55 protein-coding genes (2 of these 55 only partly in view) are annotated in these 57,671 nt (G+C 44.0%); all 55 read right to left on the reverse strand.

The annotated features are described in order from the left end of the window. Nucleotides 1–407, reverse strand: partial view of a helix-turn-helix domain-containing protein gene (locus RQP52_RS09305; RefSeq protein WP_315951022.1) — the 5' portion only. Its footprint begins 472 nt before the window's first position; only the first 407 of its 879 coding nucleotides appear in the window; the start codon lies at nt 405–407; the stop codon falls past the left edge of the window. A 49-nt stretch (nt 408–456) separates the two neighbouring features. After that, a complete protein-coding gene (locus tag RQP52_RS09310; protein ID WP_379171917.1) occupies nt 457–1,200 on the reverse strand; it encodes a DUF3388 domain-containing protein in 744 nt (247 codons plus the stop codon). 119 nt (nt 1,201–1,319) lie between these two features. Further along, on the reverse strand, nt 1,320–2,153 hold the full coding sequence (locus RQP52_RS09315) for a hypothetical protein (protein ID WP_315951023.1): 834 nt from the start codon (nt 2,151–2,153) through the stop codon (nt 1,320–1,322). Nucleotides 2,154–2,263: 110 nt separating this feature from the next. After that, nucleotides 2,264–2,515: a DUF3243 domain-containing protein gene (locus RQP52_RS09320; RefSeq protein ID WP_127450964.1), complete on the reverse strand. Its 252-nt coding sequence runs from the start codon at nt 2,513–2,515 to the stop codon at nt 2,264–2,266. Between the two features lie 93 nt (nt 2,516–2,608). Next, on the reverse strand, nt 2,609–3,364 hold the full coding sequence (gene ymfI, locus RQP52_RS09325) for an elongation factor P 5-aminopentanone reductase (RefSeq protein ID WP_315951024.1): 756 nt from the start codon (nt 3,362–3,364) through the stop codon (nt 2,609–2,611). Then, entirely contained in the window at nt 3,361–4,650 is a 1,290-nt protein-coding gene (gene yfmH, locus RQP52_RS09330; protein ID WP_315951025.1) for an EF-P 5-aminopentanol modification-associated protein YfmH, read from the reverse strand. The genes ymfI and yfmH overlap by 4 nt, the downstream gene beginning before the upstream one ends. Nucleotides 4,651–4,653: 3 nt before the next feature. Further along, nucleotides 4,654–5,934, reverse strand: a complete 1,281-nt coding sequence (gene yfmF, locus RQP52_RS09335) for an EF-P 5-aminopentanol modification-associated protein YfmF (protein WP_315951026.1) — start codon at nt 5,932–5,934, stop codon at nt 4,654–4,656. Between the two features lie 99 nt (nt 5,935–6,033). After that, nucleotides 6,034–6,843, reverse strand: coding sequence for a spore cortex-lytic enzyme (gene sleB / locus RQP52_RS09340; protein WP_315951027.1), 810 nt, complete (start codon nt 6,841–6,843; stop codon nt 6,034–6,036). Nucleotides 6,844–6,982: 139 nt separating this feature from the next. After that, nucleotides 6,983–9,547, reverse strand: coding sequence for a DNA translocase FtsK (locus RQP52_RS09345; RefSeq protein ID WP_315951028.1), 2,565 nt, complete (start codon nt 9,545–9,547; stop codon nt 6,983–6,985). Nucleotides 9,548–9,611: 64 nt separating this feature from the next. Next, nucleotides 9,612–9,848 (reverse strand): YlzJ-like family protein, encoded by a 237-nt coding sequence (locus tag RQP52_RS09350; RefSeq protein WP_315951029.1) that lies wholly within the window; start codon nt 9,846–9,848, stop codon nt 9,612–9,614. Next, on the reverse strand, nt 9,845–10,585 hold the full coding sequence (locus tag RQP52_RS09355; protein ID WP_379171920.1) for a ClpP family protease: 741 nt from the start codon (nt 10,583–10,585) through the stop codon (nt 9,845–9,847). The genes RQP52_RS09350 and RQP52_RS09355 overlap by 4 nt, the downstream gene beginning before the upstream one ends. A 177-nt stretch (nt 10,586–10,762) precedes the next feature. Beyond that, a complete protein-coding gene (locus tag RQP52_RS09360; RefSeq protein WP_127450978.1) occupies nt 10,763–12,439 on the reverse strand; it encodes a ribonuclease J in 1,677 nt (558 codons plus the stop codon). Nucleotides 12,440–12,607: 168 nt separating this feature from the next. Further along, nucleotides 12,608–13,471, reverse strand: coding sequence for a 4-hydroxy-tetrahydrodipicolinate synthase (dapA, locus tag RQP52_RS09365; protein ID WP_315951031.1), 864 nt, complete (start codon nt 13,469–13,471; stop codon nt 12,608–12,610). A 25-nt stretch (nt 13,472–13,496) separates the two neighbouring features. Further along, nucleotides 13,497–14,714, reverse strand: coding sequence for an aspartate kinase (gene dapG / locus RQP52_RS09370; protein ID WP_315951032.1), 1,218 nt, complete (start codon nt 14,712–14,714; stop codon nt 13,497–13,499). A gap of 44 nt (nt 14,715–14,758) precedes the next feature. Further along, entirely contained in the window at nt 14,759–15,796 is a 1,038-nt protein-coding gene (locus RQP52_RS09375) for an aspartate-semialdehyde dehydrogenase (protein WP_315951033.1), read from the reverse strand. 36 nt (nt 15,797–15,832) lie between these two features. Then, nucleotides 15,833–16,426: a dipicolinate synthase subunit B gene (locus RQP52_RS09380; protein ID WP_127450986.1), complete on the reverse strand. Its 594-nt coding sequence runs from the start codon at nt 16,424–16,426 to the stop codon at nt 15,833–15,835. Further along, nucleotides 16,423–17,322, reverse strand: coding sequence for a dipicolinate synthase subunit DpsA (gene dpsA, locus RQP52_RS09385; RefSeq protein ID WP_315951034.1), 900 nt, complete (start codon nt 17,320–17,322; stop codon nt 16,423–16,425). The genes RQP52_RS09380 and dpsA overlap by 4 nt, the downstream gene beginning before the upstream one ends. 125 nt (nt 17,323–17,447) lie before the next feature. Next, nucleotides 17,448–17,903, reverse strand: a complete 456-nt coding sequence (gene dut / locus RQP52_RS09390) for a dUTP diphosphatase (RefSeq protein WP_315951036.1) — start codon at nt 17,901–17,903, stop codon at nt 17,448–17,450. Beyond that, a complete protein-coding gene (locus RQP52_RS09395; RefSeq protein WP_315951038.1) occupies nt 17,890–19,146 on the reverse strand; it encodes a M16 family metallopeptidase in 1,257 nt (418 codons plus the stop codon). Before RQP52_RS09395 ends, dut begins: the two co-directional genes overlap by 14 nt. Before the next feature lie 106 nt (nt 19,147–19,252). After that, entirely contained in the window at nt 19,253–20,308 is a 1,056-nt protein-coding gene (locus RQP52_RS09400) for a polysaccharide deacetylase family protein (protein WP_315951039.1), read from the reverse strand. Nucleotides 20,309–20,470: 162 nt separating this feature from the next. After that, nucleotides 20,471–22,573: a polyribonucleotide nucleotidyltransferase gene (gene pnp / locus RQP52_RS09405; protein ID WP_315951041.1), complete on the reverse strand. Its 2,103-nt coding sequence runs from the start codon at nt 22,571–22,573 to the stop codon at nt 20,471–20,473. A 263-nt stretch (nt 22,574–22,836) separates the two neighbouring features. After that, nucleotides 22,837–23,106, reverse strand: coding sequence for a 30S ribosomal protein S15 (rpsO, locus tag RQP52_RS09410; RefSeq protein ID WP_029195252.1), 270 nt, complete (start codon nt 23,104–23,106; stop codon nt 22,837–22,839). 163 nt (nt 23,107–23,269) lie between these two features. Next, entirely contained in the window at nt 23,270–24,208 is a 939-nt protein-coding gene (locus RQP52_RS09415) for a bifunctional riboflavin kinase/FAD synthetase (protein WP_315951044.1), read from the reverse strand. A 49-nt stretch (nt 24,209–24,257) separates the two neighbouring features. Then, a complete protein-coding gene (gene truB / locus RQP52_RS09420) occupies nt 24,258–25,175 on the reverse strand; it encodes a tRNA pseudouridine(55) synthase TruB (protein WP_315951046.1) in 918 nt (305 codons plus the stop codon). Next, nucleotides 25,172–26,173, reverse strand: a complete 1,002-nt coding sequence (locus RQP52_RS09425; protein WP_315951048.1) for a DHH family phosphoesterase — start codon at nt 26,171–26,173, stop codon at nt 25,172–25,174. The genes truB and RQP52_RS09425 overlap by 4 nt, the downstream gene beginning before the upstream one ends. Beyond that, nucleotides 26,170–26,529, reverse strand: coding sequence for a 30S ribosome-binding factor RbfA (rbfA, locus tag RQP52_RS09430; protein ID WP_315951050.1), 360 nt, complete (start codon nt 26,527–26,529; stop codon nt 26,170–26,172). Before rbfA ends, RQP52_RS09425 begins: the two co-directional genes overlap by 4 nt. 6 nt (nt 26,530–26,535) lie before the next feature. Continuing rightward, the gene (gene infB / locus RQP52_RS09435) at nt 26,536–29,412 is read right to left on the reverse strand and encodes a translation initiation factor IF-2 (RefSeq protein WP_379171923.1); all 2,877 of its coding nucleotides are present in this window, start codon (nt 29,410–29,412) and stop codon (nt 26,536–26,538) included. Between the two features lie 55 nt (nt 29,413–29,467). Further along, nucleotides 29,468–29,797: a L7Ae/L30e/S12e/Gadd45 family ribosomal protein gene (locus RQP52_RS09440; protein ID WP_157321181.1), complete on the reverse strand. Its 330-nt coding sequence runs from the start codon at nt 29,795–29,797 to the stop codon at nt 29,468–29,470. Then, complete coding sequence (rnpM, locus tag RQP52_RS09445; RefSeq protein WP_315951052.1) at nt 29,787–30,101, reverse strand: RNase P modulator RnpM; 315 nt, start codon at nt 30,099–30,101, stop codon at nt 29,787–29,789. The genes RQP52_RS09440 and rnpM overlap by 11 nt, the downstream gene beginning before the upstream one ends. A gap of 30 nt (nt 30,102–30,131) precedes the next feature. Continuing rightward, nucleotides 30,132–31,229: a transcription termination factor NusA gene (gene nusA, locus RQP52_RS09450; protein ID WP_157321183.1), complete on the reverse strand. Its 1,098-nt coding sequence runs from the start codon at nt 31,227–31,229 to the stop codon at nt 30,132–30,134. 36 nt (nt 31,230–31,265) lie between these two features. Further along, nucleotides 31,266–31,730 carry a ribosome maturation factor RimP gene (rimP, locus tag RQP52_RS09455; protein ID WP_309491758.1) on the reverse strand — a complete coding sequence of 155 codons (465 nt, stop codon included), beginning with the start codon at nt 31,728–31,730 and terminating at the stop codon, nt 31,266–31,268. Between the two features lie 219 nt (nt 31,731–31,949). After that, on the reverse strand, nt 31,950–36,260 hold the full coding sequence (locus RQP52_RS09460; RefSeq protein ID WP_315951054.1) for a PolC-type DNA polymerase III: 4,311 nt from the start codon (nt 36,258–36,260) through the stop codon (nt 31,950–31,952). A 68-nt stretch (nt 36,261–36,328) separates the two neighbouring features. Further along, nucleotides 36,329–37,777, reverse strand: coding sequence for a proline--tRNA ligase (gene proS, locus RQP52_RS09465; RefSeq protein ID WP_315951056.1), 1,449 nt, complete (start codon nt 37,775–37,777; stop codon nt 36,329–36,331). Between the two features lie 22 nt (nt 37,778–37,799). Continuing rightward, the gene (gene rseP, locus RQP52_RS09470; protein ID WP_315951057.1) at nt 37,800–39,059 is read right to left on the reverse strand and encodes an RIP metalloprotease RseP; all 1,260 of its coding nucleotides are present in this window, start codon (nt 39,057–39,059) and stop codon (nt 37,800–37,802) included. Between the two features lie 172 nt (nt 39,060–39,231). Continuing rightward, nucleotides 39,232–40,377 (reverse strand): 1-deoxy-D-xylulose-5-phosphate reductoisomerase, encoded by a 1,146-nt coding sequence (locus tag RQP52_RS09475; protein ID WP_315951059.1) that lies wholly within the window; start codon nt 40,375–40,377, stop codon nt 39,232–39,234. Between the two features lie 24 nt (nt 40,378–40,401). Continuing rightward, entirely contained in the window at nt 40,402–41,196 is a 795-nt protein-coding gene (locus RQP52_RS09480) for a phosphatidate cytidylyltransferase (protein WP_315951061.1), read from the reverse strand. Nucleotides 41,197–41,282: 86 nt separating this feature from the next. Beyond that, on the reverse strand, nt 41,283–42,026 hold the full coding sequence (locus tag RQP52_RS09485; RefSeq protein WP_157322242.1) for an isoprenyl transferase: 744 nt from the start codon (nt 42,024–42,026) through the stop codon (nt 41,283–41,285). Between the two features lie 94 nt (nt 42,027–42,120). Then, nucleotides 42,121–42,675 (reverse strand): ribosome recycling factor, encoded by a 555-nt coding sequence (gene frr / locus RQP52_RS09490; RefSeq protein ID WP_315951063.1) that lies wholly within the window; start codon nt 42,673–42,675, stop codon nt 42,121–42,123. Between the two features lie 3 nt (nt 42,676–42,678). Further along, nucleotides 42,679–43,404, reverse strand: a complete 726-nt coding sequence (gene pyrH, locus RQP52_RS09495) for a UMP kinase (RefSeq protein ID WP_315951064.1) — start codon at nt 43,402–43,404, stop codon at nt 42,679–42,681. Nucleotides 43,405–43,491: 87 nt separating this feature from the next. After that, the gene (gene tsf, locus RQP52_RS09500; protein ID WP_127451022.1) at nt 43,492–44,142 is read right to left on the reverse strand and encodes a translation elongation factor Ts; all 651 of its coding nucleotides are present in this window, start codon (nt 44,140–44,142) and stop codon (nt 43,492–43,494) included. Nucleotides 44,143–44,251: 109 nt separating this feature from the next. After that, a complete protein-coding gene (gene rpsB, locus RQP52_RS09505; RefSeq protein ID WP_127451023.1) occupies nt 44,252–44,950 on the reverse strand; it encodes a 30S ribosomal protein S2 in 699 nt (232 codons plus the stop codon). A gap of 235 nt (nt 44,951–45,185) precedes the next feature. Then, nucleotides 45,186–45,695, reverse strand: a complete 510-nt coding sequence (locus RQP52_RS09510) for a hypothetical protein (RefSeq protein WP_315951066.1) — start codon at nt 45,693–45,695, stop codon at nt 45,186–45,188. Beyond that, entirely contained in the window at nt 45,688–46,275 is a 588-nt protein-coding gene (locus tag RQP52_RS09515) for a hypothetical protein (protein WP_315951067.1), read from the reverse strand. The genes RQP52_RS09510 and RQP52_RS09515 overlap by 8 nt, the downstream gene beginning before the upstream one ends. Nucleotides 46,276–46,311: 36 nt before the next feature. Then, nucleotides 46,312–46,638, reverse strand: coding sequence for a hypothetical protein (locus RQP52_RS09520; RefSeq protein WP_315951068.1), 327 nt, complete (start codon nt 46,636–46,638; stop codon nt 46,312–46,314). A gap of 19 nt (nt 46,639–46,657) precedes the next feature. Then, nucleotides 46,658–48,067: a DUF342 domain-containing protein gene (locus tag RQP52_RS09525; protein WP_315951069.1), complete on the reverse strand. Its 1,410-nt coding sequence runs from the start codon at nt 48,065–48,067 to the stop codon at nt 46,658–46,660. 33 nt (nt 48,068–48,100) lie between these two features. After that, the gene (locus RQP52_RS09530) at nt 48,101–48,889 is read right to left on the reverse strand and encodes a FliA/WhiG family RNA polymerase sigma factor (protein ID WP_157321209.1); all 789 of its coding nucleotides are present in this window, start codon (nt 48,887–48,889) and stop codon (nt 48,101–48,103) included. 19 nt (nt 48,890–48,908) lie between these two features. Further along, the gene (locus RQP52_RS09535) at nt 48,909–49,340 is read right to left on the reverse strand and encodes a hypothetical protein (protein ID WP_315951070.1); all 432 of its coding nucleotides are present in this window, start codon (nt 49,338–49,340) and stop codon (nt 48,909–48,911) included. Further along, on the reverse strand, nt 49,340–49,834 hold the full coding sequence (locus tag RQP52_RS09540; RefSeq protein WP_315951071.1) for a chemotaxis protein CheD: 495 nt from the start codon (nt 49,832–49,834) through the stop codon (nt 49,340–49,342). Before RQP52_RS09540 ends, RQP52_RS09535 begins: the two co-directional genes overlap by 1 nt. After that, nucleotides 49,831–50,418 carry a chemotaxis protein CheC gene (locus tag RQP52_RS09545; protein ID WP_157322246.1) on the reverse strand — a complete coding sequence of 196 codons (588 nt, stop codon included), beginning with the start codon at nt 50,416–50,418 and terminating at the stop codon, nt 49,831–49,833. The genes RQP52_RS09540 and RQP52_RS09545 overlap by 4 nt, the downstream gene beginning before the upstream one ends. Nucleotides 50,419–50,454: 36 nt before the next feature. After that, a complete protein-coding gene (locus tag RQP52_RS09550; protein ID WP_157321214.1) occupies nt 50,455–50,916 on the reverse strand; it encodes a chemotaxis protein CheW in 462 nt (153 codons plus the stop codon). A 27-nt stretch (nt 50,917–50,943) separates the two neighbouring features. After that, a complete protein-coding gene (locus RQP52_RS09555; protein ID WP_315951072.1) occupies nt 50,944–53,016 on the reverse strand; it encodes a chemotaxis protein CheA in 2,073 nt (690 codons plus the stop codon). Nucleotides 53,017–53,070: 54 nt separating this feature from the next. After that, nucleotides 53,071–54,183 carry a protein-glutamate methylesterase/protein-glutamine glutaminase gene (locus RQP52_RS09560; RefSeq protein WP_315951073.1) on the reverse strand — a complete coding sequence of 371 codons (1,113 nt, stop codon included), beginning with the start codon at nt 54,181–54,183 and terminating at the stop codon, nt 53,071–53,073. A 48-nt stretch (nt 54,184–54,231) separates the two neighbouring features. Beyond that, the gene (locus tag RQP52_RS09565) at nt 54,232–55,101 is read right to left on the reverse strand and encodes a MinD/ParA family protein (protein WP_315951074.1); all 870 of its coding nucleotides are present in this window, start codon (nt 55,099–55,101) and stop codon (nt 54,232–54,234) included. After that, a complete protein-coding gene (gene flhF, locus RQP52_RS09570) occupies nt 55,098–56,414 on the reverse strand; it encodes a flagellar biosynthesis protein FlhF (protein WP_315951075.1) in 1,317 nt (438 codons plus the stop codon). The genes RQP52_RS09565 and flhF overlap by 4 nt, the downstream gene beginning before the upstream one ends. Beyond that, a protein-coding gene (gene flhA / locus RQP52_RS09575) for a flagellar biosynthesis protein FlhA (protein ID WP_315951076.1) crosses the window boundary here: on the reverse strand, nt 56,411–57,671 show its 3' portion. 773 nt of this gene lie beyond the right edge of the window; only the last 1,261 of its 2,034 coding nucleotides appear in the window; its start codon lies beyond the right edge, outside the window; the stop codon is at nt 56,411–56,413. Before flhA ends, flhF begins: the two co-directional genes overlap by 4 nt.

The raw sequence follows: 57,671 nt of genomic DNA on the forward strand, positions 1-57,671 counted from the left end.
CCTGCCGGTGTTCCCTTATAGTTCTTATATGTATAATAGTACACAATTCCGAAAATGAGCAAAATGAAACAAATAAACATAACGCTTGACGCCCAACGGCTCATTTTCTCTGTATTACGAACGCTCGTTCGATTTTTACGAATTGTTTCTACTACCGGTTTTTCCACGACTGGAGAAGGATTCGTTGTCTCGTACATATTCAACACTTCAGTTGGATCCAACCCTACCGCTTCGGCATAGCTTTTGATAAAAGCTCGTACATAAAAGCTTCCTGGCAGCACTTTATAGTTTCCTTCTTCAATGGCTTCAAGGTAGCGTTTACGAATTTTTGTAACTTCCTGCAAATCATCTAGCGAAATCTTTCTTTCCAATCGTGTCTTGCGTAAAATGTATCCAAGATCAGACATAATGGTCACCTCCCCACGGGAATCTCATTAGTTAATGACGTTACAAACCTTAAAATGGTTCGGACGTATACGTAAATGAATCGTAATTGATTTCCTCATCCGGGCTGTTACGAAGCTCAATAATATAATCAAAGTGATTATAAGTGTATTCCGATTCGCGAATAAATATATCCGGATGCTCGATTACCTTCGTAGAAGGCATAGCCATGATATCCTGTAAAAGACTATGATGCTTCTCATTCGAACGAATCGTGGAAACGATTCCGTCAATAATAAACACATTGTTAGGCGTCATCTCATCTTCGGATAATTGGCTGCGAACCGTCTGACGAAGCAACGTGGAAGAAACGAATGTCCAGCGTTTATTTGCACAAACACTTCCTGCAATAATCGATTCCGTCTTGCCAACCCGAGGCATGCCGCGAAGCCCGATCACATGATTACCTTCACGTTTGAAAACCTCGCCAAGGAAGTCAACCAATAACCCTAACTCATCACGGGTAAACCGGAATGTTTTGCGATCATCCGAATCACGTTCGATATATCGACCATGACGTACAGCCAAAATATCCACGAGCTTGGGTGGACGCAATGCCGTAATAGTAATATTATCTACTTTTTTCAGCATTTTACCCATTAAGTCAATTTTTTCTTCATCGTTAGTTTGAAGAAGCATACCGCGCGTACGATCTTCAACCCCATTAATGGTTACAATATTAATATCCAACATCCCCATTAAGGAAGCGATATCCCCTAATAACCCGGGACGATTTTTGTGAATCTTATACTCCATATACCATTCTTTAACGTCCAATCCTTCCACCTCATCGCTGTATCTGTAACGTCCTTTTGTTAGCTCTTCAAATAAATTCTACAATTTTCGCCAATTTCCTTCTGTAAAGAAGCACGAATTTATTTCATTTTGAGTTCAGTAAGCTCTTTTTCATTATAATTTAAAGCGCCTTTCTGCCATGACTTACTTGTCATTACAAGAAGCCGGTCATCGAGAATTTGCGGCCAGTTAAGCTCAGCTGATAATGAATTAGAAACATCTATGACAGATGTTCCCAGCGTTTTTGCTTTTTGCAGCTGCGCTTCTGTCGCGGGAGAATAGAAAATAATCCAAGCAGCATAGTGCTGTCTCGTTTGGAAAGCTAGCTGCTGAAACCATTGTTCATTATTATCAAGCAAAACAATGTGGTCCGCTTCTTCCGAAGGTGCCCATGCGGAAGGAATCGGGCGATCGCTTCTCGTTACCCATTCCACCGTAACATTCTGAGCCATGAGATTTTGAATCCACTGATTCTTCAAGTTTTCAATCTGTTGAGAATCAATTTGCAATAACGCAGCTTGCTCAATGGCTGTGCTCGCACTCCCGTTTACATCCAACTGACTCTGTAATAATGTCCATTTACCCGGATTTAACCCCTGCTGAATCACCCCATTGGCCGAAGGAAACAAATCGTTGCCGATAACATATATGTAATCGTACGAGCTTGCTTTCAATTTCGTGAGCACACGATCATCCACTGCACTCAAATCGTTAATCCAATCATAGGCGATAAAATTGGCGTCTCTCCACTTTTGAAGCGCACTCCCAATGGAGTCCTTAGCGGTTTGAGATAAATTAACGCTAGAAAGCATCAAGACAGATAATTTCTTATCCAATAACTCCTGTTTGATAACTGGAATACCTCGATTTCCACAGCCTGCAACAATAAAAGATAAGAGCAAAATCATAAGCATAGAACGTTTGATAATCATAAAATTCGATTCCTTTCTACCTAAGAAAGCGTGCAAAAGCCTCCGAAAGAGGAGGCTTTCACATAGTACCCTATTGAATTGTAAAACGGTTATTAACCTTTGTCTACTAATTTTACCATGAGGCGGGCAAGCGTACGTTTATCCTGCTCATCCCCGGCATCCCATAGCTCTTTGAGCACACGTTCCTGCTCATTTTCCGGATCAACTTTATCAGCTAGGAATTCACCAATTTGAAAAGCGAGCTTTGAGATGGTTTCATCACTCATCCCCGCATGTCCAGCTTGACTAACCCGTTCAGCCAGAAACTCTTTCCACTTGTCAAATACTTTAAGTACTGTAGCCATTGTAAGAAGCCTCCTTTGAGTTATGAGAGATGGTCATTACATAAGTAATATTCGCTTCTCCCACTAGAATTATGCGCGCTTCTTACAATGACATTAAGTTAACCATCCACCATTAGGGCTTATAATTTGACCCGTGATATAGCCGGATTCAGGCAAGGCCAAGAAATAAACGAGCGAAGCCACCTCATAAGGCATTGCAAAGCGGCCGACCGGAATTTCGCTGGCAATCGCATCCCGCTCCTCAGTTTGAAACCCGGACATCATATCCGTTTCAACAGCCCCTGGAGCAACGGCATTCACTGTTACGCCGGATGGAGCAAGTTCTTTAGCTAATGCCTTAGTGAACGCATTCAGCCCACCTTTTGCCGTGGAATACACCACTTCACAAGATGCCCCTGAGATACCCCAAATCGAGGATACATTAATGATTCGACCATACTTTTGGGAAATCATCGCTTGCATAAAGGTTTGCGAACAAAGAAATGCTCCCTTTAAATTAACGTCCATGACAGAATCCCATTCTTCTTCGCTTACATCTGACAACAGCCCGTAATGAGCAATACCAGCATTATTCACGATGATATCAGGAACCATATCTTTTTGCTCCAGCTTTTCCTTCATCAAAAGAATTTGTTCTCGGGATTTGACATCTGCAGATACGGTGAGTACCTTCGCGCCATGCTTCATGCAAGTTCTGGCAACTTCATTCGCCGCTTCATGAGAATCGCGGTAGTGGATGACCACTTTCATCCCTACCGCGGCGAAGCGCTCAGCAATCGCTGCTCCAATCCCCCGGCTGGCACCCGTAATGAGAACCGTTTGCTCACTAAATGGCTTGGAAAAGGTCACGACTTCTCACGACTTTGAACAATGGAAATAGCAAGCTTACTCCAATCAAAATGCTCTCTGAAGCGTCGATTAACATCCTGAAGCGTAATTTGCTCATAAACAGGCAAAATGTCAAACAAATCAATGCCTTTAAAACGGTATTTCGTAAACTCATTCGCAATCGATTCCGGGGAATTCATCATCCGTAAGAAATTGCCGATTTTTTTCTTGCGGCTGCGTTCAAAGGTAACCTCATCAAGCCCAGGGCTTTTCCTTTTTTCGACTTCTTCACGGATACGGGCAATAAGCTGATCAGGATCTTTGGTGTCTCCGCCAAGGATAGAGAAGGCATATCCATCGCTGCAATTATATTCATGTCCGAAATTATCAGAGATAAGCTGTTCATCATAAAGCGCTTGATAAATATCCGAGCTTGAGCTGAACAAGACGTCCAGCATTAATTTCGTTGTCAGTTCTCTGACTAGCAAATCCTTGCCATTCACAGCCGGCGCTTGCTCCTTGAAGCCAATTAAACACTTCGGCATCGATACTGGAAGCAAGGTAACTCTGCGTGCTTCCTTCACCTCTACTGGCTCTTCCGGGAAAAATCGTTTGATTTCTCCTTGCGGTGGAAATGTTTTGGCAGCTTGGTTCTCCTTCACAAGTTTAATTACTTCTTCCGCATTCACCCCACCTACAACAAACAAGCTCATATTGCTCGGATGGTAGAAGGTATTGTAGCACTCATACAAAGTCTCCTTTGTAATTTTGGAAATCGAAGCTACGGTCCCCGCGATATCAATATGAATGGGATGCTTGGCATATAAGGATTCAATTAAACCGTAATAGCTTCTCCAGTCAGCATTATCTTCGTACATTTTAATCTCTTGACCGATAATCCCTTTTTCTTTTTCCACATTTTCATCTGTAAAATAAGGATTTTGCACGAAATTAATTAATGTCGTTAAATTGGTTAAATAATTGTCCGTTGACGAGAACAAATACGCGGTCCGGTCAAAACTTGTGAAAGCGTTCGCTGATGCCCCGTTCGAAGCAAAAGTTGCGAAAATATCACCCTCGGGCTCCTCAAACATTTTGTGCTCCAGGAAATGGGCAATACCGTCCGGAACTTGAACAGCCGCTTTCCCTTCAACTTGAAAATCGTTATCGATAGAACCATACTGCGTCGTGAACGTCGCATAGGTTTTCTGGAAACCTTCTTTGGGCAGAACAAACACATGAAGCCCATTATCGAGCACTTCGTGATAAATCGTTTCACCCAGGTGTGGATAAGGAATAACTTTCATGGCCTACTCTCCCTCCCGATCCCGTAAAAAATAAATCGTATCCAGTTGAACTCGCTTAGCAGCATCAGCAATCGCCGGAACGTCGATTTGTTCCACGGACTCGATTAACCCCGCTACTGTGCGCTCTTTACCCGACAAGATCGCATTAAAATCAAAAGAAATTAATTCAAAAGCGGAATCCTGGATTTCTCGAAGCTGATTCGCAATCATAGCCCGCGTCTGGCTTAGTTCAATATCATTGATATCTCCCTGCTCCATCGCCGTTAGCTGCTTGCGGATAATATCAACCGCTTTCTCATAATTGGCCATTTCAATACCTGATTGGATCGTTAATATGCCTTTGTGTCCATCAAATCGAGAAGAAGCATAATAAGCTAAACTTGCTTTCTCACGGACGTTAATAAACAGCTTGGAATGCGGATATCCGCCTAGGACCCCATTATACATAAGAGCTACAGGATAGAGCTCATCCCCATAGGAAATATTCGTGCGCAGTCCCATGTTGAGTTTACCTTGATTAACGTCTAATCGCTCGACAACCGTTTTCACTTCACCTGAAGCGCCCCGCGGAGCCGAGGTCACGTAACCAACATCTTGATTGCGATCAATTTTGAACGCGGAAGAGACAATTCCTTCAACTTCAGCGAGCGTTGTGTTACCTACCACATAAATATCTATCGGCTGTGATTGAAGCCACTGTCTATACTGTTCGTAAAGCTGCTCGGAATTAATACGGTCAAGATCCGCTATTTTACCCAATGGGTGAAGACGATACGGATCGTCACTGCACATTTCTTCGATGCAGCGCTCAGCGGCATAGCGGATTTTATCATTAATAACGGATTCAATACGCTTCTGAAGCGTTTGCTTCTCGGAATCTACATATTTGGTGCGAAAATGATTACCTTCCAGAGCAGGTCGTGTAAGCGTTTCTCCAACAAAATCAAGCCCTTGTTTCAAGAGTGATTGCGCAGACTTTACGAAACGGTCATTAATGATATCCATCCGCAACTGCACAATTTGATAATCGCCTCTTTTGTAAATATCAAATCCAAAACCTGCACCGTACAGATCATCCAAATACTCTCGAAATTGCTTCGTTTCCGGCCGTAATTCTGTTCCTCTGCGTAATACAAAAGGAGTAAGGGCGGTATTCGTGACCGTATCTTCATCTAAGGGACGGCCTATGTACACGGAAATAGCAAACGTTTTGAACCGATCTGTCGGCAGCACATGCAAACGAATATGATTCAATGTACTGCGCTCAAATTGTATATGCTTCAAAGGTCTGTCTCCCTTCTAAGATCGTAATAGTTCCATTATATTCCTATACGAAGAGGAGAAGCAACCAATGCCGGTTCCTTCTCCCTGTCCATTTCAAAATTATTTACAAAAAATATGCTTGCCAATATTCTTAACTTGTGGTCGGCTCCAAATCCACTTGGATGTTGCTGTTTCCGGGTTAAAATAATAGATACACCCGCCTGTAGGATCCCAGCCGCTTAATGCATCTTTAACCGCTTTTTTCGTCGACTCGCTAGGTGTAAGCCAAATTTGGCCATCTGCTACAGCGGTAAACGCACCTGGTTGAAAGATAACACCCGAAACCGTGTTAGGAAAGCTCGGGTTTTTGACGCGGTTCAAAATGACTGCGGCTACTGCTACTTGTCCAACATACGGCTCGCCGCGTGCTTCACCATTCACAGCATTCGCCATCAAGTTAATATCCTGCTCCGAGAGGCCAAGGTTATTAGATGGAGTAAGATTAGCCGGCTTTTGGTCCGAAGCAGCATTCTCTGTACCACCAGCAGTTCCGCCGCCACCTCCACCACCACCGCCTGTGTTACCTCCAGTCGCTGGTGCAGTTGGTTTCCAATTCTTCGTAGCTTCCCATAGTTTAAGTTTTGTTTTTGGCCCTACAATTCCATCTACGGTCATCCCAAATTCGCCTTGGAAACGTTTCACAGCCGTTAATGTCTTATACCCATAATCACCGTCTATATTGCCGCCATAAAAACCGATGAATTTCAAACGTCCTTGCAGCTCATTGACGTCTGCACCCGTAGCTCCATAACGTATCTCATTTTTGCTGAACGTTTCTTCCGCCGGCGGGTTGAACTTTCCTTTCAATTGGAAGGCAACAACCAATACGAAAACAATGCAAAAGGTTACTACAATTAATCGTTTATTCATTCCCCTTCTCAACCTCACTTTTCAAATAAGAGCCTTTTCTTACTTTTCTTAGCTTATTATGAGAAAGGGGGTCTTGGTTTATGCAAACAAAAACACTCTCCAGAAAGAGAGTGTCCAAGTAATCATCTTACATCTGTTATCAACTAATTCGATTGTGTTGGTATTGCTCGATTGACATTAGCACTTCACGTGGTTTGCTTCCCTCATAAGGGCCGACAACGCCTTTGGCTTCCATGGCGTCTACAAGCCTAGCTGCGCGTGTATAGCCAACTCTCATGCGTCTTTGAAGTAAGGAAACGGAGGCTTGTTTCGCTTCCAAAACGATTTGAACGGCTTGATCATACAGCTCGTCCTCGAATTCATTTTGTTGTTCCGGCATTTCTTCAACTTGCGGTACCAATTCTTCTTGGTAATTGGCTTGTTCTTGTGTACGTACAAAAGTTACGACATGTTCGACCTCTTGGTCAGATAAAAAGGCTCCCTGTACACGTACCGGCTTGGATGCTCCAACAGGCAAATAAAGCATATCGCCTCGGCCTAGCAGCTTCTCGGCACCAACCATATCCAAAATGGTCCGTGAATCGACTTGGGAAGAAACACCAAATGCAATACGCGAAGGGATATTGGCTTTGATAACCCCCGTGATGACATCAACGGAAGGCCTTTGCGTAGCAATAATCAAATGAATACCTGCTGCACGAGCCATCTGAGCTAATCGGCAGATCGAATCTTCTACGTCATTAGCTGCGACCATCATTAAATCCGCCAACTCGTCTACAATGACAACGTAGTAAGGCAGTGGAGCCGCTGTGCCGCTTTCAGTCAGCATAGCATTGTAGCCTTCAATATTTCGCGTTCCACTCTTCGAGAATAACTCGTAGCGTTTCTCCATCTCAACAACGATTTTCTTAAGAGCCAAAGATGCTCTTCGTGGATCTGTTACAACCGGCGCCAGAAGATGCGGTATTCCATTGTAGACATTTAACTCAACCATCTTGGGGTCGATCATCAAAAACTTGACTTCATTCGGTTTAGCTTTGTACAAGATACTCGTAATGATCCCGTTGATACATACGGATTTACCTGAACCTGTAGCACCGGCTACTAGTAAGTGGGGCATTCTAGCCAAATTCCCGACGATAGGTTGTCCGGAAATATCCCTCCCGAGTACAACAGACAAGCGAGAACTCGATTCTTGAAATGCTGATGTTTCCATCACTTCTCGCATCGTTACAACGGAAACCTCTAGATTTGGAACCTCAATCCCAATTGCGGATTTACCCGGAATCGGAGCTTCCATCCGAATATCCTTAGCGGCAAGCGCTAACGCAATGTCGTCCGTTAAGGAAACAATTCGACTTACCTTCACCCCGACATCGGGTTGAATCTCATACCGTGTAACAGCAGGTCCCCTGACGACCTCGAGCACTTTGGCACGCACACCGAAGCTTTCCAAGGTGGCTTCCAGCTTCCGGGCATTCGCTTTGTAGTCCGACATCTCACTGCCTTTGCCGACAGCCGGCTTCGCCAGCAGATCGAGTGCAGGCATCTCATAAGGACGGGTTTGAACGGCCGGTACATGATCTTGAAACTCTAAAGTAACAGGCTCATCTTCCGCAGTTGCATCACTAACTGAAGCTGGTTTTGTCTTAGGTATCGCCGTTATTGATGCAGCCGAAACAGGTTTAGCCGATTGTTGGGCTTCTTGAAACACTTGTTCCTGAAAATCGCGAATGATCGGTGTGACAGGCTGATCTTCCGATGGAATCTCGGCAGCAGATGGCACTTCATTCGATTTGTAAACCACTTCTTCGGAAGCTTCCGTTTCTTCTGCATTATGTACAAATTCATCTTCATTCTCATCACTTGCCGCTGCAGTTGCTTTCTTGCGGCCTTCTTTAATAGGACGCAGCAGCTCCATGATAAGCGGTGATTTCTTCCGTTTCACAGGCTGGAATACTTCTTCATCGAACTCATCGTCAACAGGGACATAAGCCTGCCTCTTTACTTTCTTGTCATTGGCTCCAGAGGCCGTGGCCGTGGCAACTTGCGCGGGTTGTCGCCCTTCTCGATCCTGCAGCCATTCTTTCATTCTGTCTTTGAAATTTTGTCCGACATTGCTGAACCGTCCGCGGATTACGTTGCCGATATCCACATAAGAGATGCCGGTAGCCAGAATAAAGCCTATGACAAATAAGGCGTACTGAATTAATCTTGCACCTAAGTAGTCAAATAAAAAGTACAAGATACTGTACAGCATAGCGCCAATCATGCCGCCGCCTATCCCGTGCTCAAGCGCAGCCTTGCCTGCTTCCGTCGGATGCAGCCCCTCCAACATGGCGTTCCATGTCGACGAAATGATTTTGCCTGACGTAAATCCGCCATCCGGGTACAATTGAGCAAATAAATCAATGTGATTTTTTATCAAAAGTCCAAGAATAAACAGCAAAATGCCTGCTTTCTTAGGCGTCACCATCTGTGGCCAGGCTCGTTTGATCATGGCATATAAGGCCACATATATGAAAATGAGAGGCACTAACGAATACCACGTTCCAACAAAAAAGCGGAAAAGGTAAATCAATGAGTTTCCGACATGTCCTTGATGGGCAAGTGCAATGACGGAAAAAATCAAAATGAGAATCCCGTACAATTCGAATAACAAGCTAGTTTTTAAAGCCTTACCCTTCTTCTTGCGTTTCGCCACGCTTGTCACCCCCAAGTCCACATTATACCATATTTGGCTTGAGGGATGATACAGGAACAACGCTTTATGTGAGTGAAGTCTCCATAATTGGACTATAAGAAATTATAGTTCCAGGAGCATATTGCTGTTTTAAATAGTCCTGCGGGTTACAGCTGTACAGTCTGACAATACGCGCTTGAAAGCCGCTAATTGGCTCAATCTGCATCATGATTCCGCCTTGCTCAATATCCATGAACTTGGGCTCATACGTATCCGCCCCTTCAAAAATCACATCCATAGGCACGACCGAATAGTGAATCATTGTACCATGCCACCGCCCATAGCTGCCTTTTTCGACTCAATACGCTTGTTAAGCTCCCGAATGGCATCACCGATTCCGCCGACCTGGTTGATTAAGCCGTATTTCACAGCATCCTCGCCAATGACCGTTGTGCCGATATCTCTGGTTAACTCCCCCGTCTTAAACATCAACTCTTTAAACTTTTGTTCCGTTATATTGGAATGTTTCGTTACGAATCGAACGACGCGTTCTTGCATTTTATCCAGATACTCAAAAGTTTGCGGGACACCGATAATTAAGCCATTTAATCTGATTGGATGAATCGTCATCGTCGCAGTCTCCGCAATAATGGAGTAATCTGCTGAAACCGCTATTGGAACACCGATGCTGTGCCCTCCCCCTAGAACTAAAGCGATTGAAGGCTTCGAGAGGGTCGACACCATCTCTGCTATCGCTAACCCCGCTTCAACATCTCCACCCACTGTATTTAAAATAATCATGACGCCTTCAATCTTTGGATTCTGCTCCGCGGCGACCAATTGTGGGATGAGGTGCTCGTATTTCGTTGTTTTGTTCTGCGGCGGGAGCACGATATGGCCTTCCACCTGGCCAATGATCGTAAGACAAAAAATGTTCGACTCACCCGAAATCGTATTGGTTTGGCCTAATTGCTGAATATTTTCGAGAACAGGATTTTTCTTCCCTTCCTCTGTCACTGGTTCCTGCTGCTTCGTCGGTTCTGTAGATGATGCCACAATAAGTCCCCCTTCATGTTTGACTAACAATCCTTACAGACTTGGATCATAATCTCCCATAGTATGAATATTCTTGGTACCTTTCATGCATCATTTTTTGTTTTGGGCCGACTGAAAAAAGCTCCCTCCAGTGACGGAGAGAGCTTTGCTATTTGCATAGGTTCAAGTGACTGTTCGAGCCTAGACTTCCATGATAATTGGAAGGATCATTGGTCTTCTTCTGGTTTGTTCATATAAAAAGCGTCCGAGAACATCTTTTACATTAGTTTTTAAAGATGCCCATTCATTTACATTTTCGTTCATTAACTTCGTTAATGTATTGGTAACGATTCGATTGGCTTCTTCCAAGAGGCCCTCTGATTCACGTACATACACGAATCCACGAGAAATGATATCCGGTCCGGATAAAATTTTGCCATCTTGTTTACTGAGAGTAACAACGACTACAAGAATACCGTCCTGAGACAGTAACTTACGGTCACGCAACACAATGTTGCCTACATCTCCGACGCCCAGTCCATCAATCAGAATGTTGCCGCTTTGAACTTTGGAACCTTTGCGTGCAACTCCATTTTGAATTTCTACCGTGTCACCGATATCACACATAAAAATATCTTCTTTCGCCATACCTACAGACTCAGCAAGGAGTCCATGCTGACGGAGCATGCGATATTCACCGTGGATTGGAATAAAGTATTTCGGCTTCATTAAATTGAGCATAAGCTTCAATTCTTCTTGACTGCCGTGACCTGATACGTGTACACCGGTCACTGAACCTGGTCCGTAAATCACATTAGCACCGATACGGAACAATTCATCTACGGTACGACCTACATCACGTTCATTTCCTGGAATCGGCGTAGCTGCAATAATGACCGTATCACCTGGTAAAATATCAACTTTACGGTGGGTGGAACGTGCCATTCTTGTAAGTGCAGACATCGGCTCGCCTTGGCTTCCTGTGGAAAGAATGACAACACGGTCAGCAGCAAGCTTGTTCACTTCTTCTGGCTCAATCAACATGCCGTCCGGAATGTTCAAGTAACCTAATTCGCTTGCAATCGATACCACATTAACCATGCTTCGACCAATAACGGTAACTTTACGATTCGTTGCAGCCGCTGCATCAAACACCTGTTGTACACGATGAATGTTAGATGCAAAAGTTGCAATAACCACTCTCTGTTTAGCTTTACGGAACACTTCTTCAATCTCAATACCTACACTGCGCTCCGAGCCTGTGTAACCAGGTCGTTCTGCATTGGTACTGTCAGAAAGCAAGGCAAGAACGCCTTTCTTCCCGATCTCTGCCATGCGGTGCAAATCGGCATATTGATCATTCACAGGAGTTTGATCAAATTTGAAATCTCCTGTATGCACAACCACACCTTCCGGTGTATCCAGAGCGACACCTACAGAATCAGGGATACTGTGATTAGTTTTGAAGAATGTTGCAGTAATAGTGCCTAAAGAAAGTACGGAATCCGCGTTAATAAGGATCCGGTTTGTTGTACCGAGCAAGTTCGCTTCCTTCAGCTTCGCCTCAATGAGACCCATTGTAAGTTTAGTCGCATACAGTGGAACATTAAGGTGCTTAAGCACGTAAGGTAAGCCGCCGATATGATCTTCATGGCCGTGAGTAATGATAATGCCGCGTACTTTATCCCGATTCTCCGTTAAGTATCCGATATCTGGAATGACAATATCAATTCCGAGCATGTCCTGCTCAGGAAATTTCAAACCACTATCAATGACGATGATATCGTTCGCATACTGAACGCAATACATATTTTTTCCGATTTCGCCCACGCCGCCAAGAGCGAAGATCAAAAGTTTATCAATATTTTTTTTGGACAAGAATATACCTCCTTCTAAGATTGGACGACGAATTTTAGATGAAAAACCGAACTAGTCACTTGCAACCATTATACATGAAAAAAAACAACAAATACAAGTTAATACCGATTACAATAGCTTCCCCAAAAAAAGAAAACCGATGCCGGAGCACCGATTCATTAGGCGTTATCATACAAAAAGTGATTGGATGAATTGTCCTTCTTGCTCGGATACGCGAACTAACGGAAGTCTCACGCCCCCTGTTTGGATACCTTTCAGTGCAAGAGCATGCTTGATTGGAGCAGGACTCGGAACACGGAAAATGCCAATAAACACAGGGTGCAGCTTACGATGAAGCTCTGCCGCTTGCTGAATGTTACCTTCTAAATAATACTTTACCATAGATTGCATTTCTTTTCCAATCACATGGCTCGCAACACTAATAATTCCATGACAACCTACGGATAATGCTGGCAGGGCATTGCTGTCATCCCCGCTGTATACTAGAAAACCAGGGGCTGCATCGTTAAGAATACGGGTTAATTGATCCGTGTTCGCACAATCCTTGGTTGCCACAATATTCGAAATGTGGGAAAGACGAATGGTTGTCTCTGCATCCAAATTGACACCTGTACGACCCGGTACATTATAAAGCATGATACTGACGTTAACGGATTCAGCAACTGCTTTAAAATGCTGGTACAACCCCTCTTGCGACGGGCGGTTATAGTAAGGTGCTACGATGAGCAAAGCATCGACTCCGAGTTTCTCAACTTTTTGTGAGAAATGGATGGTGTGTGCCGTGTCATTGCTTCCAGTGCCTGCAATGATCTTGCAACGACCTCGGGCATAACGAACGGATAGCTCGATCAGCTTCAGCTTCTCCTCGTCGGTTAATGTAGGCGCCTCACCAGTGGTCCCACAAATTACGAGGCTATCAGACTGCTGCTCTTCGATCAAATAATTGATTAGCGGTTCTACTTGGTCCCAGTTGACTTGTAATTGCTCGTCAAACGGAGTGACCATGGCTGTGATTACTCTTCCAAAATCCACCGTTTGCACCTCCTGAATCTCATATTCATTTATTTAAACCAAATTTATGATGTAATGCTTTAACCGATTTAATCATATCTTCACCTTGAACAAGCACCCATATCGTCGTATTCGAATCGGCTGATTGCAAGATCCGTATGTCTTCTACCGTTAAAGCCTCTACAATTTGCGCCATAATTCCCGGCACACCGTTCATCCCCCCGCCGATCACAGATACCTTGGCACATCCACTTAAAGCATGGGGTTCGTAACCATGGCTTCTGAGCAGCTTAACTGCACGTTCGGCTTCATGGTCGAAAACGGTATAAACAACTGCCGATGGATTCACACTGATAAAATCAACACTGATTTGGTTCTGCGCCATCGTTTTGAACACACGAAGCTGCAGATCAAATTGCCCCTCAACGGCAGCCACATAGATTTGCGTAATGTTCGTAAAATGGGCAATCCCCGTAACAAATCGGTCTTTTACTTGATTCAAGTCATGCGGGATACTGTCTGAAGCTGTAACCAAAGTGCCTAATTCCTTCGTGAACGTGGATCGCACCCGGATCGGAATATTAGCGTGCATAGCGACTTCTACGGCACGCGGATGAATCACTTTGGCGCCATTGTGCGCCATATTGCAAATTTCGGCAAAACTGACTCGAATGAGCGGTTTAGCGTCCTCCACAATTCTTGGATCCGCTGTCATTATCCCATTCACGTCAGTGAAAATATCAACAATCTCGGCTTTCAGTGCTGCTCCTAACGCAGTCGCTGATGTATCACTACCTCCGCGTCCCAGCGTAGTCAGCTCATCCTCGCTTGTTTTACCTTGAAAACCAGTAACAATAACGACCATATCTTGTTCCAGTAACTCTAGAATACGGTTAGGCTGCATAGCAACAATCTTAGCGTTACCATGATCGTCATTTGTTAAAATACCAGCTTGCCCACCTGTCAAAACTGTTGAGCGTATGCCTCTAGACTGCAATAAACTGCACAAATGTACCGCAGAAATTAACTCTCCGCAGCCCATTAGCATATCGAGTTCCCGCGCCGGCAGCCCCTCTCCGTTCTTACGAACAAGATCTAAGAGCGTGTCAGTCGCATAGGGTTCCCCTTTACGTCCCATCGCAGAAACAACAACGACTAATTTGTATTCATCGATTAGTGCATCTTGAATATGTCCAATAACATGTTCTCTAGCCTGTGCGGTGGAAAGCGAGGTACCTCCGAATTTCTGTACAAGGATTCGCATGAGTTTCCCCCATATTCACTGCAACTTAATCGCAGTAATGCTGATTATTGTTCTATAGCAATATATTCAGCAATTTGCACAGCATTCCAAGCAGCGCCTTTGAGCAGGTTGTCAGAAACAATCCACATATTCAGTGCTTTTGGGTTGCTCAAATCGCGGCGTACGCGTCCAACAAAAGTTTCCAGCTTGCCCGCTGCATCTGTTGCTAGTGGATATTGCTGCTCAGCCGGATTGTCAACTAGAACGATACCAGGAGCATCTGCAAGCAATGTTTTCACTTCTTCTACGTCGAAATCTTCCTTCAATTCCACGTAAACGGACTCTGAATGTCCATACACAACAGGGATACGCACACAAGTGGCAGTCACTTCAATGGACTCGTCACCCATAATTTTTTTCGTTTCAAGAATCATTTTCATCTCTTCATTGGTAAAGCCATTGTCGAGGAACTTATCGATTTGAGGGATTGCATTAAAAGCGATTTGGTGTTTCACCGGCAATGAGCCCACTGGCAAAATGTCCGGATTCGCATCGTTACCTGCAAGTACCTCTTTCGATTGTCTCAACATTTCATGAATCGCTTTCGCGCCCGCTCCAGAAACAGCTTGATACGTCGATACGATGATGCGGGAAATGCCGTAACGATCGTATAAAGGCTTCAGGGTTGCAACCATCTGAATCGTGGAACAGTTCGGATTTGCAATGATACCTTTGTGCTCGTTGATTTTGTCAACATTCACTTCTGGAACAACCAGAGGTGTGTCTGGATCCATTCGGTAAGCACTTGTGTTATCAATACAAATTGCACCTGCATTTACCGCGTGCGGAGCTAACGCTTTAGTCACGTCGCCACCAGCGCTAAACAAGGCAATATCCACACCCTCAAAGCTGTCTGGGGTAGCTTCTTGAACCGTTACCTCTTGGCCCTTGAAAGGGATCTTGACACCCGCTGAGCGTGCGGAAGAAAGCAATTTTAATTCCTTGATGGGGAAATTCCGTTGTTCTAATAGACGGATGATTTGTTCACCTACTGCGCCTGTTGCTCCGACGACTGCAATGTTGAAAAGCTTCTGGTTGGACATGAGCTGGTCTCTCCCCTTCAAGATTTATATATGAAATTAGTACTGAAATCTCTCAATAATCATGGGTTGCAATTGCTTGCCATCCAACGCAGATTCACAAGCTTCCATAATCAAGTCCATGCGAGCCACCAACGAATTTGGCTTAGCTCCAGGTGCATCTTGACCAAAAGGAACAAAATAAATGTTCTTCGTAATCAGAAGCTTAGCGATATTCATCGCATTCAAACCCAGTCCGTCATTGGTAGAAATAGCTAAAACAAGCGGACGTAAGTTCCGCATTTGCGCTTTGGCAGCCATAAGTACAGGACTTTCTGTCATCGCATTTGCTAGCTTACTAGTTGTATTTCCTGTGCACGGCGCAATAACCATCACATCAAGCAGCTTGGATGGACCTAGTGGTTCTGCATCTACAATTGTCGAAATGATGTTGTTGCCTGTTATGTCCTTTAACTGCTGCTGCCAATCTGCCGATTTACCGAAACGAGTGTCCGTTGTCATGATCGTATTTGATACAATCGGAATGACACGTGCACCAGCATCTACAAATCTCTGAATTTGAGGCATTACCTCTTCCAGCGTACAGTGAGAACCGGTTAACGCGTAACCGACTGTTTTCCCTTGCCAATTCATTCCACATCGCTCCTGTCTCTGAAGTCTTCCTCGATCAGCTGACTTAGTGTGTTCGCCATGATGCGGCCAGCTGTTTTGGGGGCGACGATGCCAGGTAATCCGGGCGCAAGCATCGCTTTGATGCCTCTTTTCTCGGCAAATCGGAAGTCCGTTCCACCGGGTTTAGAAGCCAAATCGATGATCAGCGCGCGATGTGGGATATTGGTAATAACTTGCGCTGTGACTATCATAGTCGGAATTGTGTTAAAAAGCAAGTCAATATTCCCCACTTCCGGATACAGATCTTTCGTGTAAAAAGGCTGAAAACCCATCTCCCACGCCCTTGCGAAATGCTCTGGTTTCCTTACCCCTACCTTAACGGTAGCCCCTAAACCTTGCAGTGTTTTGGCCATAGTGAAACCCGTACGACCAAAACCCAAAACCATACATACAGAACCATGAATGGTAATATCCGTGTTCTGTATCGCCATCATCAGCGCGCCTTCAGCTGTTGGAATGGAGTTGTATATCGCGACATCGTCCCGATCAAATAACTCCACAACGCCTATTCCATGCGCGGCACAAAGATTTTTCAAATAACTTTTGGCCATTCCTGTGTACACCTTGGCATGCTTCGGCAGCGAAGAAATATGAACGTCCGTCAATCTCAGTTCATCGCTTGAAAAGATAGATTCCACTTGTCCCGAATCATCCGTACCTACAGCCGGCAAGATAAGAACATCAATCGTTTGAAGCAGCACGGGATCTAGTTTCGCGTTGGAAACACTGCTAAATTGCCTCCCGAGATTGTCAAAACCGAATAATGTCACTGATGCATCAAGCTCGGTAAATTTCTGAATTACTTCTAGCTGCCGGGCGTCTCCACCCATGAAAGCAACCGAAATCCCAGTAAGCATTCTTTGCTTACACCCCTTTCTCGGTCCGTTTCGATACGTTATAGTATGCGTTCGCCTAAGGATGGGTGCCACTGCTTTTTGAAACAAAAAAAGAACCCCTATACAGAGGTTCTTTCTACTACTTATTATCGTCCTGTGTGACCGAATCCACCTGAGCCCCGCTCCGTTTCCGTCAACTCATTAACTTCGACTAGATCAATCTGTGGTACAAGCTGAAATACCATTTGGGCAATGCGCTCATTGCGCCCAATTGTGAAAGCTTCCTGTCCATGATTAATCAGCAGCACCTTCACTTCACCACGATAATCAGCATCAATTGTTCCTGGTGAATTCAACGTCGTAATGCCATATTTGAATGCCAATCCGCTTCTTGGCCGGATCTGCGCTTCAAGTTCCGGCGGCATGCTCAGTGCAAAACCAGTAGGAATAAGCCTACGCTCACCCGGAGCAAGTATAACAGGTTCGCTTACAGCAGCATGAAGGTCAAATCCGCTTGCGGCTGCAGACATTTTCTGTGGCAAGAGGATATCTTCCTGCCCGGAAACACGTTTTATTTGGACTTCAAACTTAGAGAGAGACAAGCTGATCCCTCCTGAAGCTGCTAATGACATCATCGGAATTCCCAACCATTGACAGAGCAAACGGTGTTGAGAATAATGTTTTGGTTAACGCTTGAATGTGCTCCATTTGTACGCTGTCAATGCGTTCAAGCATTTCATCCAGACTGTAGTGCTTGCCGGTCATCAACTCATTTTTCCCAAAACGGTTCATGCGGCTGCTCGTACTCTCAAGACTAAGAATCAGGCTGCCCTTCAACTGTTCTTTCCCTTTTTTCAACTCGGATTCCAGCATCCCTTTTACCGCTATATCATGAAGCAGCTCCATCGTTACTTTCAAGACTTCTTCTGTTTGTTTAGGTGCTGTCCCAGTATAGATAGTAAACATGCCGCTATCGATATGGGAAGAATGGTACGAATACACCGAATAAGCTAAGCCGCGCTTCTCACGGATTTCTTGAAACAGCCTGGAGCTCATGCCCCCACCAATTGCGTTATTGAGCAGCACCATGGGGTACAGGTTTTCCTCTTGTAAGGAGAGACCTGGCAGTGAGAGACAGATATGATTTTGCTCTGTTTTTTTGGCATGGAAAATCAATTCTCCAAGAAAATCCGGCGCATCATAGCTCGTTTCTTCCCCCGTTTGTGCGAATCCACCAAAATGCTTCTCAATCAGTTCACGAACACTGTCATCAATATTGCCGGCAATGCTAAGCACCGTATTCTCCGTATTATAATGTTTCTTCATATAATTACGAAGATCATCCGACTTCATTTTGGATAAATTCTCTGCCGTCCCGAGAATCGTATAACCTAATGGATGAGTCCCATATGAAGCTTTCGCTAATAAATCATGGACCAAATCGTCAGGCGTGTCTTCATACATCGAAATCTCTTCATAAATGACTCCCTTTTCTTTCTCCAGCTCCCCTTCATCAAAGGAAGAATGGAAGAACATGTCGGAAAGTACATCCATAGCTAGCGGCAAATGCTCATCGAGTACTTTGGCATAATAGCAAGTATACTCTTTGGAGGTAAAAGCATTGACATTTCCGCCAATTCCGTCAAATATCTCTGCAATATCTTTTGCTGAATGGCGCTCCGTTCCTTTGAACAGCATGTGTTCAATAAAGTGCGAAATGCCGTTTTGTTCTTGAGACTCATTACGTGAGCCAGTTTTTACCCAAATTCCGAACGTGACCGATCGAAAAGTAGGGATTTGTTCCATAACCACTCTCAAGCCATTATGTAAGCGATATTTGATCACTAAGTTTCCTCCTCAAAATGAAGCCCGTAAAGTCCCATTTCCAAATTATACTTCCTCAGTCTAACAAAAATGTGCGAGCGACTCAACTTTGCAAGTTCTCCATCACTCAGTTGACAATTTGGTTCGCTTCTTCAACCCGTTTGGAGGAAAGTAATTCCGTTACCGTACCCATGGTTAATCCCTTATTTTTAATCATTCGAATCATCCCTGGCAGTGCGTCTCTGGAAGAAGGCGTTGGATGCATCAGAATAAGCGAGCCTGGCTCAACACTGGTGGAAAGCCTCTGCAGAATGCGGTCTGCTCCGGGATTTTTCCAATCAATCGTATCAAAAGTCCATAATACCGTCTTTAGTTTAAACTCGGATGCTACTTGGACCGTTTCTTGGTTAAAATACCCCGAAGGCGGGGCAAATAGTGTGTTATGCACGCCTAACTGCTGCTTCAGCAACTGTTCCGTTTTGGAGATTTCCTCAACAGCCTTACTCCGGCTGACGTTCCTCATATCCTTATGGGAATAAGCATGATTGGACAATTCATGACCTGCATTCTGAATCGTTTTCGCCATCTCAACATTTTTATTCAACCAAGACCCATCGAGGAAAAATGTGGCGTGCACGTTTTCTTTGCGTAGCGTCTCTAAAATGCTCGGCAAATACTCATTCCCCCAAGCAACATTGATCATAAATGAGACCATTGGCTTTTTGGGATTGCCTTTATAGATGGGGTTTGGTCCCAAATCATCCAACTGGATACTAGGGGGAACTTCTTTCATGACATAATTGATTTTGCCAGGCGTCAACTTGTGCTGAGCCAGTTTAAGCGTTTCAGGAATATCGACTTCTAGACCGTTATAGCCAGGAATTGCTTTCCACACAGGATCTAATTTCGCATTGATCGGAGCAATTTTACGTTTCTCCGCTTCTTGCGTAATTGTATCTAATAAATTATTGCTTTTAGACGGAGTCGATTGGATAGAACCAGATGCCGGGTCCATTGCAAAAACCGGAAGCGCTTCTTCGTCCTCCCAATCGGTCCCGAATACATAGGGACTTTGTCCACTTTTCACGGACTGAATATAAGCACCCACATTAGGGATAGTATCTAAGGCAAGCATAATCATAGCAAAAAAACTTCCAAGTAGAAGCCATTTCTTGTAGCGCATAGACTGATCCCCCTTCTCCTCATGTCCTGAGTGTATGCAGAAAGGGACAAGAGTAGAACCGGCATGTCCATGTCTAACGAAATAGCAAAAAAGAGACAGATTCATCTGACTCTTTATCCATGACTTAATCTATGAAAAAGGGACTTCACAAGTCACTCGGCTCTAGGTTTGAGCCGGGACTTGCGAAGTTAATGTAGCTTTGCGAGAAAGGTTAACTCTTCCTTGTTGGTCAATTTCCGTTACTTTGACTGTGATTTGATCGCCAACGTTAACGACATCTTCCACTTTCGCTACGCGCTCTGTGGAGATTTGAGAAATATGAACCAGACCTTCTTTACCTGGCAGGATCTCAACGAAAGCTCCGAATTTCTCAACGCGTTTTACAGTACCAAGATACGTTTCACCGACGATAACCTCACGCACGATACCTTCAATAATGGAACGTGCTTTTTCGTTCATTGCTTGATTTGATGAAGCAATGAAAACACGGCCGTCTTGCTCGATATCAATTTTCACGCCAGTTTCTTCAATAATCTTGTTGATGATTTTACCGCCTGCTCCGATAACATCACGGATTTTGTCAGGGTTGATGTTCATTGTCAAGATTTTCGGTGCATATTCGGAAAGAGTTTTCTTCGGTTCCGAAATACGTGAAACCATTTTGCCTAAAATGTGCAAACGGCCTTCTTTGGCTTGCTGCAAAGATTGCTGCAGGATGCTGCGATCGATACCATCAATTTTGATATCCATTTGAAGCGCTGTAATCCCTTCAGCTGTACCCGCAACTTTGAAGTCCATATCGCCAAGATGATCTTCCATCCCTTGAATATCGGACAAAATGGAGAAGTGGTCGCCGTCTTTAATCAGCCCCATCGCAATACCAGCAACCGGTGCTTTAATTGGCACACCAGCATCCATAAGCGCTAATGTACTTGCACAAATACTTGCTTGGGATGTAGAACCGTTGGATTCAAGTACCTCTGATACGAGACGAATCGTGTAAGGGAAATCGGTTTCGTTAGGAATGATAGGCTCTAAAGCTCTCTCCCCTAGCGCACCATGTCCGATTTCACGACGGCCCGGCGGACGAAGCGGTCTTGCTTCACCTACAGAGAACGGAGGGAAATTATAGTGATGCATGAATCGTTTAGTTTCTGTAAGATCCAAGCCATCCAGAATTTGAACATCGCCTAATGCGCCTAATGTACAAACGCTTAATGCTTGTGTTTGCCCACGTGTGAACAAGCCTGATCCGTGCGTGCGCGGCAGCAAGTCGATATCGCAGTCAATCGCGCGAATTTCTTCCAGTTTACGTCCATCCGGTCTAACTTTATCATGCGTAATCAAACGGCGAACTTCTTCTTTGACGATATCATAAAGAGTTTCTTTAACATCGCCTAACAACTCCGGTGTTTCCGCATACAAAGCTGTAAAATGTTCCACCGCTTCAGCGTTCACAACGTCAATTGCTTCTTGTCTAGCATGTTTCTCGGAAATTTTGATGGCATCGACTAATCTAGCCTGCGCGAAGTCGCGAACTGCTTTGCTTACATCAGCATCAACCGTGTGGAGTTTCACTTCCATTTTCGGCTTGCCTGCGATTTCAACCAATTCCTCAATAACAGCAACAATTTTGCGGATTTCATCATGTCCGTACATAATCGCTTCGAGCACAACGTCCTCGGATACTTCGTTGGCGCCTGCTTCAACCATCATGATTGCGTCTTTTGTTCCTGCAACCGTTAAATGAAGATCACTTTTCTCCGCAATTTCACCTGTTGGGTTGATTACGAATTGACCATCCACACGTCCAACAATGACACCGCCAACAGGACCGTTGAAAGGAACATCAGAAATGGCCAGCGCTGCGGAAGTACCGATCATTGCCGCGATTTCTGGTGGACATTCTTGATCCACGCTCATCACCATGGATACGATTTGGACATCGTTACGGAATCCTTCAGGAAATAGCGGACGAATCGGACGATCCGTCAAACGGCTCGCAAGAATTGCCTTTTCGCTTGGGCGACCTTCACGCTTAATAAATCCGCCTGGAATTTTACCTACGGAATATAGTCTTTCTTCATAATTGACAGTCAACGGGAAGAAATCCAAGTCTTTCGGTCCGCTGGATGCTGTAACTGTACTTAGCACAACCGTGTCACCATAGCGAACGGTAACTGCTGCATTGGCTTGTTTGGCAAGTCGGCCCGTTTCAAGAATGAACGGTTTACCGCCAAGTTCCATTTGTACCCTTTTCTCCATAAAATCCTCCTAAGGAAATTTCTTATTCATTATGTGTCTTGATACGCATTCACAGAAAAGGAGGTCGATACCTCAAACCTTAGACTCCGTATGTATCCAAAAACTTGCCTAGCACTTGAGTCATCCTCTATTTCTGCGTAGTGTCTAGTATTTCCTTCTTTTTCCGTTTTAAAAATACAAGAAAAAGCAACCTCGTTGCCACTCTCTGCGCAAGCTTTATCAAGCCCAGCAAAGGAGCAACAGGTTGCTTCTCATTGTCGGTTTTATCGACGCAAACCAAGCTTCTCGATCAAAGCACTATAACGGCTTACATCTTTGTTCTTCACGTAAGCAAGAAGCTTACGGCGTTGTCCAACCATTTTAAGCAAACCACGACGGGAGTGGTGATCTTTCTTGTGTGTACGAAGGTGGTTCGTAAGGTTTACAATGTTCTCAGTAAGGATTGCTACTTGTACCTCAGGTGAACCTGTGTCGGTATCGTGTACCTTGTGAGTTTGAATCAGTTGTGTTTTGCGCTCTTGTGTTAATGCCATGATTGTTCATCTCCTAAATTCTATTGTATCCCCATAAGCCTAGAAATCGCCGATGATAGCGTCTAACCAAGCTTAGGTTCATGCCAAAGGAATTGTCCTTTGGGCAACGTTAATCAGTATACCATAACCACATAGTAGAAGTAAATGTTTGTTTCGGTATGATTTATTCTAGTTTATTTTTCGCAGCTTCCGCATCTACCTTGATTTGCGCAATCAGCTCGTCAATGGACGAAAATTTACGCTCGGGACGAAGGAAAGCAATGAGTTCAACCTTCATTTGTTCGCCATAAATTTGCTCGGAGAAATCAAATAAATGAGCTTCAAACGATGGTTTCAACTCCCCAGTCGCGAAAGTCGGCTTTACGCCAATATTCATGACGCCTTTATAGGTTTCCCCTTTGATTGAAGCTTTAATCGCATACACGCCATTTGTAGGAATAACATAGGTCTCGTCCAATTGCAAATTAGCTGTTGGAAACCCTAGCAGTCTTCCTCGCTTTTCTCCATCTATCACGATGCCGCTAATGCTGTAGGGACGACCAAGAAGTCTTGTAACTGTGTCAATATCCCCTTGTTGCAACGATTCACGAATGAGTGTAGAACTAACTTTTTCGCCGTCCATTTGAAAAGGTCTCACCACTTCTACAGAAAATTTCCCGTGACTCAATTCGCAAAGCGAATCCGGGTTTCCTTTGCCTTGATAGCCGAAAGTAAAGTCAAAACCGCAAATGACGCTGTTCACACCTAGCCGATCCAAGACTTGATCCACGAATAGCTCCGGGGACAATCGCATTAGCGAAGCGTCGAAGGTAACTATATAGGTATGATTGACGCCAAGCGAGGCAAATATCTCCATCTTCTCTTTCATCGGTGTCAAAAGATCAATGTATTTATCCTGCCCCATTACCGATCTGGGATGCGGGTGGAAAGTCATGATCGCCGTCGGAAGATTCAGCTTTTTAGCAGTAAGTAACGCTCGTCCAATGACCTCTCGGTGCCCCAAGTGAACACCATCAAAATCACCTATAGCGACTACCTGCTCTCCGACAAATACGCGCGGAGTATCAAAATCAATGGGATATGATATTGGTATTATTTGCATATAAGTTCAATTCACCTATCCATTTCAGCCTGTCCCTGCTTGTAATGGGTTAAAGAAATACTTTTGAAGGGATCAGGATTTGGCTAGAGCTTTTCCATTCATAAAGCCCTAGGAACCTTTTATCCGGAGAATAAGCACGGATCAAGGTTGGAGAACCCGCCGCTGCACCCGTAATGCGATTCACAGCTATTGAAATCCTTTTTCCTTGCTGCGCATGAATGGCTTCTTGTTCGGAAAGCTCAACCGAAGGCATATGAGAGATCGCTTCGTCCATAGGAATCATACGGTCTTGCAACACGCCTTGATCTTTCAATTCTTTGATTTGCTCAAAGGTTAGACACTGTTCCTGACGGATATTGCCTGTAGAAGTCCTGATCAAGCTACTCATAACCGCAGGATACCCTAAAGCTTTACCAATATCAACACATAAGGTTCGAATATAGGTCCCTTTCGAGCAAGAAACACGGAAATGTATTTCCGGATGCTTTTGCTGCAAATCCATACGAAGAATGTCTAATTGATGAATCGTTACTTTACGTGATTTGCGCTCAACTTCCTTGCCTTCGCGGGCCAGCTCATACAGCCGCTTCCCGTCGACCTTAACAGCCGAGAACATAGGAGGAATCTGTTCGATCTCTCCGACAAATCGAAGCAAAGCCTCGCGAACAACCGTTTCGTCCAATTGTACGAGAGCAACTTCTTCGAGTACATTGCCTGTCATATCTTCTGTATCTGTTGAAAGGCCAATTCGAAGTACGGCTTCATATTCTTTCGGCAATTCCTGTATATATTCAACCATCCGCGTTGCTCGACCAATGCAAAGCGGCAGAACCCCTGTCACTTGCGGATCTAGCGTGCCGGTGTGGCCAATACGTCTAATTCCAAGTATACCTCTGACTTTGGCTACAACATCATGAGATGTGAAGCCTTCCGGTTTCCAAACAGGCAAGATGCCTTCTAGCGTCATATCAGCTTGCTCCCTACTTCCTGAACCATTCTTGCTACTGCTTCTTCAATTGTTCCTTGGATTGTGCAGCCTGATGCTCGCACATGACCGCCTCCACCAAGGGATTGAGCGATCGCTGCAACGTCGACAAGTCCTGAAGAGCGAAGACTTACTTTAATTATGCCGGGCGCCTTTTCTTTAAATAGCATACCCACTTCGACGCCTTCCACGTTACGAGGATAGTTCACCAGTCCATCTAAATCTTCACTAGAAGCCCCTGTAGACTCCAAATCAGCTAAAGAGACTGCGAGCCACGCTAATTTGCGATCATGAGCAAACGAGAGGGTAGATAACGCCTTCTGTAGAAGAACAATTTGCGAATACGTCACTCTCTCTAGAACTTGCTCGGCAATTTCGGAGCCCTGAACACCCAAAGCAAGCAGAGACGCTCCAATTTGCATAACTTCCGGCGAAGTATTCGAATAACGAAAACCGCCTGTATCTGTAAGCAAACCTGTGTAGATGCAGTCACCAATGGCCAAGTTCAAACTCATGTTCATATGTATGGCTAAATCATACAAAATTTGAACAGTCGCGGCCGCATCATGCTTAATCAAATGACACGAACCAAATCTATCATTGGTTGGATGATGATCAACATTGAGCAGCTGAGCTTGTTCATCAAAAAGAGTGCTGACCCTACCTATTCTGGAGAAATCAGCACAATCAACACTTATTATGGTCTTGTAACGTCTACTCGTTATTTCTTTGCTAAAATCAAGTACCTGATCGCTTCCCCACAGATAGGAAAATTTAGAAGGCATAGGACCTTCGTTCATCATGGTAAATGTCTTCCCTAGCTGGCTCAGAAGCCATCCCATCGCGTATGTAGAGCTGGCGGCATCCCCATCCGGCTGGATGTGAGATACCACCAAGAAATCATCATGCTGCTCGATAAACTTAGCTGCTGCTTCCAGCTGCTGGCTGTATTCGGTGGCATGCATCATTCCATTACTCATACACTTGGATTTCCTTCCTGGTTTAGCTTATGAAGCAAGTTCTCGATATGACTGCCATAATCGATAGACGCATCGAACTTGAACTGTAATTCCGGGATTTTCCTTAACCGAATTCGTTTGCCAAGCTCAGAACGGATGTAACCGGAACCTGCAGAAAGCGCCTTTAGAGTGGCCTCTTTCTGTTCGTCCGTACCCATCACGCTTAGAAACACACGCGCTAAGGAAAGATCGTTTGTTACTTCAACACCTGTAACAGTTAGGAAACCAATTCGCGGGTCTTTTAACTCCGATTGAACGATTTGGCTTAATTCTTTCTTGATTTGTTCGCTTACTCGACCTACACGCACTCTAGCCATTTGTTATCACCTCTCAACGGACTCCATGATGAAGGCTTCAATAATGTCGCCTTCTTTAATATCATGATAACGCTCCAGAGATATACCACATTCATAACCTTGTGCTACTTCTTTTTGGTCATCTTTAAATCTTTTCAAGGAATCAATTTTGCCTTCATGAACGACAATACCGCTGCGGATCAAGCGTGTTTGAGCATTACGAGCAATTTTACCCGAAATGACCATACAGCCGGCAATTGTTCCTGAACCCGTAATTTTGAATACGTTACGTACTTCCGCTTGACCAAGCACAACTTCTTTGAAGACAGGATCCAGCATGCCTTTCATCGCTTGCTCGATTTCTTCAATAACGTTGTAAATGATATTGTGCAGACGAATATCAACTTTCTCTTGTTCTGCTGTAGATTTGGCAGCAGGCTCCGGACGAACGTTGAAACCGATAATAATCGCATTAGACGCCGAAGCAAGAATAATATCAGACTCGGTAATTGCCCCTACACCGTTATGCAGGATTTTAACGCGAACGCCTTCCACTTCGATCTTCTCAAGCGAGCTTTTCAGCGCTTCAACAGATCCTTGAACGTCACCTTTGATAATGACATTCAAATCTTTGATTTCGCCATCTTTGATATGCTTAAAGAGATCATCCAATGTCACGCGTGAATTTGCCGTCATCTCGGATTGACGCAGTGCAATGGAACGACGGTCCGCGATATCTCTCGCTTTACGCTCATCTTCATACACCAAGAATGGATCTCCAGCTTGAGGAACATCAGTTAGACCTGTGATTTCGACTGGTGTAGATGGGCCTGCTTCTTTCAAGCGTTTGCCCTTATCATTAACCATCGCTCTGATACGGCCGAAGTGAACGCCTGCAACGAAGCTATCTCCCACTTTAAGCGTACCGTGTTGAATGAGGACGCGAGCCACTGGGCCTCTTCCTTTATCCAACTCAGCTTCAATAACTGTTCCTCTTGCACGTTTGTTCGGGTTAGCTTTGTACTCTTGTACTTCCGCTACAAGCAAGATCATCTCTAAGAGATTTTCAAGTCCGATACGTTGTTTCGCAGAAATTTCGCAGAAAATTGTATCGCCGCCCCACTCCTCCGGAACCAGTTCATAAGCTGTAAGAGCCTGTTTGATTTGGTCAGGATTAGCGCCTTCTTTATCAATCTTGTTCACAGCTACAATGATCGGAACACCTGCCGCTTTAGCATGGCTAATCGCCTCTACGGTTTGTGGCATTACGCCGTCATCTGCTGCTACGACAATAATCGTAATATCCGTTACTTGTGCACCGCGGGCACGCATGGTTGTAAATGCTTCGTGACCAGGTGTATCCAAGAACGTGATCTTCTTATGGTTAACTTCAACTTGGTACGCACCGATGTGCTGCGTAATTCCGCCTGCTTCGCCTTCAGTAACGCTTGTTTTACGAATAGCATCAAGAAGTGTCGTTTTACCATGGTCAACGTGACCCATAATTGTAACAACCGGTGGACGCTCAAGCAGATCTGCCTCATCATCCACTTCTTCAATCGTCTCGAAGTTGTCTTCTTCGACTTTAATTTTAATCTCAACTTCAACGCCGAATTCAGTTGCAATCAATTGAATAGCGTCCAAATCAAGTTCTTGGTTGATTGTCGCCATTGTTCCTAGGAACAACAGTTTTTTGATAACTTCAGAAGCATCTTTGTGGAGCAATTTAGCTGTTTCACCAACCGTCATGCTGCCGCGAACGATGATTTTCTTAGGAGTGTTATCAATTTTTTCTTTCTTAACCGTTTCTTGCTGATATCTGCCACGATTGTTACCACGTTGGTTGCCACGGTTGTTACCGGATGGCCCGCGGTTGCCGCCAGAGCGGTTATCATCAAAACGCTTAGGCGTTGGTTTGGATTTCTTCGTAGTGATTACGCCAGCTTTCGCTGCTGCATCATCCAACTCAGCTGCTGTTGCTCCAACATGGAATTGCGGCTTAGCTTCCTGAATAACAGGTCTTCCGCTTTGGTTATTGTTACGGTTGTCAAAAGGTTTGTTTTGACGATTCGGTCCTGTACTCCGGTTAGGACTTCCACCTTGTGGACGGCCACTGTTCGCGCTTTGTCCGCCACCGGCAGATGCGCCTGCACCTTGGTTCGGACGGGATCCCGCATAGTTGCTATTCGTGCGAGGAGCTCCGCCTTGGCCTTGCCCCTGGTAGGAACCTTGACCGCTCGGACGTTGGCTGTTATATCCGCCTGATGATCCACCACTTGGACGTCCATCGTTGGAACGGAATGGAGGTCTGTCACCAGAGCGTTGACCTTGCCCCTGTCCTTGACCTTGATAGCCTTGGCCACTTGGACGTTGTCCGCCTTGGGAAGAACCTTGATAGCCGGAACGTTGCCCACCTTGTGATGAACCTTGGCCGCTCGGACGTTGCCCGCCTTGACCTTGGTAACCCGTACGTTGTCCACCTTGACCTTGACCGCTTGGACGTCCGCCTTGCGAAGATCCTTGGCCACTTGGGCGACCATCACGTTGGGGTTGGGATGGGCGACTTGTCGCACCAGGTGTAGCTTGCGTTGTGGATGGCTGTGGGGTCACTGCACCACTAGCTGTTTGGTTGGCTGATTGTTCTGAAGAAACAACAGGCTTGGAAGCCCCCGTTGCTGCACCTTTATTCTCTTGTGCTGGAGCCTGCGATGCAGGATTCTGATTCGTCGTCGATGAACTCACATTTCCTCCGTCCGTAGCTGCTCGTTTGGCAGCCGCATTAGCTTTTATATCACGGAAAAATTTCTCCACGGAACTAACCGCGTCATTTTCCATTACACTCATATGATTGTTAACAGGTATATTTAAACGTTTGAGAATGGTGATGATTTCTTTACTGCTCATATTGAGCTGTTTGGCGTATTCGTATACGCGGGTTTTATCTTTATTATCTTGTTGTTTATTGGTCAATATGTTCCACCTCCGCAGGATTTTCTTGACTTTTCTGCAGCATCTGCGCGAAGCCTCCGTCCAATACACCTATGGTGACACGCATCTCTTTACCAATGCTGCGGCCCAATTCATACTTCGTTCCAATTTCCATAAGAGTCACCCCATAAAATTGGCATTTATCCTGAAATTTCTTCCGTGTATTAGCCGAAGCATCCTCCGCCATAATGACAAGTTTGGCTTCTCCCGAACGAATGGCTTTAAAGACGCCTTCATCGCCGGTAACAAGCTTTCCTGCCCGCATCGCCAGACCCAACTGGTTAAAAAATTTAGGATTCATCTTCGGATTCCTCCTCTTTGGAAGAGAGGAATTCATCTTCAACCCGAATAAAATCTTGTTCCAGTTGGTCATAAATATCAGCGCTTACGGCATGCTTAAGTGCTCGATCCAAGGCTTTGCTTTTCTTTGCCAATTTAAAACAAGAAACTTTACCGCATAAGTAGGCACCGCGCCCGGATTTTTTCCCTTTGAGATCAATGAGGATGTCATCTTCAGGCGTTTTGACGACGCGGATCAACTCCCTCTTCGGCATCATCTCCTGGCAGGCCACGCATTTTCTCAGAGGGATTTTTCTCTGCTTCATTCCGATCACCCCTTGCTTCCAAACAAAAACTTAATCGATACTGACTGAATCTTGATGCATTTCTTCTGTATAAGTTTTCACTCGGCCAAATTCTTGTTCCGCTTGTGTTTCACTCTTAATGTCGATTTTCCAGCCTGTCAATTTAGCTGCTAGGCGAGCATTTTGCCCTTTGATCCCAATGGCTAATGATAGTTGATAGTCTGGAACAATGACGCGTGCCATCTTTTCATTTTCATGAATTTGAACTTCAAGAACTTTGGAAGGACTTAGCGCATTGGCCACGTACTCTTCCACGCTTTCCATCCAACGAACAATGTCGATTTTCTCGCCGCGCAGTTCAGTAACAATCGTTTGAACACGTAACCCTTTGGGCCCAACACAGGAACCTACCGGATCAACCTCAGCATTGCGTGAGTGAACAGCGATTTTGGAACGGAATCCTGCTTCACGGGCCACGGAACGAATTTCGACGACACCGTCAAAAATTTCAGGCACTTCGAGTTCAAACAGACGTTTAAGCAAACCGGGATGTGTACGGGACAAAATAATTTGCGGCCCTTTAGTCGTATTCTCCACTTTGGTGATATACGCTTTAATCCGATCGCCTTGCTTAAATTTGTCTGTTGGCATAAGTTCTGTTAAAGGCAGTACAGCCTCCACTTTACCTAGATCAACATAAATGTTGCGTTGGTCTTGACGCTGAAGAATACCCGTAACAATATCTTCCTCTTTGTCAATAAAAGCATTGTAAATTAGTCCTCGCTCAGCTTCACGAATACGCTGTGTTACGACCTGTTTTGCTGTTTGAGCAGCAATTCTACCAAAATCGCGAGGCGTAACTTCAATTTCAACAATATCTTCCAGTTGATAATTAGGATTAATTTCACGCGAAGCGTGGAGCGAAATTTCCAATCTTGGATCGAGTACTTCCTCAGTTACGGTTTTGCGTGCAAATACCTTAATGAGACCCGTATGACGATTGATATCTACGCGCACATTTTGCGCGGTGTTGAAATTACGCTTATAACTTGAAATCATCGCTGCTTCAATTGCATCGATAAGTAACTCTTTAGAGATACCCTTCTCACGTTCAATTTCCGACAGCGCTTCGATGAAATCCGTGTTCATTTGAACTGAGTCCCCCCTTTCAATAAGTAACGGCCACTAAAATACGATAGCTAAACGAGCGCTTGCTACCTTAGTGAACGGAATAGTAACTTTCTTTTTGCCAATTTCAATGATGAGATCTTGTTCGTCAAAGGATACCAGCAATCCTTCAAACTCCTTGGAGCCCTCGATCTGCTCATAGGTCGTAACAAATACGTGACTGTTCACGGCCTTGTAATAATCTTGGGTCTTCTTCAATGGACGTTCAGCCCCTGGTGAAGAAACCTCCAAGAAATAAGCATCAGCAATCGGATCTTTCTCATCCAATTGAACACTAAGGTATTCACTGATGCGGCCGCAATCATCTATATCAATTCCGCCTTCTTTGTCAGCGTAGACGCGAAGGAACCAATTGCTGCCCTCTTTGACATATTCAATATCCACGAGTTCAAATCCATTTTGTTCAATGAAATCCTTCAGCATGTCCTCTATGACGGATTTGATGTGTGCTTGTGTAACCACAGATAAATGTACCTCCTAAATTGACTTTCCCCTAGTCATAACCCGAAAAGTCCTATATCAAAATGTAAAGAGTGGGTTTCCCCACTCTTTAATCACAAGATGATATCCTCATTATTGCCAATAAAAATTATACCATAACCAATCTTTGCATTACAATAGCAAACTTGTTAATGATTTTCACTTGACAGCTAACTTCTCTATTACACTATGCAATGAAATTTAGAATAGTGACAACTGATTCGATTCCGGCAAACCTCGGAAACATCCCATCGACGACAATAGCTCGATCACGGTTTTGGAAGCTTTCGAACGATTCTGGAAATCCTCGATGGAGAGGAAATCGCCTTCGTCCTTGGCAGCCGCAATATTTTTCGCTGCATTCTCTCCAATACCTGACAAGGCGGCAAAGGGAGGAATCAATGAGTTGCCATCAATCGTAAATCGCGTTGCATGCGAACGGTAGATATCAATCGGCTTGAAGCTGAAGCCACGAGACGTCATCTCTAGCGACATCTCCAGGATGGAGACCATTGCCTTTTCTTTTGGCAGCGCTTGAAAACCCTTTTCTTCAATTTCGATCAAGCGTTTCAGGATAGCGTCGTACCCTTGGCAAAGCAATTCGAGATCGAAGTCGGCCGCACGAACACTAAAGTATGTGGCGTAGTAAGCAATTGGATGATACACCTTGAAGAATGCTGTACGAACAGCGGAGATTACGTAAGCAGCAGCATGCGCTTTTGGAAACATATATTCAATCCGTTCACAGGACTCAATATACCAAGCAGGCACATTGCACCGCTTCATCTCTTCTTTCCATTCGTCCGTTAGACCTTTACCTTTACGCACACTCTCGGTAATTTTAAAGGCTAAGCCCGCATCCATCCCTGCTTTATAAATTAAGAATAACATGATATCATCCCGACATCCAATTACGGTCTTAATATTACATATTCCTTTTTTAATCAGCTCTTGAGCGTTACCTAACCAAACGCCTGTTCCGTGAGACAATCCGGAAATTTGCAGTAAGTCGGCAAACGAGCTCGGTTGCGTTTCCTGGAGCATCTGACGCACAAATTTCGTTCCCATTTCCGGAACGCCATATGTAGCAACCGGAGAACGAATTTGTTCCGGAGTTACGTTTAGTGCTTCTGTTGAGTTAAAAATACTCATCGCTTTAGGATCATTCATCGGAATGGTTGTCGGATCAATACCCGTCAAATCCTGCAGCATTCTCATCATCGTCGGATCGTCGTGTCCCAGAATATCTAGTTTGAGCAAATTGGCATCGAAGGCGTGATAGTCAAAATGAGTTGTTTTCCATTCTGAATTCTTATCATCTGCCGGGTATTGCACTGGTGTAATGTCATCAACTTCCATGTAATCAGGGACTACAACAATTCCCCCTGGATGCTGCCCTGTGCTGCGCTTCACTCCAGTACAACCGGCAGCCAACCGATTCAGCTCAGCGCCCCGCCATTTCTGGCCTTGCTCTTCTTCATATTTTTTGACAAATCCGAAGGCGGTCTTCTCCGCAACTGTACCAATGGTGCCCGCACGGAAAACACATCGCTCGCCGAAAATTTCTTTCGTGTAATTATGGGCAACCGGCTGATACTCGCCAGAGAAGTTCAAATCGATATCGGGAACTTTATCCCCTTTAAAACCCAGGAATGTTTCAAAAGGAATGTCATGTCCGTCTCCTCTAAGATTCCCACCGCAATCCGGGCATATCTTGTTAGGAAGATCGAACCCACTCGGAACGCTACCGTCCAGAAACCACTCACTGTGCTGACAAGAGGCGCAAATATAATGCGGAGGCAGCGGATTAACCTCAGAAATCCCAAGCATCATCGCAACTACAGAAGATCCGACAGATCCCCTTGAACCTACGAGGTAGCCGTCTTTATTCGACTTTTTAACCAATCGTTCGGAGATCAAATAGTTCGCAGAGAAACCGAATTTAATGATTGGAACAAGCTCTTTTTCCAACCGGGCAACGATGACCTCTGGAAGCTCTTCGCCGTAAATACTTTTTGCTGTCGAGTAACAGGTGTTTCGAATTTCATCGTCTGCGCCTTCAATGATTGGCGTAAACAATTTATCCGGAAAAAGCTCAATCGCTTCGAACCGATCTGCCAGTTCATTCGTGCTGCGAACAACAACCTCAAAGGCCTTTTCTTCGCCCAAAAATTTAAACTCTTCCAGCATCTCTTTCGTGGTGCGGAAGTGAGCATCCGGCTTCTTCATCGATTTCAGCGGGCTAAACCCAGTAATCCCGTTAATGGTAATATCCCGGCATACTTTCTCCCGAGGATGCAGGTAATGCACATTGCCTGTCGCAATGACCGGCTTGCCCGTTTTATAACCGATTTCACAGACGCGGCGTACTGCATTCTCGAGGTCCTCAACACTGCCGACAAGCCCTTTTTCAACTAAATGCATATTGTAGCTGACCGGCTGGATTTCCAAAATATCATAGAACTCTGAAACCTGTTCAGCTTCTTCAATCGTTTTATTAAGAACAGCCTCAAAAAACTCGCCTTTTTCGCAACCGGAAGTGATGAGAAGCCCTTCTCTCAGTTCGACTAGCACGCTCTTCGGAATCGTAGCGCCTCTCTGTAAATAGGTCGTATGGGATAAAGAGATAAGTTTGAATAAGTTCTTTTTGCCAACCGCGTTAAGCGCATAGATGCAGCAATGGAAAGGTCGCTGATTCGACAAATCTTTGCCGACATAATCATTTAGTTTGGCGAGACTCGTTATTTGTCGATCATTAGCCTCATTAATTAAATGATATAGCACAAATCCTAATGCAATGGAGTCATCAATCGCGCGGTGATGGTTATCTAAGCTAACTTTGAATTTATCGGATAAGGTGTTCAAACGGTGATTCTTCATGGATGGGAACAAAAATCTCGCCAGTTCCAATGTATCTAATACAGCGTTGGTAACCTCCGGCAAACCCATCCGTTGCAAATTGGCTTGAAGAAAGCCCATATCAAAGCGCGCGTTATGAGCTACAAGCACGGAATCGCCGATAAATTCTATAAACTTCGGAAGTTCCTCCTCAATGTCTGGAGCTCCAACCACCATGTCATCTGTAATATTCGTTAATTGCTGAATGTTATAAGGGATTTTCTCATGCGGATTAATGAATGTTGCAAAACGCTCGATTTCCTTGCCATCCTGCATTTTAACTCCGGCAAGCTCGATGATACGATTATTCGTAACGGATAACCCTGTGGTCTCGACGTCGAAAATGACATATGTCGCCTGCTTCATATCCAAATCCCTGCCATTCATGACGATAGGCACAGAGTCATTGACTACGTTAGCTTCAACACCGTAAATCACTTTAATCCCGTGTTTTTTGGCTGCTTTCCCCGCATCAGGGAAACATTGAATATTGCTGTGGTCCGTAACGGCAATGGCTTTGTGACCCCATTTTGCCGCCATTTTCACATATTGATCAATAGGAGTTAAAGCATCCATCGTACTCATCGTTGTATGCAAATGGAACTCAACACGCTTTTCAGCAGCATCATCCATGCGATCTTTCGGTGCCATCACTTCAGTCAAATCGTTTGGAATCATTACGAGCTCAGGGATTTGCATGAATCGGTCATATTCAACTTTGCCTCTGGCTCTGATCCAAGTTCCGTTCTGAAGCAAACTCATGATCTTCACGTCATCTTTGGTTTTCGCAAAAACTTTCATCGCCATTGAATCCGTAAAATCCGTTAAGTTAAAACTATACAACGTGTTACCGTTTCTTAATTCCTTAACCTCTAAGCCGAATACCGTTCCTTGAACCGTAATTTTCTTCTCTTCTTCTTTAATATCTTTCAGCGGAGTCGGTACTTCCTTAATCTCATACCCCATTACGAGCTTCAAATCATCCGGTAAAGAAGCTTCTTCTTCTTCTTCCATGTCTATCGACATCATAATTTCTTGTGTAATCGTCTTCTCGCTTTGCTCACGCTGTTTGGCAAACTTTTCATATTCCGTTTCGACATTGGCTGAATCGCTGATCGCAAATTTAACCGTCAATTCTGTTTGGAAAAAGTTATGGAAAAAGTCCCGGATGAAGGTATCAATATTCTTTTTCTTCGCAAGCTCCAGACCAATTGCATCCAACATTATGAGAGACAGGGCTTGACCTTGCACTTCAAATTTGGCTTTAGCCATCCAGCCGTTAATGGACGGTACTTCGCGCTGCAGCCATTCCATAAATAAGCTCCAGTATTCATCTACCAAAGCAGCCGGCTCCGCCCCTTCAAATTTCCAAATAAAACGAATCTTCGCAATTTGCGCGAATTTTTCTTGAATCATTTTACAAAAAGAGCGGTAAATGTTCTGAGGCACTAATTCATTTTTCACCAAATAAAAAGTCCAGTCGCGGTTCTTCCGACTAATCTCTACTTGATCGATATAGCCTTCTGTAAAAAATGATCGCACGATATCGGCAGGAATCTCAGCTTGCTGCATCAAAAGCTCAAAGCGATTCCGTTTATCCGCCAAATTACTCATGAACAGCCTCCCCATAAAAATACGAAGGGCAATGGATGACTTGCCTCCATTTGCCCTTATTGTAGTAATTAGTAACTGCGGCCAAATACGACCGTATGTTTAGCAGCATCGCCGCAAACCAAACATGTTGACTTCGTTTCTGTAGGTGTGAATGGAATATTCCGGCTCGTCGCACCTGTTTCTTGCTTCACTTGTTCCTCACATGCATTGGAGCCGCACCATCCAGCTAAAGCAAAACCACGTTTTGTTTCTAGGAAGGTTTTGAATTCATCGATAGAATCCACGGCAATATAGTGCTCGTCACGGAACTGCTTGGCTTTATCATACATCTGCTGATGAATCTCAGCAAGTAAATTTTGAACTTCTTCGACAAAATTCGCTTGTTGCACGGTTTTCTTCTCTCCACTTACTCGGGATACAAGAACAACCTGCCCGTTCTCCATATCGCGTGGTCCCAATTCAACACGAATCGGTACGCCGCGCATTTCATATTCATTGAACTTCCAGCCAGGGCTTTGATCAGCGCGATCATCCACTTTTACACGGACACCTGTTTTTTTAAGATCAGCGTACAACTCATCTACCCGTGCGATAACTTGATCCCGCGTTTTTGGAGGACCAATTGGAATCATGATGACTTGCGTTGGAGCGACTTTTGGCGGAAGAACCAAACCTCTGTCATCTCCATGAACCATGATCAGTGCCCCGATAAGACGCGTGCTTACGCCCCATGACGTGGTGTGCGCAAATTGATGTTGATTCTCACGATCCAGGAATTTGATATCAAAAGCAACTGCGAAATTCGTACCCAGGTAGTGAGAGGTACCTGCTTGTACAGCTTTTCCATCTTTCATCATCGCTTCAATCGAGAAAGTATCAATTGCGCCAGCGAATTTCTCAGAAGGCGTTTTTTGTCCAACAATGACCGGAATAGCCAAGAAATCTTCTGCAAATTGACGATAAACATCTAACATTTGCATCGTTTCGCGACGTGCATCCTGCTCATCCTCATGTGCCGTGTGCCCTTCTTGCCATAAGAATTCCGTTGTGCGCAGGAATGGCAACGTACGTTTCTCCCAACGAACCACATTCGCCCATTGATTAATCAGCAAAGGCAGATCACGATAGGAGTTGATCCATTCGGAGTACATATGTCCAATCATCGTTTCGGAAGTAGGGCGAATCGCCAATCGTTCTTCCAGTTTCTCCCCGCCTGCTTCTGTAACCCATGGCAGTTCCGGATTAAAGCCCTCTACATGCTCTTTTTCCTTTTGGAAAAAGCTTTCTGGGATAAATAAAGGGAAATAGGCGTTCCGATGTCCTGTTTCTTTGAATTTACTGTCCAACTCGCGTTGAATGTTTTCCCAGATTTCATAGCCGTCCGGCTTAAACACGATACATCCGCGAACCGGAGAGTAGCTCATCAGATCCGCTTTTTTGATCACATCTATGTACCAACGGGAGAAATCTTCTCCCTGTGGTGTAATCTCTTTAACAAACTGCTTATCGTTTGACATAAACCCTCCTAGATCATTAGAACTATCCCTTAATTAAACGTAAAATATCATTATACGTTACAGCTACCATTAGCAGCATAAGCAGCGCAAACCCAACGAAGTGAACCATGCTCTCACGATTCGGATCAATCGGTTTGCCGCGAAGCGCCTCTAATCCCATGAACAATAATCTGCTTCCATCCAAAGCAGGGATCGGCAGAAGATTAAATATCCCAAGATATAAACTTAAAGTAGCCATCCACGAGAGAAAAACAGTAATTCCCATCTGGGCGAATTGGGCAGATACTTGGGCCGTTCTAACCGGACCACCTAAATCATCGAGTTTAAATTGCAGCATCACTAGCTTCTGCAGACCCGTTACGATTCCAATAGTTGTCCCAACAACTTGCTCGTAAGTTCCACTTATTACTTCACCAAAGGAAGCACTTCTTCGGTCACCCGAGATCACAACACCTAGTTTGCCTGACCCGGCTTCCGTTTCTGGCGTTACCTGCAGAGTCAGCGGATTCCCGGCGCGGTCAATTACCCAAGTCATTGGCTTCCCAGCAGATGATTGAATCGTCGTTACCAGCTTCTCACGGTCACTGCCAATTGGCTGATTATCAATCGAAATGATAATATCGCCTTTTTGCAACCCAGCCTTCTCCCCTGCCTTACCCGCTAGAACCGAATCCAGCTTTACATTCGTAAAAACACCAGACATGATTACAACGATCAGGAACAACACGATCGCCAAAAGAAAGTTCATCACAGGTCCCATTACAATCGCAATCGCCCGTTTACCAACGGTTTTCGAGCCGAATTGCCGATCATACGGTGCAATCTGTGTTTCCACTCCCTTGGTAACCATCATCGCTTCGCGGTCGACGGGATAGGTTACTCTCTCTCCATCCACATCAAGTGAAACTTGAAGTGTTCTTTCAAGATCGATATGTTCCACAATACCCAAAATGACATTGGATCGACGGTCTAATTGATCAAGAAAAAGGGAGGACACTTCATTTTGTTTATTTAATTTAATCGCAATGGTTTGTCCAGGGTTCACTTGAACAATTTCCGGATCTTCTCCGGCCATACGAACAAAACCGCCGATGGGCAGTAAGCGAAGCGTATAGCGAGTTTCCCCTTTTTTATATGAGAAAATCTTGGGTCCAAAACCGATGGCAAACTCTCTAACTAAGATGCCTGCGCGTTTTGCAAAATAAAAATGACCCCATTCATGAATCGATACAAGAATGAAAAACATCAAAATAACTTTCAATCCAACTTCTATGGCTGACAAGTCGTATTTCCTCCTTCATGGACAGCATGTTCTTAGATTACCATTATTGAACCGCTGAATACAAGCTATGCCTGTTTAGCACAGTATACGGCAATGGAGAATGAATTAGACGTACCTGCAACCAGAGAAAAAAAGAGCCGAGCCACACTCACTGACTTAAGCTCTTCACACATTAAAATTGAATAGATTCGGCATACGATCTAGCCCACAGATCCTGTTCATGTATGAGTTCCAGTGCAGGATTGGCATATGACTCATGCTTCTGAAGAGCTGCTTCAATGACTTGCTCGATTTGTAAAAAAGTAATTTCCCCTTTGAGGAAACGCGCTACGGCAATCTCATTGGCAGCATTGAAAACCGTCGGTGTCGTCCCACCTTGTCTACCGCTCTCATATGCCATCCGCAAACACGGGTATCTGGTATAATCCATCTCGCGGAAATGCAGTTTGCCAATTGCAGCTAGATCAAGCCTCTTGGTCGGTGTCACGAATCTGTCAGGATACGTTAAGGCATATTGGATTGGCACTCGCATGTCTGGGTTACCAAGCTGAGCAATAATGCTGTTGTCAACAAACTCAACGTAGGAGTGAATGACACTTTCCGGATGAATCAACACATCAATTTGATCATAGGAAAGGTTGAATAACCAGTGCGCCTCAATGACCTCAAAACCTTTATTCACCATCGTAGCTGAATCGATCGTAATTTTTGCTCCCATAGCCCAATTAGGGTGTTGTAAAGCTTGTTCAACTGTAACGCCTTCTAACTCTGCACGAGTACGATCTCGGAAGGAACCACCGGATGCTGTTATCGTAATTTTGGAAACCTGCGCAATGTTCTCACCATTTAAACATTGATAAATCGCTGAATGCTCACTGTCAATAGGCAGTACAGCGACACCTTTTTTACGTACAGCTTCGGTTACAATGTGCCCTGCACTCACTAAAGTTTCCTTGTTGGCAAGACCGATGTGTTTACCAGCATCAATAGCAGCAAGTGTGGGTTTCAGACCTTGACTTCCTACCAGAGCAGTAACGACTAAATCAGCGTCCGTCGCCGCGGCTACTTCAATTAGGCCTTCTTCACCATATACAACCTTCGTCCCTGCCGGTACGTTCAGCTGAACCTCATTCGCCAACTCCTTCGTTGCAACGGAGACGAGTTTCGGTTTAAACTGGTTCACTTGCTCAATCAATAACTTCGTATTATATCCACCAGATATAGCTTCTATTTGAAATTTCTCTGGAGCGTGTTGAATGATGTCTAAGGTCTGGGTACCGATAGACCCCGTTGATCCTAAAATGGCAATCCGTTTCATGACTAAGCACCTCGCCCATGACAATTACATAGGTATTATTCCGATCAAATAAACAAATGGAAACACAATTAGCCAACTATCCATCCGATCCAGCACACCGCCGTGACCGGGGAGTAATGTTCCCGTATCTTTGATTCCTTTAACACGCTTATATGCAGACTGAATTAAGTCTCCTACTTGTCCAACAACAGCAATAATAAAACCAAGAGCTAACGCTTTGCCAAACCCGAGTAAATCCGGAGCAAACCAAGCGAATATGAACGCCGCAATCATCGAGATGACAACGCCGCCTATTGCGCCTTCAATTGATTTCTTAGGGCTAATTTGCGGCCATAGAAGGTTTTTGCCCAGTTTGGAGCCAACGAAATAGGCACCTGAATCCGAGGCCCATATACAAACGAAAACAAGGATTGTCCAAAACAAGCCGTGCTCCGCTAAACGTGCTGCAATCATATAATAGAAGCCAAAAGCAATATAGACAACGCCTAACAAAATGACCGAAACCTGATCGATAGTAATTTTATTTTTCGAAGCTACCGTTATAAATAGAAGTAAGAACATAGCAAACCAAATGATTGCACTTGTAGGAATTGGAGAAGTGATCCCAACGAATTCCCAAGGTATTGTTATGTACAACAGTGCAATTAATCCAACAGCGCTTGTTAACCTATACTTCATATAGCCATTCATCTGCAAATATTCCCGGTAGCCAAGAATCGAGAGCAATACGATTAATCCGGCATACCAGTACCCACCTAAAACTAATAACGTAATAAAAACGAGCCCAGCAATAACGCCTGTGACGATCCTTTGTTTCAAGTTGAATCCTCCTAGATGAACAACTTCAAATCCGGCAGCAATTCGTTAAACAACCGTCACCGTTAAGGAGAAATCGAAAGGATCCTTTACAGTCCTCCGTATCTTCTCCCACGGCGTTGGTATTCCGCGATGGCCTGCAAAAATAAAGATTCTGTAAATTCCGGCCAATAAGCCTCAGTAAACCAAAGCTCTGAATAAGCCAATTGCCACAACAGAAAATTGCTAAGTCTCAACTCACCGCTCGTGCGAATTAACAAATCGGGATCTGGTAGATCTGAAGTAAGCATATACGATGAAAAACGAGTTTCGTCCAGTTCTTCGGTCTGCAGCTTGCCGCTTTGAACATCACGAATCATATCCTGCACACCAGCAATCATTTCTTTACGTCCACCATAGTTTAAGGCAAAGTTCAAAATGAGTCCTGTATTATTTTTCGTCCGTTCAATAGCGCCCTCTATCGCATTTAGCGTATAGTCAGGCAAACCATCTTTCCAACCCGTCATGCGGATACGGACATTATTCTCGATTAGCTCTTCAATTTCCAAGGGAAAAAACTCTTGTGGAAGCTTCATCAAAAACTCCACTTCTTCCTTGGGTCTCTTCCAATTTTCTGTTGAAAAAGCATACATCGTCAATACTTTAACACCGATCTCATTAGCTGCCATCGTTATTTTCTTAACATTCTTCATGCCGGAATGGTGCCCGGCTACTCGCGGCAAACCTCTTTGTTTTGCCCAGCGGCCATTTCCGTCCATAATGATAGCGACATGCGCTGGCACTTTGTCCAATTCAATTTCTGGTCTAGCTGTAGATGCTTGCTGATCTTTCATTCCAAACCATTGCTTAAATCGCTTGAGCACTGTTGTTCCTCCCAACTAGGGAAAGATGAAAAACCCCCAGCGACTACCCGGGGGCATATCTATCTTATACTTCCATGATTTCTTTTTCTTTAGCAGCCATAACTTTTTCAACTTCGGCTACGAATTTATCCGTAAACTTCTGGATGTCTTCCTGATGTTTACGAGACTCATCTTCCGAGATCCCTGCTTTTTCAAGCTTTTTGATCTCATCGTTCGCATCGCGGCGAATATTGCGAATTGCCACTTTGGCTTCTTCGCCGAATTTTTTCGTCATTTTAACAAGATCCGTACGACGCTCTTCGGTCAGAGCTGGAATGACAATACGAATAACCGTTCCATCATTAGATGGTGTCAGTCCTAAGTCAGACTTCATAATTGCTTTCTCTATAGAGGACATGGAGCTTTTGTCCCATGGTTGAATAAGCAAAGTACGTGAATCAGGTGTCGTTAAATTCGCAAGTTGATTCACCGGTGTCATTGCTCCGTAATATTCTACTTGAATACGATCCAACAAAGAAGGCGTAGCACGACCTGCACGAAGCGTAGTCAAGTCTCTTTTAAGTGCGCCGATGGCTTTATCCATCCGGTCTTCTGCGTTCTTTTTCACTGCTTGTGGCATCGATTAGACACTCCCTTTAACTGTAGTCCCAATTTTCTCGCCAAGGACCACTCGTTTAATATTCCCTTTTTCTGTAATGTTGAACACCACCAACGGGATGTTGTTATCCATACATAGGGAAGAAGCGGTGGAGTCCATGACACCTAAATTATTACTGATAACTTCCATATACGTCAACGTTTCAAATTTCTTAGCTGTTGGATCTTTGAATGGATCTGCGGAGTAAACGCCATCCACTTTATTTTTGGCCATGAGAATAACTTCCGCTTCAATTTCAGCTGCTCTCAAAGCTGCTGTCGTATCTGTTGAGAAGTATGGATTCCCTGTACCTGCCGCGAAAATGACAACTCTCGACTTTTCCAAGTGACGAATTGCTTTTCTACGAATATAAGGTTCAGCTACTTGCTGCATCGTAATGGAGGACTGAACTCTTGTTGGCACATCAATATTTTCCAAAGCATCCTGTAGTGCCAAGGAATTCATGACGGTCGCAAGCATCCCCATGTAGTCCGCTGTTGCACGATCCATGCCTTTTTCACTGCCGGCGATTCCACGCCATATGTTACCGCCACCTACTACGATAGCAACTTCCACGTTCAATTCAACAACGTCTTTCACTTGCTGGGCGATGGAGGTAATGACTTCTGAATCAATGCCGTACCCTTGCTGTCCTGCCAGAGCTTCGCCGCTCAATTTGAGCACTATTCTTTTATAAAAAGGTTGACCCAACTTGTATAACCTCCGTTTCCATGCATAAACAAACTTATTGGCTAAAAAAGAAGGAACACCAAGTGTTCCATCTTTTTGAAATAGCTATTATAGTTTAACTTGGGACATAACTTCTTCAGCGAAGTTTTCTTGTTTTTTCTCAAGGCCTTCACCAAGAGCAAAACGTACGAAGCGGCGGATCGAGATGTTCTCACCGATTGTTGCGATTTTCTCGTTCAACAATTGCTCAATTGTTTTGTCTGGATCTTTAACGAAAGATTGCTCCATCAAGCAATACTCTTCATAGTATTTACCGATGCGGCCTTCAACCATTTTGTCAACGATTTTCTCAGGCTTGCCTTCGTTCAAAGCTTGGTTGCGAAGGATTTCTTTTTCTTTTTCCAATGCTTCTGTAGGTACTTCTTCACGACGCACGTAAGTCGGGCTTGCAGCCGCGATGTGCATTGCGATGTCTCTGCAGAAAGCTTTGAATTGATCTGTTTTACCAACGAAGTCAGTTTCACAGTTGATTTCAACAAGTACGCCAACTTTACCGCCAGCGTGGATGTAGGATTCTACAGCGCCTTCTGTAGCAATACGTCCAGCTTTGTTAGCTGCTGCGGAAAGACCTTTCTCACGAAGGATTTCTCCTGCTTTTGTCAAATCACCATTTGCTTCTTCAAGCGCTTTTTTGCAATCCAACATACCTGCGCCTGTTTTTTCACGTAATTCTTTCACTTGTGCTGCTGTAACTGCCATTGAAAGAAACCTCCCGTTATTGGTTAGTATGTAAAACTCGTTACTCTTTAAAAAAAGGGTGGTGACAGGCTGTTACACCTTCCAACCACCCTTTTCCCATTCCTATAAATTAAGCTGTTGTTTGTTCGCCTTGGTGTGCTTCGATAACTGCGTCAGCAATTTTCGCTGTAAGCAATTTAACTGCACGAATCGCATCATCGTTACCTGGGATCACGTAGTCGATCTCGTCCGGATCACAGTTCGTATCAACGATACCAACGATTGGGATACCCAATTTACGAGCTTCTGCAACAGCAATACGCTCTTTACGTGGATCGATAATGAATAGTGCGCTAGGCAGAGATTTCATGTTTTTGATTCCGCCTAAGAATTTCTCAAGACGCTCTTTCTCTTTACGGAGAATGATAACTTCTTTCTTAGGTAGAACTTCGAATGTACCGTCCTCTTCCCATCTTTCAAGAGTTTTCAAACGGTCAATACGTTTTTGAATTGTTTGGAAGTTAGTAAGCGTACCACCCAACCAACGTTGGTTGATGAAGTACATTCCGCAACGTTCTGCTTCTTCAGCAACGGAATCTTGAGCTTGCTTTTTAGTTCCTACGAAAAGGATTGTACCATTATCTTCAGATACGGATTTAACGAAGTTGTAAGCTTCCTCAACTTTTTTAACCGTTTTTTGTAGATCGATAATGTAAATTCCGTTTCTTTCTGTGAAAATGTACTTGTCCATTTTCGGGTTCCAACGACGTGTTTGGTGACCGAAATGTACGCCAGCTTCTAAAAGCTGTTTCATGGAGATAACTGCCATCCCCAATCCCTCCTCTAAAATGGTTTATTTGGTATCCGCCGCCTGTCGCATCTTTGTATAAAACTTACCAATGTAAGCACCAATATACAAATTGACTGACGTGAGTTTTTAACACCGTGAATAAATATACCACAACTCAAATCCCTATGCAACCTTTTGTCGATTTCGTATTTTCCCGTGACAATAGGCGTGTTTCAATAAAAAAAGACCTCAAAATAATGATCAATTTGAGCGTCTACTGCTGGGATGTTATGAGATTCGACACAACTTGCTGCATATCCATTTGCCCTTCAAACACGTGAAAGCCAACTTGCAATTTGCTGTTTCCGCCTTGCTTTTGGAGTTCAGTGGCAAATGCTTTTCGGTCCGTAATCAGACCGGATTTCACGAGAAGTTCGCTAACAGCAGTTGCATCAAGATTTGGCTGTACGTAAACAACTGTTCTAACAACGGTCTCTGTCTTAGGCTGATCTTGAGGCTTAGCTGCAGCTAGTTTGTCCGTTTCTTCTTTCACCTTTTTTTGAACAGAAGCATCCACTTCAGCTTGCGTATACATTTTAGTGCCTAAATCAAAAACTTGATAGTATTTAGCTGTTTCTTCTTTCAACTTCTGAGGATCCATTTCGTCAAGAGCGAGACCAGATTTGCCCGGTGCGCTTGCCCGAACGGACATCACTTGCAGCAATAAGGCACCGACGATGATGCCAGTCCCAATGCCTAAAAGATATGAACGATTTTTAAGCACGGGTCGTCTCCTCCTGTCGGGAAAGCTGCAAGATCAAACTAACTTCACCTTTATTCATCCCTAATTTCTTAGCGATAGCTTCAACACCTTTTCCTTGATCGTGTAGAGAAAATAGCTCCGCATATCGGCTTTTCATACTCAGACCAACATAAACCGGCTCTTCTTCAGCAGCAGCTGATTCTTCAACCAAAGAAGAATTTGTGATTTGGGGTTCTCCCGCGGCTGCCTGTTGCCCGAGCCCTGGATCAATCGTAGTAACTAAAGCAGAGTTTCCTTGATCTTTGATATGAACTTTGGTCAACTCTTGGGAAAGCTCATGTTTCTGCTTCTCCAAAGTTTCCAGCCTGCCTGCCAGCTTCGCAAGTTCAACCTCGTAATCTTGTTTGGTTTTCGAAAACAGGTCCATCAGTGATTGATTTTGCTCATCCATCTCAGCGGCAAAGTGTTCTATCGTTTCCTCAATCTCTTGAACGACCGTCATCTTGCCGGAGGCTGCCGCTTGTTCCTTAGGCAGAAAACGTGCGTAAACAATCACGACCAATCCTAGAAGTACGACATACATCCACGGCTGCATAGCCACTTATGTTCACCTTTTTCTTTTTAATGAGATAACGCCTTATAAGGATAAATCAATATGATGCCCTTTGTATGGATGATTCGGTTGATGTTCATGTTCTATAGAATCTGATGAAGACGAAAGCTTTTTGTTCTTGGGCTTCTTCTCAGCCATCTGCTGCTTCTGCCCGCCATGATCGTTGATATCCGTTCTAGCGCTTTCTTCAAGCTTACTGCTGCGTTGTCGATCTTTTTCAGTCAATTGTGCAGCCTGATTTTCTAGGATCGTTTCATCTTGGCGTGGTTTCTGCATCAGTTGATTCTGACGAATTCCCGCCTCATCGTTCTTGTGTACAGCGAACTGTAAATCGATGGCTTTAAAACTCATCGCTTACCCACTCCTTCACTCACACGTATGCACTCATATAAATATCTCCCTCATGCAAACGGAATGTCATTCGATTAGTCGAATCTTTGATGAATTTCGTATAGCGCCCAATGACAATCTTAGTTCCCCCGTAAACCGTCGACAAAACTTCAACCTTCGCTTGATCGGAATCTTCTAATGATTTTTCGATCTCAAGAATACGTTCCTTGATCGTATTTTGCTCTTCGATACCTTGTCTCTTGGTATGATTCAATTTAACGCGCATTGCAAGTTTATCCGGAGTGAGCTGACCCGCAGCAGCCAAAGTATCAAGCAATGAAAGGGCTTTATCTGTTTTGTCCATATTCTCCACAAAAACTCTCAACTGATTACGCAAATGAATCATTTCATTGCGGAGTTCTGGCAATACCCCCACTTCAATGACCGTTGTAGTTGACATGGAGTTTCCAATTGTACGTGCTGTCACACGTTCACCAGCTTGTATGGTGCCTCCAACAATCAGTCCCTTTGCTCCATTACAATTAACTGCTTTACCAGCTCGAATGGTAGAATGCATAATGCTCTGAGAAACTTTTAACTCCCCTAATACTTCAACGGTCGCATCTTGAATAAAAGAGCTCTTTACATTTTTTCCGGCTTTAACGAAAGCTTTATTTTGACCTACAATACCGGCATTTATCTCGATAGAGCCATCCGCTTCAAGCTCTGCGGCTTCTACGCCACCAGTGACACGAATATCGCCGGAAGCACGAATCTTAAACCCTGGCAGCACATTGCCGCGGACAACAACAGTACCGATAAAATCAATATTTCCAATATGATAATCTACATCTCCATTCACTTCATACACAGGAAATACATTAATCTTATCTCGATCGGTTTTCACAACCATCCCATCAATCAGGGCATATAGCCCCTTTTGTTCGGCGTCTGCAATCACATTCTTACCAATTTTAAAACGAGCTTCTTTCCCAGCTTTACTAAAAATCGTCTCACCTGTCACTGCACGTCCCGGAGTACCTTCGGTAGCTAAAAAACGTTGTCCAATCAGTTGTCCTTTTTTCACATTATTTAGAGATACCACTTCTTTATAATTTACTCTGCCGTCATCCAGCTCTTGAGGTTTTTTGTCATTATCATCCAAATCAAACGTATAAGAAATATAACCGTTAACACCTGGTTCTGCCTTCGTCCCAACAGCGATAACTACTTTTTGTTGATAAAAAGCTTTAGGATTTGCAGCTATTTGAGCTAACAGCGGTCGATTCAAGCCATGTACTATACGGTTTTTTTGAGTTAATTCTTCTAACTCAGCAGTTGTTACTATTAAAGTATCATCCATATTATTTATAAGTAAAAATGCTGACAATTTATCATCCGAGATGGAAATACTGATGTAATAATCTAAAGGCATGTTCCTCTCAAGCATGGAATTCCACCCTTCAACTTTAGCAAGTTTATGTTATGTATCCTGGAATAGCTGATTCTTAAACCGGCTAAGTACGCCCTTTAAACGAAGAATCGCTTTCGAATGTAGTTGCGAAATGCGCGAAGGAGATAAGCTCATAACTTCGGCGATTTCACTTAAAGAGAGTTCCTCGAAATAAAATAACGAAACCACAGTACGTTCCTTCTCTGTCAAACGCTCAATAGCTTTGGCCAGCGAGTCTTTCAAATAAAACTCATTCACTTGAAACTCCGGATTTTTAGCTTTTTCATCGACAAGCAACGAGAGCCGCGTTTCCGAATCTTCTTCTCGAATTGGATCATCAATCGAACACACCGTCGTAATAGAGATATCTTGAAGCATCTGTTGGAAATCTTGCTCACTGACCTGCAAGTATGCGCTAATCTCGGCATCTGTTACAGAACGAAGATACTGTTGTTCAAGCTTTTGATAAGCATCTTCAACCTTTTTGGCCTTTTCTCGAACAGAGCGCGGGACCCAATCTCCTTGCCTGAGGCCATCGATAATCGAGCCACGGATTCGCCAGGATGCGTAAGTTTCAAATTGTAGGCCGCGGGCATAATCAAATTTCTCCACGGCATCAATAAGACCCATCACGCCATAGCTGGACAGGTCCTCTTTCGAGACACTTTTGGGAAGTCCAATGGCGAGACGTCCTGAAACATAATCGACTAAAGGCAAGTAACTCTCAATCAGTGCCTGCTTAGCGGGAACCCAGCCTTCCTCTTTCCACTGCTTCCATAAGTCGAAATTCGCTAGTTGTGATTGCTTTTGTTCGATCATGATTTACGTTTCACCATCCTTAGTCTTCTGACATTCGCCGTAGGGCACCCGCCAGTTGTTCAGGTTCCAGATTATTCTTGGTGACTAACTTAGGTGGATTCAGTGGTGAAAATTGCATGTCAGCTGATGAAGGCGTATGTTTATTGCCCATATTAGCTTTCAATAGTTCACGTGTTTCCTCATCTTCTGGTGTTGTCAAATCCAACGTTTGACCAACGGATGAGTCTGGCGTCATATTCGCATATTGTGCGTGTCCTGCCGCGTGTTCAGCCCCAATCATCAGACCTAGCACCCACCGAAAGCCAAAGGTAAGTATAAATAAAATAAGAAAACTGTATAACGTTTTTAGACAGGAAGTTAGGAATAAATTATTGCCAATCGATAAGCCAAAAGTTAATAAACCCGCCAACCCTGCTACAATGAAATTTAGTCGAATAGTACCAATCATCATTAAATTTCTTTCACTCCTAATTGGACGCTTCGAATGACTAGAATACCGGTTTCACTATTAAATTCTATCGTTCGACCGTAATTCGCTCCTGTATCCTCCGCACGAATTGGAATTCTGTATTTATTCAACATTTCCTTACAGGATTCTACATTTCTCGGGCCAATTCTCATCGTATCATTATTCCCTGCGAATGCAAACATTTGGGCACCGCCTGCAAGCTTAGCCTCGAGCTTGCTAACGGTGGCTCCAAGCTGCTCCATTCTGGAGATTAACTCAGGAATGGCGGTGTCCGCATATTTCGCAATGTTTAAGGAACCTTCGCGGGCGATTTCAGAGGATGGCAGCATGACATGTGCCATTCCCGCTACTTTCACGCGGCTATCATAAAGCGTAACCCCTACACATGAGCCTAAACCTGTTGTTTTCAACACACCTGTCAGGTGAGCAACATTCAAGTCAGCCATGCCTACTTTAATCAAATTATCTTGGGTCATGAAGAATCTACTCCTAATGCCGAAAATATTTTGCCAAACGATTCCGGATCAGGAATTAGGAAGAAATGCCCTTGTACTTCACTTTCCCCTTCCAAAAATTTGGTGTCAATGAGAAGAGCCTGATCTCCCATTTGACCAAATTGCAATAAACCATAACTTAATATGGCACCTGCCATATCAATCGCTAATGCTGGGACTGTAGGCTGCATGTTCAAGTTAGTAAAATCAGCAAGAGAAGAAAGATAGGATCCGGCAAGGATATTGCCTATTTCGTTTAACGCAGATAACTCCAGCTCCGAATATTCTTCTTGATCTTCAATTTTCAAACCAATCAGGTCCCGCAGTATATTTTTGGCGGCATCTAAATTGAGGATAAAGAACATATTCCCTGGAGCGTCTCCTTCTACTCGTAAGAAAATGGCCAGAACAACCGTCTCAGCCCCGCCAACACTTTCACAAATTTCTTCAAAAGGAAGCATCCTGACTTTGGGTACAAGCATATCGATCGGTTTGTCCAATAGTGTAGATAAGGCGGTAGCAGCATGCCCCGCACCTATATTGCCAACTTCCTTGAGAACATCCATTTGAAAATCTGCCAACTGACTAAAAACGTCCACAAGTTAGTCCCCTAATCTTTCTAACTGTAAAATTTCGTCGCGGTTTAAAACCTGCTCTAAATTAAGCAGCACTAACAATCTTTCCTCGCCGACCCGAGCTATGCCATCCAGATATTTTGCTTTGATGCCGCCAACAATTTCTGGTGGAGTATCAATGTTATCGGTATCCAGGTCAATCACGTCATTAGCTGAATCTACGATTAAACCCACTTCAAACTCACCTGCAGACACGATGATAATCCGAGAAGCATCAGAAATCGCTTGCTCTTCGAGTCCAAAACGTGAGCGCAGATTGATAATCGGAATGACTACACCACGAAGATTAATTACACCTTTAACAAACTCAGGTGCTTTTGGAACACGCGTCATCGGCTGCATTCTTTCAATCGTTCTGACTTTCTCGACTTCCACGCCATACTCTTCCGATCCAAGTGCGAAGACGATTACCTTTTTTTCTTCTCCCATTGTAAGATCCTCCTTAGAATTATGTAGTTATTTAATCAATGCGTTTGGATCAATAATCAAAGCCACTTGCCCATCTCCAAGAATCGTAGCACCTGAGATCGCAAATAGTCCTGTTAAATACTTACCTAATGTTTTGAGAACAATCTCTTGTTGGCCGATAAATTCATCAACCATCAAAGCAACCTGCTTGTCCCCTTTACGAACAACCACAATTTCGGTTTCTTCTTCGAGATCCTCATTAAAATCCGGCACTTCAAACAACGTGCTCAAAGATACGAGAGGAATAACGGATTTGCGGTAATCCACCATTTTGTTACCGTGGATGTTGCGAATTTGATTTTTCTGGATCGCAGAAGTTTCCACGATAGAGGATAACGGTATCGCATATTTCTCGCTGCCAAGCCGTACTAACATAGCTGAAATAATAGAAAGTGTAAGCGGGAGCTGGACAGAGAATTTACTTCCTACGCCAGGCTTCGAGTCAACTTGCACATGTCCGCCAAGCATTTGAATCTTGGTTTTCACGACATCAAGTCCTACGCCGCGACCAGAAATATCTGAAATTTTTTCAGCCGTACTGAAGCCAGAGGCGAACAGTAAATTGTAAACTTCTTTATCCGTCAGCTTTGCGGCTTGCTCAGCCGTTACAAGTCCATTTTTCAGTGCCGTTTTTAATACTTTCTCTCTATAAATGCCTCTTCCATCTTCTTCTATTTCGATAAAAACATGATTGCCGCTATGGAAAGCACGAAGTTGGATGGTTCCATGTTCACTTTTCCCTACAGCTACACGGTCACTAATCGACTCAATACCATGATCAACCGCGTTACGCAGCAAGTGAACAAGCGGGTCGCCAATCTCATCGATAACGGTACGGTCTAATTCCGTTTCTGCACCTGTGATCACTAAATCTACTTTCTTATCTAGTGATTTCGCCAGATCCCTGATCATCCGCGGGAAACGATTGAATACGGAGTCTACAGGCACCATGCGAAGTTTAAGCACAATATTTTGCAAGTCGCTGCTTACTCTAGACATGTGTTCGACGGTTTCTGTTAAATCATTACGCTTAACTTCACTCGCCAGTTGTTCCAAACGCACACGGTCAATTAATAACTCGCTAAAAAGATTCATTAATGCGTCAAGACGTTCAATATCAACGCGAATGGTACGGCTTGCAACAGGTGCTCCGCCAGCTGCCGGTTTAGCTGCTGCCACTGGTTCTGCCGCAACTGGAGTACTCGTAACAGCAACAACAGGAGTTGGTGCCTCTACAGCCGCTACAGCAGCAGCGATTTCTTTCCTTGCCGCTTCAACTTCGCTGCGAGGACGGGATAGTTCTACCAAGGATTCGGAATCAACCGTAATAATTACAGCAGATTCAATCTCTGAAACATTAAGAATCTCTTTTTCTAGTGTTGCGTGATCAACTTTGGATATAAAATAAAGCGAGAATGAGCGGTCGAATTTCTCTTGCTCGATCTCTTGCACAGATGGCGTCGCTTTGACGATCTCACCCATTCTTTCCAAAGCATCAAAAACCATATAAGCACGTGCGGCTTTTAGTACACAGTTCTCATTGACGTTAACTTCTACGTAGAAAACAAGAAAACCCGCATCAATTGATTGCTGAAGAATGGAGAATTGAAATTCGTCTACTTCAATGCCTTTAGCTGGTTCCTTTACTGCCGCAACAGCTTTAGTTGAAGCTGTTAAGTATTCTCCAGTCACAATGGATCTCAGTGATACGACAATCGGCGTAACATCCGCTTTTCCAGTGCCACCTTGGATAATGTCTTCCACCATAGACTCTAAGGAATCTAAACTTTTAAAAATACAGTCAAAAATGAAATCATTCATTTCGATTTTACTATTGCGGACCATGTCCAGAACGTTTTCCATTTCATGCGTGAGAGAAGCGATATCCTCAAAACCCATTGTTGCAGACATGCCCTTCAACGTATGCGCAGAACGAAAAATATTATGTACAATGCTAATATCTTGAGGGTTGCTTTCTAAACTTAGTAAGTTCTCATTCAAAGATTGCAAGTGTTCTTTCGACTCATCGATAAACATGGATAAATATTGACTAAGTTCCAAAACCACACACCTCCAATAGGATCTTTAAGTAACTTGCTTGCATTGTTCCATCAATTAAGGAAGTACACATTGCGCCAAGCGGGCAGCAATATGATGCTGTGGAAGTACGTGCATTGCCGCTTGCATCTCTACGGCAGCCCGAGGCATGCCATAAACTACACACGTTTCTTCAGACTCCGCAATGGTTGTTGCTGCACCCGATTGCCTTAAGGAAAGCATTCCCCTGGCGCCATCGCTACCCATCCCCGTCATCAAGACGATGTGCCTCTTCAACTCATTCAGGCCAAGCAAGGACTCAAAGAGGGCATCCACCGAAGGACGGTGGCCAGAACGAGGTTCTTCTTTTGTTAATTTAATTTTGTATGTATGATTAACATCTTTGTATACAATCATATGCCAACCTCCCGGAGCAACATAAGCCGTTGCCGTTTTGAGAACATCCCCCTCAGCTGCTTCTACAACTTGAATCTGAGAGATGTCATTCAACCGCTGAGCTAATGACTTCGTGAAATTAGGCGGCATATGTTGGACAATAAGGATCGGAGCAGGAAACCCTGCCGGGATACTGGAGATCACTTGGTGCAAGGCTCGTGGTCCACCCGTAGAAGTTCCAATTGCAACTAGATGCTCAAAATTCGGTGAATTTTCTGCCAACGTTTTCTTCGCATCTAACTGTTTCAGTGTACTGACTTTATTAAGTAGAAGAGGAGCTAAATTACTTCTAGGCGCTACGATTGGCTGCTGAATGGGCTGAAATGATCTCAACTTGGTTCGAACAGCCATGTGCAGTTTTTCGTGCAGCAGCTGCTTTACTTTATATAAGTCCAATGAGATGGAACCCGATGGCTTTCGAATAAAGTCGACAGCACCCCATTCAAGCGCTTTAATCGTTTCTGCCGCCCCTTCCTCGGTTAAAGAGCTTATCATGATTACCGGAGTTGGCTGCTCAGCCATAATGCGCTGCAATGCATCCAACCCGTTCATCACAGGCATTTCTACATCCATTGTGACGGCATCAGGCCGTAGAAGCTTCACTTGGTCAATAGCTTCTTGTCCATTTTTGGCAGTTCCAATGATGTTATACTGAGGATTATCTGAAATCAGATCGCTAATTATTTTTCGCATAAAGACGGAGTCATCTACAACTAGTATGTTATATTGTGCCATGCTGTTTCCCTCCCTTTATGTGCTAATTCGACATAACTCGCGAAATTCCTATTTCAAAAGTCGCATCATTTTATTCAAAAAGCCCTTGACACCAGGAGAAGAAGTATCAACGACGTGATAACCTTTGATATAATCGACTACAAGCGATTGTAAGCTTCTAGCTGCGACCGAGTTTGGAAAAGCAATGGTAAAGGGAACTTGCCTTTTTACAGCTTTTGACACAGACGCATCATCTTCCACAAAACCTAGTGTAGGAACCTGGATGCCTAAGAATTGTTTGGCCACCAAAGCGATTTTGTCCGCTGTTTGTTTGCCTTCTTTTCGATCCGCAACCCGGTTTATGATTAACTTAAAGGACACATCGTGTCCCATCGAGTTAACCATTTTGATGATCGCATAAGCATCCGTAATGGAAGTTGGTTCTGGAGTCGTTACCACGAAAGTTTCCTCAGCCGCCAGAATGAATTTTAATGTTTCTTTTGACAAACCAGCACCCGTGTCAAAAATGATGAAATCAACATAACCGTTAAGCTGCATCACCTGCTCAGCAAAGTAATCCAGTTCGTCTTCCGTTAAACGAAGCAGATCGTTGAAACCAGAGCCACCTGCAATGAAATCTAAATCATTCGAACCTTTTTGGATGATTTCCCAAATGGTTTTTTCCTTTTTCAACAAGTGATACAAATTGTACTTAGAGGAAATGCCCATCAACACATCAATATTGGCAAGCCCTAAGTCGGCATCAAAAACAAGAACCTTATAACCTTGGGACTGAAGCGCTAAAGCAAAGTTCAGCGTAACATTCGATTTCCCTACGCCGCCCTTTCCGCTAGTCACGGTAATAATCCTGGTCGATTTTGTGCCTTTATCATTCTGAATTTGAACCAGGTTCCGTAACCCTTCTGCTTGATCCTTCATGCTCTAGGTTCCTCCAATAACAAATCAATGATTTGCCACTCATTCAATTCTGTAATGTCATCCGGCACGCTCTGACCATTGGTCACATACGAGATTTGAAGAGAGAACTCATGAACAATATTAACAATAGCTCCGTAAGAATCCGTTTCATCCATTTTGGTGAAAATGACTTTATCCAGCTTAAATTTGTTGAAGTTGTTCGTAATTGCCTTCATATCTCTATATTTCGTTGTTAAGCTAAGCACAAGGATCGTCTCGCTGCTGCCTTGTGTTTTGAGCAATGAATTAAGCTCCGAGACGTACATTTCATTACGAAAATTGCGACCGGCTGTATCCATGAAAATAACATCACAATCCGCTAGGTTTTGAAATGCTTTTACTAAATCTTGCGGGGAAAAGACAACTTCTAATGGAACGTTCAAAATGGTGGCATACGTTTTTAATTGTTCGATAGCCGCAATACGGTAAGTGTCTGAAGTAATAAATCCAACCTTGCGTTGATACTTCAATACTTGTTCAGCAGCCAGTTTCGCAATAGTCGTCGTCTTACCGACTCCAGTCGGTCCCACAAAATGAACAACACGCGTATTCGGTGAAATTTTCTTGCTATGGTCGGACTGAAAAACCTGAGCCAGCTTAGCTTTAACCAGTTGTACAGCACTTTCTTCTGTCACCGGCTCATCTGCAAGTTGAAAATCAGCGACAGTCTCATCCATAATTTGACGTATTAGCTTATGATCTACTTCTTGATCACTTAATCGCTGTTCAAGTTTTTGAAGAGGCTCAGGGAGTGCGAACACATCCGATGCTTGTGTTAACTTCTTCATCATCTCTTTCATCTGTTTAAGTTCCTCAATAAGCTGCTCGTCCTTTTGGTAGCTAATCTTATTAGGCGCATTGACCGATGCCGGTGTATAGGTTTGTTGCGACGTTTGAGTTAAAGATGAGGCTGTATCTACAACAAATTTGGCAGCAACGGGCTCATTTTCTGCCGAAACATTCACGAGAACATCCGGTACTTCCGGAAAATCTGACTGATGAGGCTGAGACTTTGCCGCATACACATGAGAAATCATTGACTGCTGCTTCTGCTGCTGAAGTTGCGATGTAACCTTGGGTGCAGTCGGTGCTGCATTAGAATTCGTATTATCAATAGCAGCTATGACCTCAATCTTTTTCTTGCCAAACATACCAAGAAATCCGCCTGTGCGAATTTCTTTGGTGTTAAGAATCACTGCATCCTTCCCTAAATCAGTGCGAATTTTCTGCAAGGCATCAGGCATGGAATCAACAACATATCTTTTTACTCTCATAAATTGACTACCCCCATGCTCTGAATTTCTACGCTAGGCTCTAACTCGCTGTATGATAAAACGGGAATGTCTTGCAGCGTTCTTTCAAGCAGTTGTCTCAAGTACATCCGAATCGTTGGTGAGGTTAAAATAACAGGCTGTTGCCCAGATTGAATTAATTTGCTTACTTGTTCGCTTACGCGATGGTAAATAATTTGAGATGAGGACGGGTCTAGGGCCAAATAGCTTCCCTGATCGGACTGCTGTACAGAATCAGCTATTTTCTTTTCCACAGACGGGCCTACTGTAATAACTTTCAATGAATCTCCCAATGACGTGAATTGCTGCGTAATCTGTCTGGATAATGATTGTCTGACATATTCCGTCAAGATCTCAGGGTCTTTCGTATAAGCGCCATAATCGGCAAGTGTCTCCAGAATAGTAACCAAGTCGCGAACAGAAATTTTCTCCTTAAGCAGCTTAGCCAACACTTTTTGAACATCACCAATCGACAATACGGAAGGGATAAGATCATCCACAAGCGCAGGGTAAGATTCGCGAACATTATCGATGAGCGCTTTCGTTTCTTGGCGTCCAAGAAGCTCATGTGTATGTTTCTTAATAACTTCTGTTAGATGAGTAGCTACTACAGAAGGAGGATCAACAACAGTGTATCCTGATAACTCGGCTCGCTCTTTGGTCACTTCATCGATCCAGATGGCAGGCAATCCAAAAGCAGGCTCCGTTGTCTCAATACCGGCAATTGAATCATCATCAATTCCTGGGCTCATGGCCAGATAGTGATTAAGGAGTAGTTCGCCGCGTGCCACCGTATTGCCTTTAATTTTGATGATATACTCGTTCGGGCGCAGTTGAATATTGTCGCGTATGCGAATTACAGGTACGACAACCCCTAATTCAAGTGCGCATTGCCTACGAATTAAAATAATTCGATCAAGTAAATCTCCACCTTGCTGCGTATCCGCGAGTGGAATTAAGCCGTAACCAAATTCAAATTCAATCGGATCAACTTGCAGTAAAGAGATAACACTTTCGGGACTTCGAACTTCCTCGATTTGCTGCTCTTCCACCAATTGTTCTTCTTTGATGGCTTCTCGTTCCAAGTTCTTTTGCATTTTGTACCCGGCGAAAACCAACAATCCGGCAATCGGAAAAGTCGTAAACCAATGGATCGGTGTAAAAATCCCCAGCATCACTAGCGTACCTGCAACAATATAAAGTAGTTTAGGTTGTGAAGTTAACTGCTTGGTCACATCA

The organism is Paenibacillus violae (genome assembly GCF_032461945.1).
Lineage (GTDB): Bacteria > Bacillota > Bacilli > Paenibacillales > NBRC-103111 > Paenibacillus_E > Paenibacillus_E violae.

Excerpts from the sequence above, each read along its gene's own strand:
- RQP52_RS09535 (WP_315951070.1), bottom strand. The coding sequence starts at position 49,340 with ATGATGATTGGTACTATTCGACTAAATTTCATTGTAGCAGGGTTGGCG.
- RQP52_RS09560 (WP_315951073.1), bottom strand. The coding sequence starts at position 54,183 with ATGGCACAATATAACATACTAGTTGTAGATGACTCCGTCTTTATGCGA.
- RQP52_RS09460 (WP_315951054.1), bottom strand. The coding sequence starts at position 36,260 with ATGAGTAATTTGGCGGATAAACGGAATCGCTTTGAGCTTTTGATGCAG.
- rnpM (WP_315951052.1), bottom strand. The coding sequence starts at position 30,101 with ATGAAGCAGAGAAAAATCCCTCTGAGAAAATGCGTGGCCTGCCAGGAG.
- dpsA (WP_315951034.1), bottom strand. The coding sequence starts at position 17,322 with ATGCTTACTGGGATTTCGGTTGCTTTCATGGGTGGAGACGCCCGGCAG.
- truB (WP_315951046.1), bottom strand. The coding sequence starts at position 25,175 with ATGACGCTAGAAGGCATCTTGCCTGTTTGGAAACCGGAAGGCTTCACA.
- proS (WP_315951056.1), bottom strand. The coding sequence starts at position 37,777 with ATGTCAAACGATAAGCAGTTTGTTAAAGAGATTACACCACAGGGAGAA.
- RQP52_RS09375 (WP_315951033.1), bottom strand. The coding sequence starts at position 15,796 with ATGTCCAACCAGAAGCTTTTCAACATTGCAGTCGTCGGAGCAACAGGC.
- RQP52_RS09530 (WP_157321209.1), bottom strand. The coding sequence starts at position 48,889 with ATGATCGAACAAAAGCAATCACAACTAGCGAATTTCGACTTATGGAAG.
- flhF (WP_315951075.1), bottom strand. The coding sequence starts at position 56,414 with ATGAGAGTAAAAAGATATGTTGTTGATTCCATGCCTGATGCCTTGCAG.
- infB (WP_379171923.1), bottom strand. The coding sequence starts at position 29,412 with ATGAGCAGTAAAGAAATCATCACCATTCTCAAACGTTTAAATATACCT.
- sleB (WP_315951027.1), bottom strand. The coding sequence starts at position 6,843 with ATGAATAAACGATTAATTGTAGTAACCTTTTGCATTGTTTTCGTATTG.
- RQP52_RS09400 (WP_315951039.1), bottom strand. The coding sequence starts at position 20,308 with ATGCGCTACAAGAAATGGCTTCTACTTGGAAGTTTTTTTGCTATGATT.
- nusA (WP_157321183.1), bottom strand. The coding sequence starts at position 31,229 with ATGAACACGGATTTCATCGAAGCGCTGTCGGAAATTGAACGTGAGAAG.
- RQP52_RS09475 (WP_315951059.1), bottom strand. The coding sequence starts at position 40,377 with ATGAAACGGATTGCCATTTTAGGATCAACGGGGTCTATCGGTACCCAG.
- pnp (WP_315951041.1), bottom strand. The coding sequence starts at position 22,573 with ATGGAGAAAAGGGTACAAATGGAACTTGGCGGTAAACCGTTCATTCTT.
- RQP52_RS09485 (WP_157322242.1), bottom strand. The coding sequence starts at position 42,026 with ATGAAAGATCAGCAAGCATCTACAGCTAGACCAGAAATTGAATTGGAC.
- RQP52_RS09315 (WP_315951023.1), bottom strand. The coding sequence starts at position 2,153 with ATGCTTATGATTTTGCTCTTATCTTTTATTGTTGCAGGCTGTGGAAAT.
- RQP52_RS09545 (WP_157322246.1), bottom strand. The coding sequence starts at position 50,418 with ATGGATGTTCTCAAGGAAGTTGGCAATATAGGTGCGGGGCATGCTGCT.
- yfmH (WP_315951025.1), bottom strand. The coding sequence starts at position 4,650 with ATGAAAGTTATTCCTTATCCACACCTGGGTGAAACGATTTATCACGAA.
- RQP52_RS09520 (WP_315951068.1), bottom strand. The coding sequence starts at position 46,638 with ATGAGTTTTAAAGCCATCGATTTACAGTTCGCTGTACACAAGAACGAT.
- RQP52_RS09565 (WP_315951074.1), bottom strand. The coding sequence starts at position 55,101 with ATGAAGGATCAAGCAGAAGGGTTACGGAACCTGGTTCAAATTCAGAAT.
- RQP52_RS09525 (WP_315951069.1), bottom strand. The coding sequence starts at position 48,067 with ATGCTTGAGAGGAACATGCCTTTAGATTATTACATCAGTATTTCCATC.
- RQP52_RS09540 (WP_315951071.1), bottom strand. The coding sequence starts at position 49,834 with ATGACCCAAGATAATTTGATTAAAGTAGGCATGGCTGACTTGAATGTT.
- RQP52_RS09550 (WP_157321214.1), bottom strand. The coding sequence starts at position 50,916 with ATGGGAGAAGAAAAAAAGGTAATCGTCTTCGCACTTGGATCGGAAGAG.
- rpsB (WP_127451023.1), bottom strand. The coding sequence starts at position 44,950 with ATGGCAGTTATCTCCATGAAACAGCTTTTAGAAGCTGGCGTACATTTC.
- RQP52_RS09440 (WP_157321181.1), bottom strand. The coding sequence starts at position 29,797 with ATGAATCCTAAATTTTTTAACCAGTTGGGTCTGGCGATGCGGGCAGGA.
- RQP52_RS09320 (WP_127450964.1), bottom strand. The coding sequence starts at position 2,515 with ATGGCTACAGTACTTAAAGTATTTGACAAGTGGAAAGAGTTTCTGGCT.
- tsf (WP_127451022.1), bottom strand. The coding sequence starts at position 44,142 with ATGGCAGTTACAGCAGCACAAGTGAAAGAATTACGTGAAAAAACAGGC.
- RQP52_RS09350 (WP_315951029.1), bottom strand. The coding sequence starts at position 9,848 with ATGATTCACTATTCGGTCGTGCCTATGGATGTGATTTTTGAAGGGGCG.
- RQP52_RS09415 (WP_315951044.1), bottom strand. The coding sequence starts at position 24,208 with ATGCAAATAATACCAATATCATATCCCATTGATTTTGATACTCCGCGC.
- RQP52_RS09310 (WP_379171917.1), bottom strand. The coding sequence starts at position 1,200 with ATGGAGTATAAGATTCACAAAAATCGTCCCGGGTTATTAGGGGATATC.
- rpsO (WP_029195252.1), bottom strand. The coding sequence starts at position 23,106 with ATGGCATTAACACAAGAGCGCAAAACACAACTGATTCAAACTCACAAG.
- rbfA (WP_315951050.1), bottom strand. The coding sequence starts at position 26,529 with ATGGCTAGAGTGCGTGTAGGTCGAGTAAGCGAACAAATCAAGAAAGAA.
- RQP52_RS09380 (WP_127450986.1), bottom strand. The coding sequence starts at position 16,426 with ATGAATTGGCAAGGGAAAACAGTCGGTTACGCGTTAACCGGTTCTCAC.
- RQP52_RS09425 (WP_315951048.1), bottom strand. The coding sequence starts at position 26,173 with ATGAGTAATGGAATGATGCATGCCACCGAATACAGCCAGCAGCTGGAA.
- dapG (WP_315951032.1), bottom strand. The coding sequence starts at position 14,714 with ATGCGAATCCTTGTACAGAAATTCGGAGGTACCTCGCTTTCCACCGCA.
- frr (WP_315951063.1), bottom strand. The coding sequence starts at position 42,675 with ATGCCACAAGCAGTGAAAAAGAACGCAGAAGACCGGATGGATAAAGCC.